Below are 55,179 nucleotides of genomic sequence, written 5' to 3'. Positions count from 1 at the left end.
CGACCAGCGCGGCGAAGCCCTGCCCGCGCACCAGCCAGGCGACGTACGGCACGTCGACCGGAACCCCGGCGTTGTGCATGTACGTGAACCGGCTCTTCTCGCGGTGCGGGCCGTAGGCCACGACCAGCGGCTCGATGGTGAACAACTCGATCCTCCTCCGGCGCCGTCCGGCGCCTGCTCGACCCGCGTCCGGTGGCTGGTTCCCATCCGTGCGGGCAACTGAACGTCCACATAGCAATCGATCTGTCAGCGCTGTCCGACGCTGCATCCTGCTGTGACCGGGGACACTAGCCCAGGATCGGAGCCGTGTGAAGTACTTACTGCATGTACAAATAGTTACGCGTCCACGCCCCACCACGGCGGTTTCTGCCGTACCCTGCGTCGTGACCACGACCGACGGCTGGGGGATGAGTGCGATGGACGAACCGGCTGGTGCGTCGTCGAACGGCAAGCGGACCGGACGGGTTCGCGACGCCGACCGGTCCCGTGCGGCGATCCTCGACGCCGCCGAGCACCTCTTCGCCGACCTCGGCTTCCAGGGCGCCTCGCTGGCCGCGATCGCCGACCGCGCCCACGTCTCGGTCGGGCTGCCCGGCTACTTCTTCGGCTCGAAGGAGGAGCTGCACGACGCGGTCCTCCAACGCGTGTTCGACCGACGCAACGCCGCCCTGGACCGGGTGGCCACCGACGCGGAGGAGCTGCTGGAGCGAGCGCCGGAGGCGGGCGAGGAGGCGCTGCGCCTGCTGATCCGCGGCTACGTCGACTTCCTCCTCGAGAACCCCACGTTCGTCTGGCTGCTCACCCGGGACGCGCTCGAGCACGCGGGCAACCGGGAGGAGCTGCCGCGACACTCCCAGCGCTTCGCCGACCGGATGGTCTCGCTGATGACCCGGGCCGGAGTGACCGAGGCCGCGCACGCGCCCGACCAGCTGTTCCTGAGCCTGATCGGGATGTGCTACTTCCCGCTCGAGCACGACGCCACGATCGTCGCGGGCATGGGCCAGCGGGCCTGGAGCCGAGCGTTCCACGACCGACGCGTGGACCACATCGTGCGGCTGCTGCTGCCGCGGGCCACGTAACGGGGACGGACCGGTCGCGGGCTGGTCCCGTCGACGGTCCCCACCGACCGTCCCACCCACAGGAGGTGCCGAATGGAGAACAGACGGTGGACCGCGTTCTACACCGACGCGGTGGCCGGGACCGACCTCGCCCGCCACACGTCGCTGGTCGAGGCATGGCGAGCGCGCGTGGCGCGCGAGCCCGAGGCCGTGGCGATCGCCTACTTCGACGCCACGATGACCGTGCGGGAGGTCGACGAGGTCACCGACGCCCTCGCGGCGGCCTATCGCTCGCTCGGCACCCAGCGCGGGGACCGGGTCGGCATCTACCTGCAGAACATCCCCCAGTTCGCCCTGTCCCTGCTCGCCCTGTGGAAGCTCGGGGCGACCGCCCTGGTGCTCAACCCCATGTACCGCGGCCAGGAGCTGCGCCGGCTGATCGACGACGCGGCGGCCGTCGGCATCGTCTGCACGGACGCGGACGTGCCGGCGACCGCCGAGACGCTGGTCGGCAGCACGGTGCAGTGGATGGTCAGCACCACTCCCCTGGCCTTCCAGACCCGCAACGACCCGCGGGTCTTCGGCGCGGAGGCGCGGCGCCTCACGCCGGCGGAGTACGACCTGGAGGAGCTCATCGACGAGTTCCGCGGCGTTCGGCCGGCCCCGCTGGCTCCGACACGCGACGAGGTGGCACTGCTGACCTATACGTCGGGCACGACCGGCCCGCCCAAGGGTGCGATGAACACCCACGGCAACCTGCTGGCGGTGACCACGACGTACGCCGCTTGGATCGAGCTCCGGCCCGGGGACGCCGTCTTCGCGATGGCGCCGCTGTTCCACATCACCGGCGCGGTCATCAACGCGACGATCGCGCTGCTGCACGACGCCGTCCTGGTGATGACGAACCGCTTCAACCCCGAGGTGGCGATCGACGCGTTCGTCGAGCACGGCGTGACCTTCACGATCGGATCGATCACCGCCTTCAACGCCATCGACCAGCTGCCGCAGGCCACCCGGGAGCACTTCGCCTCGCTGCGGTCCGTCTACAGCGGCGGCGCACCGATCCCACCGTCGACCGTCGATCGGTTCCGCGATCGCTTCGGCGTCTACATCCACAACATCTACGGCATGACCGAGACGAGCTCGGGCGTGATCGCCGTGCCGCTCGGCGTCGAGGCGCCGGTCGACGAGGCGAGCGGGACGCTGTCGGTGGGGGTGCCGCTGCCGGGCCTCGACGCGCAGGTGGTGGACGCCTCGGACCGACCGGTCCCGCCCGGTGCGCAGGGTGAGCTGGTGCTCCGCGGACCGCAGGTGGTGCCGGGCTACTGGCACCGGCCGGAGGCCACCGCCGCGACCATCCCCGACGGCTGGTTGCACACCGGCGACGGAGCGATCATGGACGAGGCGGGCTGGGTCTACCTGGTCGACCGCCTGAAGGACCAGATCAACACCTCCGGCTACAAGGTCTGGCCCCGTGAGGTCGAGGACACCCTGTACGCCCACCCCGCGGTGCACGAGGCCGCGGTCGTGGGCGTGCCGGACGACTACCGCGGCGAGGCCGTCACGGCCTTCGTGTCGTTGAAGGCGGGGACGACCGCGACACCGGAGGAGCTGATCGCGTTCGCCCGCGAGCGGCTCGCGGCCTACAAGTGCCCCCGGGTGGTCCACGTCGTGTCGGACCTGCCGAAGACGCAGACCGGGAAGATCCGCCGCAACGTGCTCCGGGACCGGGAGGCGGCCGACGCCGGGGCCGACGACCGCCTGTGACAGCGGGCCGCGGGCCCACTGTCACAGGCGACTGCCGCCGCTCCCGCCGGCGCGGCGGGCGGCACCCATGGGCGTCAGGACAGGTGCGGCGCGGAGCGCAGCCCCGCCGCGACCTCGCTCTCCATGCTGAGCAGGATCTCCGGGACCGGCCCGCCGTTCCTGGCCTCGAGCTCCGGGAGGCCGTCGGGCGTGCCGCTCCCGCCCTGCGCGGCAGCGGTCTCCTCGGTGGTCGTGCCAGTGGTCGTGCCAGTGGTCGTGGCGTCAGCAGCGTCGTCGCTGATCTGGATCACGAGCTTCATCGTTCTCCCTCCTACCAACCCAGCACGGCGTAGCGGACCTCGAAGGAGGTCTGCTCCGCGCGCAGGTTCTTGATGTCGATCCAGTACGTCACGTAGTAGTCGGACGGGCGCTCGGTGCGGACCGTCCACTCGACGGTGGGGCCGCCTCCCCGCGGGTTGGTGGGCACCACCGACCACTCCACATGCCAGTGCGCCGGCCAGTTGAAGGTGAACCAGCGCTGGGTCTGGTCGGCCTCGAGCCGGCCCCGGAACTGGACTCCGAACCAGCTGCGCTGCTCGAGTGCCATCGGGATCAGCTGGCGCAGGTCCGGACGGCTGCCGATCCGCTGCGTGCTCGGGCGCCCCGGCGCGTCCTGCTGCGGCGATCCGCCCGCGCGCAGCAGCTGCCGGGCCCGACCGGGCGACAACGGGATCCGGCCCGCGGCGCGCAGCGTGCCCTGCACGCACGCGAGGGCACCGACCACGATCGGCGAGGCGCTCGACGTACCGCTGAACATGTCGGTGTACCAGAGATCCTGCGAGGCGCCACCCTGCAGGTCGCCGTACCCGGTCGAGGTCACCTCCCGTCCCCAGCCCTGCGCGTCGACGCACGCCCCGTAGTTGGAGAAGTCGAGCCGGGACCGGTCCGGGCCGTGGTCCCGCCCGTGGGTGCCCGGCGGTGGCGCTCCGGCCCCGACGACGACGGCACCGGAGTCCAGTGTCGTCCGGCGGAAGGGGTTGACCCACCACGTCGGGAAGCCGGCCGACCCGGTGTCGTAGACGGCGTTGTCCAGGTCGCGAGCGCCGTTGCCGGCGGCCTCGACCACGACCACGCCGCGGTTGACGGCGTAGCGGATGGCCAGGTAGTCGTCGGGCCACCACTCGACCGCGATGTACCCGTCCTGGCCGGCACCGCTCGCATCGGGGCCTGCCCGGTGGATCTCCAGCAGGAGGATGTCACCGGCGGACACCCGGTCCGCGGCCTGCTGGATGGCCTGCGCGGTGGGCATCGAGAACGCCGCGCCGTAGACGACGGCGTCGGGTGCGATCCCGGTGACCCCGAAGCTGTTCACGTCGCCGCTGATCTCGCCGAGCACCGCCGTGCCGTGGTTGGTGTCGGTCGAGCCCGTGCCGACGACGACCCCGCCCTGGTTGGTGCGCAGATCCTCGTGCGTGAAGCGCCAACCCCACTCACAGTCGATCACCTGCACGCCCGCGCCTCGGCCTCCGGAGACGGTCCAGGCATGGCGTGCGTCGATGCCGCCCGGGGCGGCGCCCAGGTAGCCCTGTCTGGTCTCGAACGACGGCGACACCGGGGGCGAGTCCATGGGGAGCGGCTGCATGTCGTTGACCCCGAGGCCGTCCGTGCTCGCCTCCTCGTAGGGCGCCTCGGCCCGGGCGGACTGCGCCCGCGCGGCGACGGCCTTCTTCGCCGGTCGGGTGCCGCGGCGGCTCGACGTCGTCGTGCGCGTCTGGGCGAGCGCCGCCGCCGGCTTCACGTAGGCGCTCTCGACGACGCCCATGGCGTTGAGCTGCTCGGCCAGTGCCTCGAGCCGGTCGTCGGGCGCCGCCACCTGGTAGCAGCGACCCATCCTGTCGACCAGCTCGCCCATCTCGGGCGCCGCCATGCCGGCGGCCGCCGGGTGCTGGCTGTCGGACCGCAGTCGTTCGGCGGAGCCGAAGATCGGTTGGAAGACGACGTCCGGCGCGGCCGCGAGCTCCGCGAGCGGCCCGACCGGGCTGTTCGACGTTGCCGTGGCGTACGACGCCGTGATCTCGACGCCGGAGCCCGCTGCCGTGAAGCAGACCAGCTCTCGGCGGCCTTCGGCCAACGGGCCGTCTTCGTTCAGTCGTGCGCTACCCCTGTCTGCCATGGTTCACCTCTCCTTGGGTCACGGCACCGGGTCACGGCACCGATTCGGGTGGCTTGACGTAGGCGGACTCGACGTACCGATGGCCGACGAGTTCGCGGACGACTTCGTCGGCGTCGCGGTCGGAGGGCAGTGCGACGTGCAGCCAGGACTGCATCTCGGGATCGTCGGTCCCGGGGAAGAGCGCCCCCACCGGGGCACCGACCAGCTGCGTGAGCACCGTCGTCGCTTCCCGGCGACCGATCTCAGGGCTGATCTGGATGACGACGTCAGTCATGACCATCACACGGTTCGCGCCCCGCATCGGCCGGTTCGCCGACGGCTCGAGCGTGCCCCTTCATCAGAGTGCGACGCCCGGTGCCTGTCAACGGCTGGGCACGTCAATGGCGAGAACTCGTCATTTTGCGCACCACCCGTCGATGTCCGGGAGGGTCGAACCTCAGCGCCGGCCCCTCGTCGGCACGCCCAGCGCCGTGGGCGTCACCGCCGCGTCGGCCTCGGCCGCGCTGAGCCAGCCCTCGGCCACGACGACCTCGAGCACGCCCCGGTCCGAGGCCAGCGCCAGCCGGGCCGCCTCGGTGGCGCGTTCGTACCCGATCATCGGGCTCAGCGCGGTGACCAGTCCGATGCTGCTCTCGACCTGGGCGCGCAGGTGCACCTCGTTGACCGTGATGCCGTCGACGCAGCGCGTCGCCAGGGCGGTGGACGCCCGGCCGAGCCGGTCGATGCTCCGGAACAGCGTGTGCCCGATCACCGGCTCGAACGCGTTGAGCTGGAGCTGACCGGCCTCCGCCGCCATCGTGACGGTGAGGTCGTTGCCGATCACCTCGAAGGCCACCTGGTTGACCAGCTCGGGGATCACCGGGTTCACCTTGCCGGGCATGATGCTCGACCCGGCCTGACGCTCCGGGAGGTTCAGCTCGTGGAAGCCCCCTCGGGGCCCCGAGGCCAGCAGCCGCAGGTCGTTGCAGATCTTGGAGAGCTTGACGGCGTACCGCTTGAGCATCGACGAGAGCAGCACGAAGACGCCGCAGTCCTGGGTCGCCTCGATCAGGTCCGGAGCGGTGCGCACCGGCAGCCCGGTGATCCTCGCCAGGTAGTGGCGCACCAGGTCGCGGTAGTCGTGGTGCGCGTTCAGGCCGGTGCCGATGGCCGTCCCGCCGAGATTGACCTCGAGCAGGTGCGGGACCACCTCGTCGATGCGCGCGCGGTCCTCCCGCAGCGTCGCCGCGAACGCCCGGAACTCCTGGCCGACGGTCATCGGCACGGCGTCCTGGAGCTGCGTGCGACCGAGCTTCAGCACGTCGCCGATGTCGTCGGCCCTCCGCTCGAACGACGTCGCCAGTGCCTCGATCCGCACCACGAGGTCGTGCACGGCGAGCCGCAGCCCGAGCCGCAGCGCGGTCGGATAGACGTCGTTGGTGGACTGTCCCAGGTTCACGTGCTCGTTGGGATGGACCACGGCGTAGCTGCCCCGCGGCTCGCCGAGCAGCTCCAGAGCCCGGTTGGCGATGACCTCGTTGGCGTTCATGTTGGTCGACGTCCCCGCACCGCCCTGGAGTACGTCGACGACGAAGGAGTCCCGCAGCCGCCCCTGCCGGATCTCGAGGCACGCGGCGATGACGGCGTCCGCCACCTGCTCGTCCAGCAGGCCCAGGTCCCGGTTGGCCATCGCCGCGGCCTGCTTGACGCCGGCCAGCGACTCGATCAGCGCCGGGTGCGCCGCGATCGGGGTGCCGGTGATGTCGAAGTTCTGCAGCGCCCGGGCCGTGTTGATGCCCCAGTAGGCCCCGGCGGGGATCTCGAGCTCGCCGATCAGGTCGTGCTCGACGCGCAGGTCGGGTCGCGTCATCGGTCGGGCTCGCTCGAGGTCTCCACCAGCTCGACCAGCACCCCGCCGAACGAGCGCGGATGGGCGAACGCGATCCGGTGGCCCCCGCCACCGATCCGGGGCTCGCGGTCGATCAGCTCGACCCCGTGGCGCGCCATCCGGTCGAGGACGGCGGGCAGGTCCTCGACCTCGAAGGCCACGTGGTGCAGACCGGGTCCGCGGGTCGCGATCGACCTCCGCACCACGCCGTCGTCGGTCGCCTCCAGCGCCTGGAGCCAGCAGTCACCGACCGGGAGCATGCGTTCGACGAAGCCGGGCGCCGCCTCCTCGCTCTCGACCTCGAGCCCGAAGATCTCCTGGAGCCGCCGCACGACGGCGGCGCCACTCTCCTCGGCGAAGGCGACGTGATGGATCCGCTTGAGCACGGCACTCCGTTCTGAGTTCTGGGATCTGGGTTCTGGGTTCTGAGTTCTGGGTTCTGGGATCTGGGATCTGAGCCCTGACACCGGACTCTCACCGGCTGATGACGGACGAGCCCGGTCAGCGCAGGCTGACCATCACGTGCTTCACGTTCGTGTACTCCTCGAGCGCGTAGCTGGACAGGTCCTTGCCGTAGCCCGACTGCTTGTAGCCACCGAAGGGCATCTCGGGGGTGACCGGGAAGTGGTCGTTGACCCACACCGTGCCGAACTGCAGGGCCTTGGACATCCGCATCGCGCGGGCGACGTCCCGGGTCCACACCGAGGCGACCAGCCCGTACGGCGTGCCGTTGGCCGCGTGGACGGCCGCCTCCTCGTCGGCGACCCGTTGCACGGTCACCACCGGCCCGAAGATCTCCTGTTGGATCAGGTCGTCGCCCTGCTCGGCGCCGGTGATCACGGTCGGCTGGAAGTAGTAGCCGGCCCGGTCGACGGCGGCGCCGCCGGTGACGACCTCGGTCCGCGGCGAGCGGCCGTCCACGAGCGCGGCCACGCGGTCGCGCTGGGCCCCGCTGATCAGCGGCCCGAGCGTCGTCGCCGGGTCGCTGGTGTCACCGACCACGAGCTTCCCGGCCGCGTCCGCGACGGCCGCGACCAGCTCGTCGTACGCCTTCGGGGTCGCCAGCACTCGGGTGGCGGCGGTGCAGTCCTGGCCGGCGTTCCAGAAGCCGCCGGCAGCGATCGCACCGGCGGCGGCCGTGACGTCCGCGTCGTCGAAGACGACGACCGGGGCCTTGCCGCCGAGCTCGAGGTGGACGCGCTTGAGCGAGTCCGCCGCCGTGCGGGCGATGGCCTTGCCGGTGGCGACCGACCCGGTCAGCGAGACCATGTCGACGCCGGGATGCCCGACGACCGCGGCGCCGACCTCGTCGCCGCCCGCCACCGCGTTCAGGACGCCGGGGGGTAGCACCTCCGCCGCGAGGGCGGCCAGCCGCAGCGTGGACACCGGCGTGAGCGGCGCCGGCTTGAGCACCACGGTGTTCCCCGCCGCGAGGGCCGGGCCGATCTTCCAGAGAGCCATCATCAGCGGGTAGTTCCAGGGCGCGATCTGACCGACCACGCCGATCGGCTCGCGCCGCAGCATCGAGGTGTAGCCCGTCAGGTACTCCCCCGCCGCCTTCCCCTCCACGACGCGGGCCGCACCGGCGAAGTACCGCAGGCTGTCGACGCCGCCGTCGACCTCGTCGCCGACCGACTCGATCGGCTTGCCGGCGTTGCGGGAGTCGTCGGAGACGAACAGCGACCGGTGCTCCGCCACCGCGTCGGCCAGCGCGAGCAGGTGCTCCGCACGGGCGGCCGGGGTGGTGTCCGCCCAGCCCTCCGCGGCCCGGCGTGCGGCGGCCACCGCCCGGTCGACGTCGCCGCGGCCCGAGTCGGGTGCCACGGCGAAGGTGGTGCCGGTCGACGGGTCGGTCACCTCGCGCACCGCACCCGACGCGGCCTCGACCCGCTGCCCGTCGATGAGGTTGAGGAACGGGTCTGCGTGGTCGCTCATCGGTCTCCTTCGCGCGGCATGCCGTCCAGCAGGCCGCCGAGATAGGGGTTGGTGAAGAGGTGGCCGGGATCGAGCTCGGCGCGCACCTCGCGGAACGCGGACAGGCCGGGGTACAGGGCGGCCAGGTCGGCGGCGTCGTACGGGTGCCACTTCCCCCAGTGCGGGCGCCCGTCGAACTGCGCGAAGATCCGCTCGCAGTCGCGGAAGAGCGCCGCGTTGTCCTCCCCCATCACCCCGGAGACCGAGATCGAGCACGAGGCCCGCGCCGAGAACGGGCTGAGGTAGGAGTCGTCGGCCGCGATGAAGCGCACCTCCAGCGGGAGCGGGTGCTCCGGATGCCGCGCGAGCAGCATCGCGCGGAGCTCGCCGAGCGCCTCCTCGGCGCGCTCGACCGGCACCATGAACTCGAGCTCGTGGAACGTCGGCTCGGACGGGTCGGCGAAGACATGGTAGGCGCGGCCCACCCGGGGCGTGCCGTCGCTCCTGGGGGCGTCCGCCGGCAGCGGGTCCATCGTCTTGACCAGCACGGTGTCCGCGCCGAGCGGCGGGTCGTAGTCGAACCACGCACTCGCCGCGGCGGCGGTGGGGAACCAGTAGAAGAGGAAGTGCCGGTGCCCGTCGAGGCGCTCGGACCAGCTGTCGAGCAGCTCCGCCCAGCTGGCCGGCTCGAGCCGGGCCGCGAGCGAGTAGGCCGGCGAGACCTGCAGGGTCAGCTCGGTGACCACCCCGAGCGCACCGAGCGACGTGCGGGTGGCGCGCAGCCACTCGGGCGTCGAGGAGTCGACGACGGCGACCGACCCGTCGGCACGGACCACGCGCGCGCCCACGACCGCGTTCGACAGCGAGCCGAGGTCTCGACCGGTGCCGTGCGTGCCGGTGGCGATCGCGCCGGCGATCTGCTGGCCGTCGATGTCGCCCTGGTTGGTGAGGCTCAGCCCGTGCTCCCACAGGAGCGGGCCGAGGTCGCAGATCCGGGTGCCGGCACGCACCGTCGCCCGATGGGTCGCGCAGTCGACGTCGACCAGGCCGGACAGGCCGGCCAGGTCGACCACGACGCCGTCGGTGAGGACGAGCGGCACGTTGGAGTGTCCCGACCCGGCGGGCCGCAGTGTCCGGCCTCGGGACCGGGCCCGGTCGACGGCCTCGACGACCTCGGCCTCGGACGCCGGCGCGACGACCTCCGCTGGAGTGCAGTGCTGGTTGCGGTACCAGTTCGTCCAGTGCATCGACTTCCTTCGGGTAGACGGGGTGCGCGCGGTGGCGGGCGGCTCAGCCGGCCGGGACCGCCAGATCCGGCCACTGCCGGCAGCCGTAGGCCATGTCCCAGAACGCGACCTCCAGCCGGCTCGCGGTCGCGAACTGCTCCCGCAGGAAGCCGCGCCTGCTGTCGTCGGCCCGGGCCGCCAGCTCCGCGAAGTTCGCCTGCATCTGCCGGAGCCGCTCGCCGTAGAAGTCGCCGACGAAGAACTCCATCCAGGCCGTGTAGAGCGAGTCCGGCGCGATCACCTCGACCAGCTCCAGGGCGATCTCCCGGTAGCTGATCGCGCACGGCAGGATCACCGTCATCACGTCCAGCGCGTCCCCGCGGTACGCCGTGGCCGTCAGGAAGGACGTGTACGCCAACGTGGTCGGCGCCATCCCCCGCGACCCGCCGCGGTCGGCCGCCCCGAGGTCGATGACCCGCTGCAGCAGCTGCTCGTTGCGCGGGAGCTCGTTGTCGACGATGTTGTCCAGCGAGTCCCGGAGCCAGGCGACCTCGTCCACCCGGGCGGCCCGGGCGGCACCGAGAGCCATGCACTTGGCGTACTCGCGGAGGTACATCGTGTCCTGCTCCAGGTAGAACCGGAACCGGTCCAGACTGAGCGTCCCGGTCGCCATCTCCCGCAGGAACGGGTGGTCGTGCAACGAGTCCCAGATCTGCGGGCAGGACTTCCGGAGCCACTCGGCGGTCAGCTCACTCATGTGCGCCTCTCTTTCTCGGGACGGTCGAGTCGGCGGGTCAGTCGATCAGGCGCATGATCCGGGCGAAGTTGTCGCCCAGGATCCCGTCGAGCTTGGCCTGGGGAATCTCCGGCATGTCGAGCTTGCGGGCCACCTCGTTGACGCTCAGGACCTTGTCGCGCAGCTGCACCGGGTCGTAGGTGAAGCCCGGGTAGTCGGAGCCGAAGACCACCTTCTCGAGCGGGACGAACATCTGCTCGAGGTGGAGCAGCCACCGGTACAGCTCCTCGGTGGTGACGGTCGAGATGTGGTAGCTGAGCTCGGCGAAGAAGTTGGGGTGCTTGGTGCACATGAACATCGCCTCCTCCACCCAGGGCGTGCCGCAGTGGGCGATCAGCAGCCGCACGCTGGGGAAGTTCCTGCCGATGTCGTCGAGCAGGGCGGGGCGGGCGAAGTCCATCCGGGCGTCCACGCGGGTCGACCCGGCCTGGTGCACCAGCACCGGGATGTCGAGCTCGGCGGCCTTCTCGAAGATGGGGAAGGAGAGGATCGGGTCGGCCGGGGACCAGTGCTGGTACATCGGGTAGAGCTTCAGGCCCTGGAGCCCCAGCTCGGTGACCGCGCGCTCGAGCTCGGCGACCGCCGCCTTGACCCCCTTGTAGTTGGGGTTCACCGAGGCGAAGCCGATGAACGTGTCGGGGTGCTGGCCCTGTACGTCGGCGATGTAGTCGTTGCACTTCTCGGGCGTCGGCGGGCCGGGCACGGAGGTGACGCCGAGGTTGTCGACGGTCCCGATCAGCCGACCGTCGAGGAACTGCGGCGACATCGCCAGCAGCACGATGCGGTCGAAGCCGGGGTGGCCGGCGATCATCTCGCTGGGCCCGATCTCGAGGAACCCGTCGTGCGAGAGGCCGCAGGCGCCGTACTCGGCCTCGGTCGGCATCCGATGGCTGGGCAGCTTGCCCTGGGCGCGATAGATGCAGAGCGACCCCTCGCGGCCGTACTCGGCCGTGAACGCGGGATCGGCCGCGAGCCCGAGGATGTGCGTGTGTGCGTCGATGATCACCGGCGGAACACTCCTGACGGACGACGTTTTATATGTCAGATCTCAGATCCTATCGGCCTCGGGATCGCGGCGGCAAGGGGTCCGCCGCCCCCTGGACTGGTCATTGACGCAGCCGCCACCGCCTCCTATCGTGATCTCAGATCCAATATATGAAGTGTGAGGGATAGGCCATGGTTGCACTGCTCGAGTCCGTCTCGTCCTTCGTCAACAGGGAGCACGGGCTCTTCATCGGCGGCGAGTTCGTCAGCTCCCACGGATCGGACCGGATCCCGGTCACGAACCCCGTCACCCAGAGCGTTCTCACGTCCGTGCCCTCGGGGGTGGCCGCCGACGTCGACGACGCGGTCGCCGCGGCCCGGGCCGCCCTGCCCGGCTGGCGCGCGCTCCCCACGGCGCAGCGCGCCGAGCTGCTGTGGCGGCTGGGGCAGCGGATCGAGGAGCTCACCGAGGAGTTCGCCCAGCTCGAGGCGATCGACAACGGCAAGCCGACCTCGGAGTCGCGCATGGTCGACGTGCCGCTCAGCGCCGGCCTGTACAAGTACTACGCCGGCTGGGCGAGCAAGCTCGAGGGCCGGACGATCACCCCCCAGGGCGGGGCCAACTTCCACGTCTACACGCGGCGCGAGTCCGTGGGCGTGGTCGGGGCGATCATCCCCTGGAACTTCCCGCTGCTCATGTGCGGCTACAAGCTGGGGCCGGCCCTGGCCACCGGCAACACCGTCGTCCTCAAGCCCGCGGAGCAGACGCCCCTGTCGGCACTGCGGCTGGCCGAGCTGATCAACGAGGTCGGCTTCCCGCCCGGGGTCGTCAACATCGTCACCGGCTACGGGCCCACGGCCGGCGCCCCGCTCGCGTCGCACAGTGGCGTCGACAAGATCACCTTCACCGGCGAGACCACGACCGGGCAGAAGATCATGGAGGCCGCCCGGGGCAACATGAAGAAGGTGAGCCTGGAGCTGGGCGGCAAGTCGCCCAGCGTCGTCTTCGCCGACGCGGACCTCGACGCCGCCCTCGAGGGCACCTTCGGCGCGGTCTTCTTCAACCAGGGCCAGTGCTGCATCGCCGGTGCCCGGGTCTACGTCCAGGACGAGATCGCCGACGAGTTCACCGCCCGACTGGTCGACCGCGTCGCGCAGGTGCGACTGGGGTCGGGGCTCGACCCCGAGACGACCATGGGCCCGCTGGTCAGCGAGGAGCAGCAGACCCGGGTCAACTCCATGATCCAGTCCGGGATCGAGGAGGGGGCGCGCCTCGCCTCCGACCCGAGCACCCCGCTCCCGGAGCAGGGCACCTTCGTGCGCCCCACCGTCTTCGCCGACGTCAAGCCGGACATGCGGATCATGCGCGAGGAGATCTTCGGCCCGGTCGCGATGGTGAGCCGGTTCGGCTCCGAGGAGGAGGCCGTCGAGCTCGCCAACGACACGTCGTACGGGCTCTGCTCGGGCGTCTGGACCAAGGACATCGCGCGTGCGCACCGGATGGCCGCCGGCATCCACGCCGGCACGGTCTACGTCAACACCTACGGCTACTTCGACCCCGCGGTCTCCTTCGGCGGCTTCAAGATGAGCGGCTTCGGCAAGGAGCTCGGCGAGGAGGCGCTCGACTCCTACCTCCAGACCAAGACGGTCTGGGTCAACCTGGACTGACCGTGACTCTCCCACCGTCACCAACCCCGTCACCAACCCCGTCACCAACCCTGTCACCGCGATACGCCCGAGGAGGGGCTCGATGAAGGCAGTTGTCATGCAGGAAGCCGGTACGTACGAGGTCGCGGAGGTGCCCGAGCCGGAGCGGGGAGACCTGGTCCTGGTCGAGTCCCGCGCGGCCGGGATCTGCGGCACCGAGCTGCACATCCTCGACGGGATGCTCGAGCCGCCCGGCTACCCGTTCATCCTCGGGCACGAGGGCGCCGGCGTCGTCACGTACGTGCCGGAGGGCGTCACGAACGTCGCCGTCGGGGACCGCGTCGCGATCTACAACTTCGTGGGCTGCGGCACCTGCCACTGGTGCCGCACCGGGTGCGAGGAGGTCTGCACCGACCCGGTCGGCCAGCTCGGCTTCAGCAGCGACGGGACGTTCCGCGACATCGTGCCGGTGCCCGCCGCCAACTGCGTCAAGCTGCCCGACAACGTCTCCTTCGAGGACGCCGCCCTGCTCAGCTGCAGCGGGATGACGGCCGTGCACGCGCTGCGGCTGGCCGACGTGCGGTTCGGTGACACGGTGGTCGTCGACGGGGTCGGCGGCGTCGGCCTGATGGTCATGCAGGCCGCGGTCGCGGCGGGCGCGCAGGTGATCGCGATCGCGGACTCCGACGCGCGCACCCCGCTCGCCAAGGACGCCGGGGCGAGCTCGGTCATCGTGCTCGACGAGCGCGGCTACGACGCCGTCGCCGACCGGATCCGGGAGGCCACCGACGGTCGCGGCGCCGACCACTTCTTCGAGCTCGTGGGCACCACGGCCAGCATGCTCGCCGGCGTCCGCGGGCTGGCCCGGCGCGGGACGGCCGTGATCATCGGCTACACCGACGACGAGCTCCAGATGCACCCGGTTGAGCTGATCCTGTCCGAGGCCCGGGTGATCGGGTCGGTCGCGGCGGCCCGTCAGGACCTCGAGACCGCCGTCGCCATGTGCGCGCGCGGCGAGCTGCGGGCCCAGATCGACACCCGCTACCCGATCGAGGAGTTCGGCACCGGCATCGAGCGGCTGCGCAAGCGCGAGGTGAACGGACGCAACGTGCTCACCTGGTGACACCCGCCAGCAACGCACGAGGGGCCCGGACGTACGACGTCCGGGCCCCTCGTGCGTTCGGGATGCGCCTCAGTTCGCCGACAGGGCCTCGTGGTGCGCCGCCATCACGCCGGCCACGTGCTCCCGGGTCAGCAGCTCCGCCGCCTCCTCGTCCTGCTCGGCGATCGCGCGGACGATCTCGTGGTGCTGGGCGGCCGACACGGCCATCTGGCCGGGGATCCGCACGGTCAGCCGCAGGATCCGGTGCTGGTGGGCGCGCAGCTTGGTGACCAGCTCCTGGAGCCACCAGTTGTGCGAGAAGCCGTAGAGTATGTCGTCGAGCTCGAGGAACAGCACGAGGACCCGGTCGACGTCGACCGCGGCGAGGGCCTCGTCGGCGGCCTGGAGGTTGGCCCGCATCGCCGTCAGGTCGGCGTCGGTGCGGTGCCGGGCCGCGAGCGCGGCGCAGGCCCCTTCGACCAGCTGCCGGATCCCCGAGATGGCGTGGAGGTCCTCGGCCTGGTAGTCGGTCACGATCGCGCCGCGGTAGGGCACCAGCCGGACCAGCCCGTCGGTGGCCAGCCTCGCGAAGGCCTCGCGCACCGGCGTCTTGCTCACGCCGAGGCTGGTGGCGATCTCGAGCTCGCGCAGCGTGCTGCCGACGTCGTGCCGCCCCGTGATGATGCCGTCCCTCAGCCGCTCGTAGACGACGTCCCGCAGCTGCACGTGCTGAAGCTGGTCCTCCGACTGAGGTGCGTTGCCTCGCAGCGGTGTCTGTGCCACGGTCCCGTTCCTTCCGGCCTGTCCGCATCCGTCTGCCCCAGGGGGAGACAAGGAGCCTTGTATCTCATATCTTAGACCTTAAATGGAATTCTGGGCACGATCACACAGCTGAGAGTTGAGGAGTCATCCATGGCGCGCATGATCATCACCGGCGGCACCGTCCTGACCATGAACGATGCGGGTGATGTCGTCTTCGACGGACACGTGGTGGTGTCCGGCGACCGGATCGAGTCCGTCGGACCCGGTGCCTACGCCGGGCCGACCGGCCCGGACGACCGGGTGATCGACGCCCGCGGCAAGGTCGTGATGCCGGGCTTCGTCGACCTGCACTACCACACGGCCATCGGGAAGGGCTTCAGCGACCACCTGCCGCTGTGGGAGTACCTCGACACCTGCTGGTACCCCCTGATCCGCAACCTGGACGCCGAGGCCGCCTACTGGGCCGCCGCCGGCTCCTACCTCGAGTCGATCAAGTCCGGCGTCACCACGGTCAACGACATGTACCGGCGGCTGCCCGACCTCGGCCGGGCCGCCGTCGACATCGGCATCCGGGCCGTGCTGTCCAACGACGTCGCGCTCCCCGAGCACGACCTGGACAGCCTGCAGGACAACAAGGACGCCTACGACGCCGTGCACGGGGCCGGCAACGGCCGCGTGGAGGTGTACGTCGGCATCGAGTGGCTGCCGCTGGCCTCCCCCGAGCTGCTGCGCGACGCCCGGATCCTGGCGGACGAGCTGCAGACCGGCATCCACATCCACCTGAACGAGTCGCTCACCGAGGTCGAGGACAGCAAGAAGCGGTTCGGGATGCGGCCCACCGAGGTGGCCTACGACGCCGGGCTCCTGGGCCGCAACGTGATCGCCGCGCACTGCGTGTGGCTCTCCGACCGGGAGATCGCGCTGATGCGCGAGACGAACACCCAGATCTCCCACAACCCCTCGTCCAACGCCAAGCTCGGCAACGGCATCGCCCGGCTGCCCGAGATGCTCAACGCGGGCATCAACGTGGGTCTCGGACACGATGCGGCGGAGTGCAACAACAGCCGCGACCCGTTCCAGGTGATGAAGTTCGCCTCGCTCATGCACCGCGCCTCGCGGGTCGACGCCAGCCTGCAGCAGGCGCCCGACGTCGTCCGGATGGCCACCCGCAACGGAGCCGCCGCACTCGGTCACGAGACCGGCGAGCTGAGCGCGGGGAAGAAGGCGGACATCATCCTCATCGACACCCACAACCCGATGTTCCTGCCGCTGGCGCCGAACGACCCGGCCCACATCTACTCCCACCTGGTGTTCAGCGCGAACGGCAGCGCCGTGCACACCAGCATCATCGACGGCGAGGTGGTGATGGAGGACCGGCGCCTGCTCACCCTCGACGAGGACGAGATCCTCAAGAACGCCAACGAGGCCTTCCTGCGCACCCGGGCGCGCATCGAGGGCTGAGCCCGGGGCCATGACGCCGCCGCCGGGCCGCCCGATCGGGCGGCCCGGCGGTCGGGGCAGGGAGCCTCAGTTCTCCGCGATGAAGGACGTGAGCCGGTCCGACATCACGCTGGCGACGTGGGCGCGCATGTCGCGCTCGGCCCGGCGCTCGTTGCGGGCCTTGATCGCCTCCACGATCTGCTCGTGCTGCTCGACCGAGCGCTCCAGGCGCCCCGGGATGGCCACGGTGAGGCGCCCGATCCGGCGCTGGTGGCCCTCGAGGTTCTCGACCAGCTCGGTGAGCCACTTGTTGCGGGAGTGCCGGTAGATCAGCTGGTCGAAGGTGTCGAAGAGCTTCGCCACCTGGGCGACCTTCCCCTTCGCCAGGGCATCCTGCGACTGCTGGATGTTGCGCTCGAGCTCGGCGATCTCCTCGTCGGTGGCGTTCGCCGCGGCGGAGCTCGCGCAGGCGCCCTCGACCAGCTGCCGGATCTCCGAGATCTCCTCGAGGTCGGCGGCGGAGTAGCCGGCGACGATCGCGCCGCGGTACGGGATCAGCTCCACGAGCCGGTCCTTCTCCAGCCGGACGAAGGCCTCCCGCACGGGCGTCTTGCTGACCCCCAGCCGGGAGGCGATCTCGACCTCGCGCAGCGCGGCGCCGGTGTCGTAGGTACCGTCGATGATGCCGTCGCGCAGATGGCGATAGACCCGGTCCTTCAACTGGAGATGCTCCAGCTGAACCCCTGTGCTGTCAGTACTCATTCATTCACATCCCACGCGCCGCCGAGAATCTCCGTCCAGATTAGTGCATATCGGATCTGGTATCGGACGTAAGTACGCCGTCGCTGATCACAACCTCGCCGTCCAGCTCCAGTGTCGAGTGCTGCATCACGCAGTCGAGATGGGCGACGGCGTCCACGGTGCCGCCGTACGCGATGGAGTTGCCGAGCGCGATGTGGGCGCTGCCGAGCGTGGACTCGGTCTCCATCGGCACGCCACACACCCGGCCGTTGGGGTTCAGCCCGACCGAGACCTCGGCCAGGTTGTCCATCCGCGGGTCGGCGCAGCGCTCGATCATCTCGGTCAGCCGGCCGGCCTCGGCACCCTCCACGCCGCGCAGCCGCCCGTCCTCGAAGTGGAGCGCGACCTCTCCGGCCAGCGGGCCCTGACCCATGAACAGGAAGTCGGCGTCGATGACGACCACGCCCTGAGAGGTCGCCTCGACCGGGGCCGTGCCCGCCTCGACGTCCGGCGGTGCCATGTACTCCCCCAGCTCGCGGGCGACGCCGAACAGCGCGCGACCCGGCCGCTTCTCCACCGAGCCGGACAGGTCCGTGCCCGCGGGAGTCGTGAGCCGGTACGTCGTCGCCCGGCCCCAGGCCGCGGCGACGTGCTCGGTCAGTCCGCGCAGCGCGTCGAAGTCCACGTCGAGGGGCCCGGACAGCCGGAACGTGTCGGCACGCACGCCGGGCATGGCGAGGTAGCGCGTGCCGGCGGCCGTCGCCCGCTGGCGGGCCACGCTCGACCCGATGAACGTCGAGGTGAGCTCGATCGCCCCGGCGGCCGAGGCGAGCAGCGCGGCCACGGCCGCGGGGGGCTCGCTGCCCGGCACGACGTACCGCGGCACCCGCGCCACTACCGGGATGGCGCGCCGCTCCTCGAGGCCGCGGACGAGCGCCTCCAGCACGATCGGGTCGGTCTCCTCGTCGGCGAGCAGCACGATCTCCTCGCCGCTGGCGGTGGCCAGGCACTGGTCGAGGACCCGGCCGACCGTGACCTCGGGCAGGGCGGTCACGAACCGATGACCTCGTCGTAGGCCTTGCGGAAGTTGCGCACGGTCTTCATCCGGTCCTCCCCCAGCGGGAACACCGACACTCCGTCGACACCCAGGTCCCTCATGTTGCGCAGGTGCTCCTTCGCGCGGTCGAGGTCGCCGGCGAGCGCCATCCGGTGGACGAAGTCGTCGGGCAGGAGCCGAGCGGCGGCGGCCGCCTCCTGGAACTCGCCGCCCTCGTACATGGAGCGGACCTGCTGGATCAGGTCGGTCGACAGGCCGGCCATCTCGCAGTACACCGGCGCCGTCTGGGGGAACCACGCGGCGATCGTGCGGCCCGCATCGAGGGCCGCGTCGGTGTCGTCGTCGATGGCGCCGTAGGCGAAGACGGTGATCTTCGGGCGGGCGCTGCGGCCGGCCTCCTCCACCCCGCGGTCGATGTGGTCGATCGCCCACTGCAGCCCCTCGGGGTGGAGACCCGCGAGGAGGACCACGCCGTCGGCGACCCGGCCCGCGAGCTGCAGCGTCTTGGGACCGCTCGCCGACATGTAGACCGGCATCGAGGTCGGTCCCGGCTCGCGCATGTGGGCGTCCACGAGGGAGAACCCGTCGCCCTCGTAGTCGACGTGCTTGCCGGTCCAGATCTCGCGGATCGCCTCGATCGCCCCCTCGAGCCGGGCCAGCCTGGCCGGCTTCTCGCCGAGCGAGAGCAACGGCCGGTCCCCGGCGCCGATCCCCATCACGGCGCGGCCGCCCGCCAGCTCGTTGATGGTGGCGAAGGCGGTCGCGGTGACGGCGGGGTGCCGGCTGACCGGGTTCGTGACGGCGGTGCCGAGCTGGAGGCCGCTGGTCCGGCGCGCCGCCAGCGCGAGGTAGACGTAGACGTACCGGGCGTGCAGCGAGGAGTCGGTCAGCCAGAGCTCCTCGAACCGCATGCCCTCGATGTCGTCGACCATCCCCTCGAAGACCTCGGGGGGGTCGACCGGCTGCAGTGCGACACCGCTCTTGATGGACATCATTCCTCCAGGTGTGTGTAGGTGACGATGGTCTCGGTCAGGGCGCGCAGCCCACGCCCGATCGGCTCGACGTCGATCCATTCCGCCTCGGTGTGCGTCAGCTCGCCGGTGGTGATCCCCAGCGTGACCGCCGGGATGCCCCGAGCGTAGGCGGCGTTGGCGTCCGTGCTGGCGGCCGTGAGACGGGCCGACTCCCCCGCGGCCTCCAGTCCCGCGACGGCCGCGGCGACGAGCGGGTGGTCGGGCTCGATGCTGCCCGCCGGCCGGCTGCCGATCACGTCGAGCGCACAGGCCACGCCCTGCCTCTCGCAGTTCTCCCGGATCAGCTCCGTCGCGGTCGCCACGAGCCGGTCCAGGTCGTCCTGGGACTCCGCTCGCAGGTCCAGCTGGAGACGCAGCGCGCGGGCCCGGGCGTTGATCGACTCGCCGCCGGCCACGGTGCCGACGTTGACGCTGGTCCGGCCCGCCGGCCTCGCCATGGCGTCGAGGTCGGCGATGATCCGGCCGCCCACGTGCACCACGCTCGGGTGGTGCGCGTCCTCCCAGGCGTGCCCGCCGGGACCGGTCAGGGAGACCTCGATCCGGTGCGACCCGACGCCGATCGTGTTGACCCGCCCCAGGTAGTTGCCCTCCAGGGCGATCAGCGCGCCGACCGGACGGTCCGCGCGGCCGAGGGCGGCGGTGACGCCGCGCAGGTTGCCGAGGCCCTCCTCGCCGACGGTGGCGACGAGCCGCACCGGGACCGGCAGCCGCTCCGGCAGCACCGCGTGCAGGGCCGAAAGCGCTGCCACCGCGACCGTGTCGTCCCCGACGCCGGGGCCCACCAGCCGGCCGCCGATCCGCTCGGTCCGATGGACCACGTCGCGAGCGAACACGGTGTCGAGGTGGGCGGCGATCACGAGTGCCGGCCCGCTGCCCGGGCGCAGGTCGGCCCAGACGTTGCCGACGTCGTCCTGCTCCACGCCCGCCAGGCCGTCCTCGGCCCACCAGGCCAGCACCCGGTCGGCGCGGTCCTGCTCGTCGAGTGGCGGCGCCGGGATCCGGCACAGCTCGATCGTCCGCTCCAGGACCCGGCTCGCGAGGGACTCCCACAATGCGTCACTCATCGCTACCGGCCTCCCGCGCGGGAACGGCGTCCAGGAGGCGCAGGCCGGCCCGGATCTCCGCGCTGTGCTCGCCGAGGGTCGGCGCGGGGCGGGGATAGCGCAACGGTCCGTCGACCCGCAGCGGAGGACCGATGTGCCGGTAGGCACGCTCGCCCTCGCCCTCGTCGCGCACCAGCCCGAGGTGGGACACCTGCGGGGAGGCGATCGCCTGCCGGAGGTCGCGGACCTGCGCCGCCGGCACCCCGGCCTCGGCGAACCGGGCGAGCCAGTCGGCCACGTCGCGCCGCAGCAGCCGGTCCTCGACCTCGGCGACCAGGTCGTCGAGGTGGCGGACCCGGTCGGCGTTGGTCGCGAAGCGCGCGTCCACGAGCAGCTCCGGGGCTCCGAGCACCTCGCAGAACCGCCGCCAGAGCGACTCGCTGCCGGCGCCGGCGACCACCAGCGAACCGTTGCCGGCCCGGAAGGCGCCGTACGGCGCGAAGGTCGGCGAGTGGCTGCCCATCGGCTGCGGCAGCTCGTCGTCCACGAACAGCGCCGGCGCGACGCTGGTGAAGCAGGCGAGCGCGAACTCCAGCAGCGAGGAGCTCACGTGGGCGCCGGTGCCGCCGCGCCCGCGGGCGTAGAGGGCGCTGACGATCCCGAGCGCGCAGGAGATGGCGCTGCCGATGTCGAGGACGGGTACGCCGACCTTGACCGGGCCGGAGGCCTCGGACCCGGTCACGCTCATGATCGCCCCCTCCGCCTGGAGGATCAGGTCGAAGCCACCCCGGGAGGAGTCGGGACCGGTCTGCCCGTACCCCGAGATCGAGCCGTAGACGAGATGAGGGTGCCGCTCCCGCACCGAGGCGGCGTCGAAGCCGATCCCGGCCAGCGAGTCGGGACGGCCGTTCTCCATGAACACGTCGGCGTCCGCCAGCAGGGCGTCGAGCTGCGCCCGGCCGGCCTCGGACCTCAGGTCCAGCACGATGCTCCGCTTGCCCGTGTTCAGGGCCTGGAAGAGCGCGCTCTCGCCGCCGGCGAAGGCGGTGCCCTGGGATCGGTACGGGTCGCCGTCCGGCTCGGCCTCGACCTTGACCACGTCGGCGCCCAGCCCGGCCAGCAGCATGGCCGCGTAGGAGCCGGACACGAACCTGGTCAGGTCGACGACGCGGACCCCCTCGAGGGGGCGCGCGGGTGCGGAGGATGCGGTCACCACGCCTGGGGCTCCCGGTACTCGCCGAAGACGGCGCGCATCTCGTCGGCGATCTCGCCGAGCGTGCACCCCGAGCGGGCGCAGTGCAGCAGCGCCGGCATCGCGTTGTCGTCGCCCTTCAGCACCTCGCGGAGCGCCGACAGCGCCTCGGCGGCGGGCTTCTCGTCGCGTGCGGCCAGCCTGCGGCGCAGGGTGCTGCGCTGCCGGTCGGCCGCCTCCACGTCGATCTCGAAGAGGGGCGGGGCCACCTCGTCGTCCTCGACGTACTTGTTGACGCCCACGCGGATCTTGGCGCCCTGCGCGACGTCGCGCTCGTACCGGTAGGCCGCCTCGGCGACCCACCGCTGCGGGATGCCCTCCGCGAGCATCGACACGTAGCCGCCGCCGGCGTCGATCTCCTCGACCAGCGCCCAGGCCCGCTCCTCGAGCGTGTCGGTGAGGGACTCCACGAAGTACGACCCGGCCAGCGGGTCCACCACCTTCGCGACGCCGGACTCGTGGGCGATGATCTGCTGGGTCCGCAGCGCCAGCCGCACCGACTCCTCGGTCGGGATCTCGAGCGCCTCGTCGTACCCCATCACGTGGATCGACTGCGCCCCGCCCAGCACCGCCGCCAGGCACTGCAGGGTGGACCGCACCACGTTGTTCAGCGGCTGCTGGGCGGTGAGCGTCGCCCCGGAGCAGCCGGAGAAGAACCGCAGCCGCGCCGAGGCCTCCTTGGTGGCCCCGAACCGCTCGGTCGCGATCCGGTGCCACATCCGACGCGCCGCCCGCACCTTGGCGGCCTCCTCGAACAGGTCGAGCTGGCTGGCGAAGTGGAACGAGAGCCGGGGCGCGAAGAAGTCGAAGTCCAGCCCACGAGCGCGGAACGCCTCGGAGTAGGCGACGGCCGAGGCCATGGTCAGCCCGACCTCCTGGATGGCGTCGCAGCCGGCCTCGCGGGCGTGGTACCCGGTGATCGAGATCCCGTTGAAGCGGGGCAGCTCGGCGGAGGCGTACTCGACGACGTCGGCGACCAGCCGGATCGAGTGGTCGGGCGGGAAGATGAAGGTCTTGCGGGCCAGGAACTCCTTGAGGATGTCGTTCTGCAGGGTTCCCGCGACGTCGGCCATCGCGGCTCCCTGCCGCTCCGCGGCGACGAGGTAGAACGCCAGGATGATGGGGGCGGTCGCGTTGATGGTGAAGTTCACCGAGAGCTGGTCGATCGGCAGTCCGTCGAAGACCATCTCCATGTCCTCGACCGTGTCGATGGCCACCCCGACCCGGCCCACCTCGGACGCGACCCGGTCGTCGGTGGAGTCGAAGCCCAGCTGCGTGGGCAGGTCGAAGGCGACACTGAGCGCGGTCTGTCCCTGGGACAGCAGGTACCGGTACCGGGCGTTCGTGTCGGCCGCGGAGCCGTACCCGGCGTACTGCCGCATCGACCAGAGGCGGCCGCGGTACATCGACTCGTAGGCGCCCCGCGTGAAGGGCGGGTGCCCGGGCTCCCCCAGCCGGTCGGGCAGATCCGAGCCCACCGAGTCCTCGTCGTAGAACGGCCGGAGCTCGATACCCGAGTCGGTGAACAGGTCGGTCATGAAACGCCCCTCTTCTCGTCGACGATCCCGAGGACTCCGCTCACGACGTCGCCCAGCGGCGTCCCCACGGGATAGACCGCCCGGGCGCCGATGCCCAACAGCTTCGGCACGTCCTGAGGCGGGATGGTGCCCCCCACGACGACGCTGACGTCGTCGAGCCCGGCCCGCCGGCACTCCGCGACCAGGGCCTCGGTGACCGCGAGGTGCACCCCCGAGAGCACGGAGAGGCCGATCACGTCGGCATCCTCCGCGACCGCTGCCGCCACCGCCTGCTCCGGGCTGACGTGCAGCCCGAGGTAGACGACCTCGGCTCCGGCATCGCGCAGCGCCATGCCGACGACCTTGACCCCTCGGTCGTGCCCGTCCAGACCCGGCTTGGCCAGGACCACCCGGGCCCGACCCGGTGCACTCACAGCCACCGGCCCCGACCTACTTCTTCTGCAGCGCGAGCGCGCCGAACGTGGTGTAGACCTGCGTGGCCTCGGCGAGGTCCTCCAGCGAGAGGTGCTCGTCGGGGCAGTACACGGGCTCGCCGCCGGGGCCGAAGATGATCGTGGGCACCTGGTCGCCGAAGCTCGCGGTGTCGCCGAGCCAGCCCGCGACCTGGAGCGGCGGCTCCGCGCCGCGCACCGACCGCACCGACTCGCGCATCAGCTCGACCACGGGGTCACCGGGCTTGGCCAGGTAGCCGGACTTGACGTCGACCAGCTCCACCTCGGCACGGAACCGGGGCTCGCGGGCCTGCGCGGCCGCCAGGCAGCGGTCGATCTCGGCTCGCACCTGGTCGACGGTCACCCCGGGCTGCGGCCGGCAGTCGACCCGGATTACGCACTCGTCCGGGATCATCGACGGCCCGCCGGGCGGGAGGCCGCCGTAGACGCGCCCGGGCGCCATGTACGTCTCGCCGCCGAAGAGGTCGACCACCCAGGTCTCGAGGTCGGGCAGCAGCGCCGATCGGTCGAGCTCGAGGATGGCGTGCGCCGCCAGGGCGTTCGCGTTGACCGCGAGCGGCTTGTGGCAGGTGTGCGCCGAGGTGCCGATGACCGTGATGTCGAAGTAGTAGCGGCCCCGGTGCCCGAGGAAGATCTCGTTGTCGGAGAGCTCGCCGAGCACGCAGTAGTCGGCGGAGTACTCCTCGAAGTAGCGGATCGAGCCGAGCTGGTCACCCATGTGGTCGGAGACCGCGGCCATGGCCAGCGTTCCCGAGATCGGGATGCCGGAGTCGCGCAGCGCCTCGATCGCGACGATCTGGCAGACCAGCGCCGCCTTCATGTCCATGATCCCGTGTCCGTAGATCGCCCCGTCGATCAGCTCGCCGGAGAACGGCGCGGTCTTGGACCAGCCGTGGGAGACGGGCTTGGTGTCCATGTGGCCGGTCATCACGACGCGAGGACCCGCGCCGAAGGACAGCTCGCCGATCGCGTTGGGCCGGTCGGGCAGGACGTCCTGCTGCCGCACGTCCTCGAACCCCGACGACTTCATGACGTCGACCAGGAACGCCGCCAGGGGCCCTTCCTCCCCGAGCACGGAGGGGATCCGGCACACCTCCTGGACCAGGGTGTGCAGCCGGTCGTAGTCGATCGACGCCAGAGCCCTGGCCGCCACTGGGTTCTCGCTGGTCATGCGCCCCTGCTTCCTTCGGTGATGGTTGAGATGTCCCATATTAGATCTCATATGCGATGTGTCAAGATGTGGCGAAGAGCGGGGATTCCACAAATGCATGGGATCCCCGCTCTCCGTCGGTCACACGAGGGTCGGCCACTCCTCGCCGCGGTAGGCCGAGTCCCAGAACATCCACTCGTACCTGGTGGCGGCGATCGCGATGTCGACGCCTCGCTGCCGCTCGACCTCCGCGACGTCCCGCGCCAGCACGTCGACGTCCGCCAGCACCCGTTCGACCTCGTCGAGGTAGTCCGACCCGGCGTAGCTGTCGATCCATCGCTGGTAGGTAGGATGGGGCGAGCCGGCCGCGACCAGGTGCCTGCCCACCTCGGCGTACACCCACATGCACGGCAGCACGGCACACAGGCCCTCGAAGAACGAGCCGGAGTGGACGCGCGCCGTCACGAAGTCGACGTACGCCGCCGCGGTCGGCGTCGGCAGCACCTCGGTCAGCACCCCTGCCGGCGCGTCGATCATGTCCACCAGCTCCGCATGGAGGCCCGACTCCGCCGTCACCGCCCCGGCAGCGTGCTGGAGCAGCGAGCGGGTCAACGCCATGTTCGGCGCCGTCGCGCTCAGCATCGCGAGGGAGCGGGCGTACTCGTTCACGTAGTACGTGTCCTGCGCGAGGAACCGGACGAACGCCTCGGGCGCCAGCTCCCCCGACGTCAGTCCCGTGATGAAGGGATGCTGGAGGATCTCGAGATGGATCGGCTCGATGGCCGACCAGAGCTCACCGGTCCACCCCGCACGCCTGACCTCGACCGTGGCGGTCATTCGGCATCGCCCCCGTCGGGGAGCATGTCGGTGTTGACCACGTTCGCGGCGTCGACTTCCTTCTCCAGCAGATCGTTGTCGTACAGCCAGTCCGCGAGCGCCTGCCACTCGGCGACGTCCATCTGGCCGAAGCCGTCCTCGTTCGCCAGGAGCGGCGCGGTGAGGTCGATCATCTCCTTGAGGCTCTCGTCGCTGTACCCCTTGGCGACGCCCGAGATCGCCTCGAACGCCGCGTCGTGGTCCTCCTGGGCCTTGGCGTCGCCCTGGGCGAGACCGGCGAGGAACTTCCGGATCGTCTCCTGGTAGGCCTCGTCCTCCTCGAGCTTGCTGCGGTTGGCGATGAGCACGAGCTCGTCGTACTCCGGCACACCGGCCTCGCCGACGGCGTAGCCGACCGGGTCGACGCCGTTCTCGCGCAGCTCGACGCTCTCGATGTTCTGGTAGGCGCCGATGATCGCGTTCACCTTGCCGGAGATCATCGCCGGCGCGTAGCCCTGGTTGATGGACACGAACTTGATGTCGTCCTCGGTGAAGCCCTGCTGCTCGAGGGCGTAGGCCCACATCGCCTCGGACACGGGGTCACCCGAGGAGCCGATCGGCTTGCCCTTGAGGTCCCCCAGCTCCTGGACCTCGTCGGTGCGGTTCAGGATCAGCGAGTTCAGCGTGGTCGGGATCAGCGCGGCGACCGCCACCACGTCGAGACCCTGGGCGTCGGCGTTGATGACCGCGTTCGCGTAGGAGATGGCCAGCGGCATCTGCCCCAGGCTGACCATCTTCAGCGAGTCGGTGTTGTTGGAGGGCGGCTGGAACTTGACCTTGAGGTTCTCGTCCTCGAACGCTCCCATGTCCTGTGCGGTGTAGAGAGAGATGTGGTCCGGGTTGGGGAACCACTCCAGGAGCACGGTGACATTGCCGTCCGCCCCGGTGCTGGACGCATCGTCGCCGCAGGCGGTCAGGGCACCGGCGGCCAGCAACACGCTGGTCGCCAGCAGAGCGGCCCTCCGGCGGGTGTTGAGTTTCCTCATCTGCGGTCTTCCTTTCTTGCCCAAGGGCAGACGAACCGTTCGACGATCGAGACGGCCACGAAGAGGCTGATGGACATGAACGTGAGGATGAAGATCGCCACGAACACCATGTCCGTCTGCAGTTGCGAGGTGGCCTGGATCATCACGTAGCCCAGGCCGTCCAACGAGCCCGCGAACTCGCCGAAGACAGCACCGACCGAGGCGTAGGTCGCCGAGATCCTGAGGCCGGTGAAGAAGGAGGGAAGCGCGGCGGGGATCTCGACCCGCCGCAGGATGGCCCACCGACTGGCGTCCAGGGTGCGCATCACCTTGATGAGCTCCGGGTCGACGGAGGCGAGGCCGTGCATCGTGTTGACCACGATCGAGAAGAAGCAGATCAGCGCCACCACGATGACCTTCGGCATCAGCGTGTAGCCGAAGATGATCGCCAGCACCGGGGCGATGACCACGATCGGCACCGCCTGGGAACCGATCAGCAGCGGCATGAACGCCGTGCGCAGCACCGGGGACAGGTGGAGCGCCAGCGCGATCGAGACCCCCACCACGATCGCCACGCCGAAGCCGATCAGCACCTCCGTCAGGGTGACGACGGTGGCGCTGGAGAACGTGTCCTCCCAGTTCTCGGAGGCGGACGCCCAGATCTCGCTCAGCGTGGGCAGGATGTAGTCCGGGACTCCGAACACGTCGCCGGCCATCTGCCACAGGATGCCGATGACGAGCAGGATGCCCGCGGGAGGCAGGATCCGCTTCACCGTCGCACCCAGCCAGCGTCGGCGGGAGCTGGGGTCGGCATCCGACGTGGGGACGTCCGTGCCAGTCGAGGTCATGGTCTCCATCACCGTCATTCCGTCACCTCCAGAAGGGACAGGAGCTCGTCGCGCAGCTGTGCGAACTCCGGATGCCGGATCAGCTCCCGGCGACTCTCGGTCTGCGGCAGCCGGACGTCGATCTGCTGCACGATCCGCCCCGGACGTGCGCTCATCACCACGACGGTGTCGCCGAGCAGCAGCGCCTCCTCCACGTCGTGGGTGACCAGCACCGTGGTCCGCGGCGCCTCGTCCAGCGTGCGGCGCAGCCACTGCTGCAGGTCCGCGCGCGTGATCGAGTCGAGGGCGCCGAACGGCTCGTCGAACAGCAGCACGTCCTTGCCCGCAGCCATCGTCCGCAGGAAGGAGACGCGCTGCCGCATGCCGCCGGAGAGCTGATGCGGGTACTTCTTCTCGAAGCCCGAGAGCCCGAACCGGTCGATCAGGTCGAGCACCTGCTCGCGAGCCGCGCGCTTCGAGGTGCCGTGGTTCTCCAGCGCGAGCGCGGCGTTGCCGGCCACGTCGCGCCAGGGCAGGAGCAGGTCGCGCTGGGGCATCCAGGCGCAGCGGGCGAGCCGCTCCTTCATCGTGGTGGCCCCCTCGACGCGCACCACGCCGTCCGTGGGGTCGGTGAGGCCACAGATCATCGAGAGGATGGTCGACTTGCCGCAGCCGCTCGGGCCGACGATCGACATCCGGCCGTGCCGCGGGAGGGACAGGCTCGCGCCGGACACGGCCACCGTCGAGCCGAACCGCTTCTCCACGTCTACCAGGTCAATGCCGACCGCATCCTGGTGTCGACCCGCCGCGGGGGCCTGGACTTCCGTTCCTGAGTGCATGACGCTCCGGGGGTTCAAGATTCGAGATCTGACATATGATGTGCGTCGATCATAGAGACGGCGGTCACACTTGACCAGCCCCTTCGCCACTCTCTTCGCGACCGTGGGCGATCGCCATCTCCCAGAACTCCCACTCCAGGCGGGTCGCGTCGCCGAAGATCCCGACCAGTCGGTCGCGCTGGGCCGGGTCCAGCCCCGCGACATCGGCATCCATGCGTCCCCGCATGCCGGCCTCCAGTTCGGCGTACTGGTCGCTGGCGAAGAACTCGAACCACTCGCGGTACACCGGGTGCGCGACCGCCCCGCCGATGTGCCGGCGCGCGATCTCGCCGTAGCTCCACGCGCACGGGAGGATCGCCGCCCCGATCGCCACGACGTCCGCAGTGCCCGCGACCGCCAGCAGGTACGACGTGTAGTTCCGCGTGCCGGGCGCCATCACGACCTCTCGCGAGACATGGTCACCACTGAGGTCGCGCACCCGCGCCAGGAGCCTCTCGTTCTGCGGGATCTCGACGTCGACGATGTTGACCAGCGCGGCCGAGTACCGCCGCAGCTCGTCGTCGGAGCGCGACTTCGTCACCGCGCACGCGATCGCGCGGGCGTACTGCGGCAGGTACAGCAGGTTCTGCCCCACGTAGTACTGGTAGACGGGCGCCGGCAGCGTGCCGTCCGCCATGCCGCGGACGAAGGGGTGGTCCGGCAGCCGGTCCCACACGTCGGCCACCGCGTCGCGAGCGATGTCCGTGAATCCCCCACCAGGTCCGGAAGTCATCTCTCCTCCTGTATTGCATATTGAATATGATTCGCCGACCATAGGTTCACCGCGGTGCACCGTCAATGGCTGCGCCCCTGATCCGGAGGAACACATGCGCACCTTGATCCTGGGCAATCCGGTCGTGGCACTGGGTGATCCGGCACTGGGCGACACCGATCTCATCGAGGACGGCGCGGTGATCGTGCAGGACGAGGCCATCGTGGAGGTGGGCCCGCGGGAGCTGCTGGAGCAGCACGGCCCCTTCGACCAGGCGCTCGGCGGGCCGGACAGCATCGTGATGCCGGGCCTCATCAACGGGCACTACCACTCGGAGCTGTCCGTCGGCCCCGGCCACTACCAGTACATCTTCGAGCAGGCCAACGTGCACGTGCACGGCGGCTACGGACCCGCACTGGAGCACGACCTCTACCTGATCGCCCAGCACTCGATCGCCGCCATGATCAGGGGCGGCCAGACCTCGGCGGTCGACATGTACTACGGCCGGCCGTCGGTCCCCCACTTCGGCACCGAGCCGGTGCTACGCGCCTATGCCGACAGCGGCTTCCGGGTGGCGTTCGGACTGGTGTCCCGGGACCAGCACGTCTATGCGCACGAGGCGGACGACTGCTTCCTCAAGCGGCTGCCGCCGGCGCTCGCGGCCGAGGTGAGGGCCTCGCCGATGGGCTACGCCTGGCCGCTCGACGAGGTGTTCGCGACGTACGACCACCTGGCCCGGACGTGGGACGGGTACGACGGCCGGATCCGCACCGTGCTGGCGCCGGACTGGACCCCCGCCTGCTCCGACGAGCTCTACCAGCGGTGCCGGCGGCTCGCGGACGAGTACGACACCGGCATCACCTCGCACGTGCTGGAGACCCGCGCCGAGATGCACTTCAGCCACCAGCGCTACGGCATGTCCGCCCTCGAGCGGCTGGACCGCCTCGGCGTCCTCGGGCCGGACATGGTGTGTGCCCACTTCGTCTGGGTCACCGACGACGAGCTGCGAATCTTCGCCGACAGCGGCGCGGTGGCGTCCAACAACCCCGGATCGAACCTGCGGCTCTCCGCGGGCGTGGCCCGGATCCGCGACATCATGGCCGCGGGCGGCCGGGTGATGTTCGGCACCGACGGGATCTCGTTCAACGACGACGAGGACATGTTCACCGAGATCCGCCTGGGCTCCTACCTCTACCGCGACCCCCGCGACTTCGAGCACGTCCGGGCCGACAGCGCCGCCCTCCTTCGCTCGGCCGGCGAGAACGGCGCGCGGGCGATCCGCCAGGAGGGTCGGGTCGGGCGCCTGGCCCCGGGGCTGCTCGCCGACCTCCTGATCCTCGACCGCACCCGCATCACGAGTCCGGCCGGCCGCTACGACGACACCCCGTTCCTGGACCTGCTGGTCGACCGCGCCCAGCGCCACGACCTGCGGAGCGTGATGATCCACGGCCGGCTGGTGATGAGCGACGGCGTCCTCACCACCATCGACGAGGCCCACCTGCGCAGTGAGCTGGAGGAGGCACTGCGGCACCGGGTGTACCGCCCGGACCCCACGACCCGGCGCCACCAGGAGCTCGGCCACCTGGTCAGCGGGGTGCTGCCGGACATCTACCGCCCGGCGTACGAGCGCGAGGTCATGCCGGCCGCCGTGTTCAACGCCCGGGCGGTGCCGCGGGGCTGACCGCCTCCGGCCGGATGTGACCGGAGGCGACGGCCCCGCGGCGCCGGGTCACCACTTGTGCATCGTGCCGTTGGCGATGTTGTCGTACATGCCGATGTGGGTGTAGAAGTTCATCGCGCCGAACAGGAGCAGCACGACGCCGCCGATGGCCCAGGCCCACACGGCCCACCGCAGCAGGTGGAGCCGACCGCTCCACAGGGCGATCGCGAAGATCAGGGCACCGACGGCCACGATCCCCCACAGGCCGCCGAGGAACAGCGCCTCGAGGATCGGCAGGTGCCCGAACCGGCCGCTGATCGGCTCCTCCGGCGGGGCGGCTCCGAGCTGGAACCGCACGAACGTGATGGCCAGGGCGGCCATGCCCAGGCCGAGCGCGCCGACGAAGATCCCCACGGGCTTGAAGGCGGCCAGCATCGTCGCGTTGGCCTCCTCGACCTCGCCCTCGATCTCGCCGGTCAGGAAGCTGCGGTGCCGCCACAGGTACACCGCCGCGAACAGCAGCAGGGCGCCGAAGCCGGCGGCCGGCTGCCCGAAGGCGATGTTGGCGTACTCGAAGCCGCCGCCCCCGAAGGGCCAGGTCACGGTGGTGTGCAGTCCCAGCACCAGCAGGAGCAGGCCGGTGACACCGAAGAACCCTGCCCATGCCTCACTGTCGATGCGCTTGTTACGGAGCAGGTCGGCCAGGAACAGCGCGAACCCGATCAGGCCCGCGCCGGCCGTAATCGCCACCAGCTCGTTGTAGACGATCACGTCGTCTCCTTCCTCAGCGTGGATCGTAGAATCATTGATGATTCAACTATTGAGTTGAAGGTCCCGGTCGCCGGTTCTATTCCGCCTCGGCCCCCGCACCGGCTCGTCTTCCCCAAGGCTGGCGATGAGCGCCCCGGTGCGCCTGGAGTTCGGTGGACACGTCAGCACCCTCCTCCCCCGTCCCGACGATCGGCCAGCCGGACCATGCCAGCACCGAGCCCGCACCGCCGCGGCGCCGCCGCGCTCACCGTGGCGCTCACCGTGGCGCTCACCGCCGCCCTGGCGCTCGCACCACTGCCCGGCGGCGGCGATGCGGCCGGGGTGGCGGCCAGTCAGGCGGCCGGCACCGCGACCGGCCGCACCGCGGTCACCGTCGTCGTTCGTCGCTGTCGCAGCTGCACCATCCAGCCGGTCCGCTACGTCCCCAGCGAAGGGGCGGACCCGTGGTGGGGGCCGGTCCGGCACCTCGACTCCGCCCGGCAGGTCACCCTCCACCTGCCCACCGCCCGGACGCACGGTCTGACCTTCTTCGTCGACGCACCCTGGCACGGGGCCGACGACGTCGCCGCGCTCGCGGCCCTCCGCTACCGCGGCAGGTCCCCCGGCGACGCGGTCACCGCGGCCGATGCCCGCACCACCCACCGTGCCACTCCCTGCTGGGCCGGCACCGACCAGCCGGCCGCGCGGATCGTCATCCGGGTCGACAGATTCCCCACGCGCACCGCCTTCACGGGACAGCGCACGCACCACCCGCGTGCCTACGCGCCCCGCACCCTCGAGACCTGGCCGCCGATGGCACGTGCCTACCGGGGCTCTCTGGGCGCCCAGGACGCCTACGCCTGCACGCCACCGGCCCCGCCTGAGCCACCCGGCGCCCGACGGGGTCGCCGCGCCGGCGCCGTCACGCGGCTCGTCGTCCGCACCCGTGGCTGCGCGGCCTGCCAGCTCACCCTGGCCCAATGGACCTCCGTCACCAGGCGTCCGTGGCGCACGGGCACCCGCACGGTCCAGCACGGCCGGGCCCGGTTCACGATCCCGACCCGCCGCACCCACGGCCTGCAGATCGCGGTGACCGCACCCTGGCGAGGGGTCACCGGCGACCAGACCTTCGCCGTGCTCCGCTACGGCGGGCATCCTCCCGGCAGCACGGTCGGCTTCCGGACCGCCCGCCAGCAGCACCTCGGCTCAGCGTGCTGGGCCGGCACCGATGCGCGTCGCGCGACCCTGCGCCTCGCCGTACGACGGGTCCGCGTCTACGCACCCATCTCCGACACCCGGGTGCCCGGCGAGCTTGCGTGGACCCCGCGACAGCACCGCACCTGGAACCCGATGCGCGAGGTGGCCCACGGCGTGTACGGGTCCGAGGAACTCACCGTCTGCACCGCACCCTGACCTCGCTCGCCCGCGGGTGGCGCCAGGCTTCGTCGTACCCGACCTGAGTGTCGTGGACCTGGCGACTTGGGAGCAGATTCGTCAGGTGCGTGCACCCCCGCCCGAGATGACGAAGAGGCCCTGGCCAGCATGTCTGCTGATCAGGGCCTCTTCGGCTCTGTACCCCCGACCGGATTCGAACCGGCGCTACCGCCTTGAGAGGGCGGCGTGCTAGGCCGCTACACAACGGGGGCTCTGCCCGGCCGAACCTCGCCGAGCAACCTGCGAAACTCTAGCGTTCGCTGTCGTTCGCACAAAATCGCCGCCCCCTGGGCGGCGATCTCGCTGGGATACTAGGACTCGAACCTAGACTAACTGAACCAGAATCAGTCGTGCTGCCAATTACACCATATCCCACTGCTCTACTAGAGATTCAGCAGAGTCCAGCGCTCGGCCCTCGCGGACCAGCCGCGCGAACCGATTCGAAACCTTACACAAGACCGCTGCGGCCGACCAAAACGCCAGGTTTCGCGGCGGTTTCGGTGGTCGGGCGCACCCTCAGGCGGCGCGCGAACCACACCACGAGACCCAGGTAGACCAGCGACTGGGTGAGGGTGACGGGGATCGTCCACCAGTCCCCGCCGGACGGGTTCAGGGTGGACGCCATGTCGCTGAAGGCCAGCGCGAGACCGAACGCCAGCCAGTTGTTGAGCACGTGCATGGCGATGCCGGCCTCGAGCCCTCCGGTGAGTACGACGGCCAGGCCGGCGACCACGCCGAACGCGAACCGGTCGAAGAAGATCGGCGCGCTCTGGCCGCCGTGGGCGAGCGCGAACAGCAGGGCGGGGAAGAGCACGGCCGCCCACCGCTGGCCGAAGACGTTGCCGAACGCCTGGGTGAGGTAGCCGCGGAACGCGTACTCCTCCCCCGCCGCCTGCAGCGGCGTGAGCAGCACCACGACCAGCAGGAAGTCGCGGGTCGTCGACGTGAAGTCGTTGAGCTCGCCGCTGATCTCCGCGCCCCCGCCCGAGGCCGGCACGACCGCCGAGACGAGCAGCGTGGCGAGCAGGGCGATGCCCGACAGCCCGAAGCACACCAGCATCCAGCGCCAGCGGATCCGCGGCCCGACCGACGCCAGCCAACCCGGCCGGAGCCCGTGGAAGACCCGGGTCAGCAGCCAGGCGACGAGGATGGCGCAGGCGAGGGTGACGTTGAGGTAGGCCAGCCCCAGAGGCGTCGGGTCGTCGAGGTCGAGCATCCGGCTCAGCCCGTCGGTGACGTCGCGCCCGGCCAGCGCCAGGCCGATCGCGAACGGGACCTGTACCAGCACCGGCACGATCACGACGAAGCAGGCGATCAGCGCCAGCACACCGACGATCGGGCGCCAGACTCCGGGCCGGCCGCCGCGCTGCACCAGGTGGTACGGCAGCCCCGGGGGCTCGGCCGTCTCGGCGCCCACGCGGTCAGGCCAGCGCGCTCTGGAGCCGGCGCAGCGAGCGCTCGCGGCCGAGCAGCTCCATCGACTCGAACAGCGGCGGTGAGACCCGGCGGCCGGTCACGGCGACCCGCACCGGACCGAACGCGTTGCGCGGCTTGAGCCCCATCGCCTCGACGAGCTCGGCCTGGAGCGCGTCCTGGATGGCGGCCGTCGACCACTCGGAGAGACCCTCGAGCCGGAGCATCGCGCGACGTACGACGGCGCGCCCGTCGTCGTTGAGAAGCTTCTCGGCGTCGGTGGGGTCGACCTCGAAGTCGGCGTCCGCCACGAAGAGGAAGCCGAGCATGTCGACGGCCTCGGTCAGCTTGTTGATCCGCTCGGCGACCAGCGGCATCGCCTGCTCGAGCAACTGCGCGTCGGCGTCGCCGACCGGGTCGGAGACCACGCCCGCGGACTTCAGGAAGGGCAGCACCCGGTCGGTCAGGTCGTCGAGCGACAGCAGCCGCAGGTGGGAGGCGTTGATCGCCTCGGCCTTCTTGAGGTCGAAGCGGGCCGGGTTGGGGTTCACGTCGCCGATGTCGAACGCCGCGACCATCTCCTCCATCGTGAAGACGTCGCGGTCGGCGGCGATCGCCCAGCCCAGCAGGGCGAGGTAGTTGAGCAGCCCCTCGGCCAGGAACCCCTGGTCGCGGTAGGCGAGCGCGTGCGCCTCGGGGTCGCGCTTCGAGAGCTTCTTGTTGCCCTCGCCCATCACGTAGGGCAGGTGCCCGAACTCCGGCGTCTGCTTGGCGATGCCGAGCTCCTTGAGCGCGTCGTAGAGCGCGATCTGACGCGGCGTACTCGACAGCAGATCCTCCCCCCGGAGCACGTGGGTGATCTCCATGGAGGCGTCGTCGACCGGGTTGACCAGGGTGTAGAGCGGGTCGCCGTTGGCGCGGCACAGCGCGTAGTCGGGCACGAACTGGGTCTCGAAGGTCACCTCGCCGCGCACCAGGTCGGTCCAGGTGATCGAGCCGTCGGGCATCCGGAACCGGACGACCGGGCGACGTCCCTCGGCCTCGAACGCCGACCGCTGCTCGGCGGAGAGGTCGCGGCAGAAGCCGTCGTACCCCATCACCTTCGAGCCGGAGGCCTTGCGGCGCGCGTCGACCTCCTCGTTGGAGCAGAAGCAGTCATAGGTGTACGACGAGGCCGCGAGCCTCGCGAGCGCGTCGCGGTAGATGTCGCCCCGCTCGCTCTGGAAGTACGGCGCGTGCGGGCCGCCGACCTCGGGACCCTCGTCCCAGTCGAGGCCGAGCCAGCGCATCAGGTCGATGATCGCGTCGTAGGACTCCTGGGTGCTGCGCTCCCGGTCGGTGTCCTCGATGCGGAACACGAAGGTCCCGCCGTGATGGCGCGCGAACGCCCAGTTGAAGAGCGCCGTGCGCACCAGGCCCACGTGCGGGGAACCGGTGGGGCTGGGGGCCATGCGGACGCGAACAGTCACCTGGGTTGTCACCTTGCCTTGACGGGATTCGTGAGGGAGCCGAGACCGGAGATCGAGACCTCGACCTCGTCGCCGACGTTCATGGGACCGACGCCCTCGGGGGTGCCGGTGAGGATGACGTCGCCCGGGAGCAGCGTCATCACGCTGGAGACGTAGGCGACCAGCGTGGGGATGTCGAAGATCAGGTCGCTCGTGCTGCCGTCCTGCTGGAGGTCGCCGTTGAGGTGCGTCTGCACCCGGCGGCCCTCCGCGAAGTCGTGCGGGTCGAGGTCGGTCTCGATCCACGGCCCCAGCGGGCAGAACGAGTCGAAGCCCTTCGCCCGGGTCCACTGGCCGTCGCTGCGCTGCAGGTCGCGGGCGGTGACGTCGTTGGCGATCGTGTAGCCGTGGATGACGTCGGTCGCCTGCTCCGGCGGTACGTCGCGGCAGATCCGGCCGATCACGACCGCGAGCTCGCCCTCGTAGTGCAGGTCCTGCGTCTGCGGCGGGTAGAAGATCGGGTCGCCGGGGCCGACGACGCTGGTGTTCGGCTTGAGGAACATCAGCGGCTCCTGCGGCGCCTCGCCGCCCATCTCCGCGGCGTGGGCCGCGTAGTTCTTGCCGATCGCGACCACCTTGCTGCGCGGCAGCACCGGCGCCAGCAGGCGCACGTCCTCGAGCCGGTGCTCCTGGTCGAGCAGCTTCACGCCGACGTACAGGGGGTCCCCGGCGAGGGCGACGACGACGCTGTCGGGGTCGGGCTGCCCGAGCTCGTCGAGCTCGCCGGTGACCACGCCGTACATCGGGTCCTCGCCCGTGGTGAATCTCGCGATGCGCACCCACCGAGCCTATCGACCCCGGCGCCGCCCGTAGTCGCCGCCGGTGATGCCGAAGAACTCCTCGAGAGTCTCGGTGTGGGTACGCCGCAGCTCCGCCGCGAGTGCGCGGCCGACGAAGCGCAGGTGCCAGGGCTCGGGCGAGTAGCCGGTGATCGCCGCCGTGCCGGGCCGGTAGCGGACCACGAACCCGAAGCGCCACGCGTTCTCGGCGAGCCAGCGACCGCCCGGCGTACCGGCGAAGCAGGGGTCGAAGTCGCAGCGCGGGCTCGTGGGCGTGACCAGGTCGACGGCCAGGCCGCTCTGGTGCTCGCTGTGGCCGGGCCGGGCCGACACCCGGTCGGCGGCGGCCCGGCCCCTGCTGGCGACGGCGTCGCCGTAGACGCCCTGCTGGTAGTCGTAGGACCGGAACGCGCTCGCGATCTTGAAGCCGAGCCCGCGCCGGTCGGCTGCTGCAAGCAGCGCGGTCAGCGGCCGGGAGGCCGGCGTCGCGACCTGGTAGCCGCGCACCAGCGAGATCTCGGGCCGGTAGTCCGGCGGCTCGATCGGGTGTGACTTGTTGACGACCACCCAGATGCTCCGCGGATCGGTCGTCGAGTGCCGCGACCGGTCGAACGGGGGCCGGACGGCCTTCTCCGCCGGGATCGCGGTGGGTGCCGGGGCGACGACCCGGCGGTCCGCCGGCCGCTCCTCGCCCGGGGAGGCGCAGGCGACCGCCAGCAGCAGGACCGGGACGCCGATCGCCGTAGTCGTCCTCACGCCCCGATGACGGGTGCGACGCCGCCGCGGGTTGCATGCAACCCTGCTGAGGCCCGGACCCGTCAACCAGGTGGAGGAGGTGGCGTGCGCGACGACGAGCGGTCGACCCGGCGAGCGACGGAGTTCGTGGCGTTCACGCGCGCCCACCGAGCCGACCTGGTGCGCACGGCCGCCCTGCTGTGCGCCGGTGACGAGGCATTCGCGGAGGACGTCGTGCAGACCACGCTGACCCGGCTCTACCTGTCGTGGCCGCGGGTACGACGCGCCGACAGCCCGCTCGCCTACGCCCGTCGCAGCCTGACCCACGTTTTCATCGACGAGGCACGCCGGGCGCACCGCCGCCGCGAGACGACGATGGCCGAGCCGGCGGACGCGCTGGGCACCGAGCCCGCGGCCGCGGACGCCGACCCGGCGCTGCGCGAGGCCATGCTCGCCGCCCTGGCGTCGCTCGGTCCCCGGCAGCGCGCCGTCGTCGTGCTGCGCCACTGGCACGACCTCGACGTGGCCGAGACCGCCCGCGTCCTCGGCTGCTCCACGGGCACCGTGAAGTCGCAGAACGCCCGGGCCCTGGCCCACCTGCGCGCGCACCTCGGTGTCCTCGACCCGACCCTGGAGGTGTCCTGATGTGCCCGACCGACGATCTCAAGCGCGCGCTCGGCTCCGTCGCCGACGCCGAGCGCCCCGTGGCCGACCCGGCTGCCGACCTCGCCCGGGCCCGCTCGGCGGTGAGCGCCCGCACCCGCCGGCGGCTCCGGCTCGGGCTGACCGGCGCGACGACCGCGGTGGTGCTCTGCGTGGGCGCGGCGCTGGTGCTCGACCGGGCGCCGTCGGAGCCCGGCACCGCCACGTCGGTGCCCGACGCCGCGTCCTCGGGCGTCCGACTGGTGGCCGAGCGGTTCGAGGCGACGCCGTACACCTTCGACCTGACGCCGGAGGGCTGGTCGGTGCAGGCGCAGCGGCCGACCGCCGTGACGATCGCGCCCGACGACGGGTCGACGTCGAGCAGCCCCGACGACTTCGCCGGCAAGCTCGTCATCCTCTTCGACGGCAACCGGCCGTCCGGACGCCAGCTCGAACACGAGGGCCGGCTCTTCTGGGTGTCCGGCGACTCCGGCTACACGGCCCTCGCCACCCGCACGCGCGGCGACGAGCCCGCGGGGGTGGTGCGGATCCAGTACCCCGACGGCGCGGGCTGGGACCTCGACTCGATGGTCGCCTTCCTCGCCAGCGTGCACGTCGGCCCCGGCGCGCGGCAGGGCTTGGGCTAGCCCGGACCCGCTGACCTACCCTGAGCCGGTGCAGGAGATGGACCGGGCCTCGTGGGAGGCGCGCGCGGCGGCCCATGCGGCGCGCGTCGACGCGTTCGTCCGCCCGCATCTCGCGCGCCGCGAGGCCCGGGTCAAGCACCCCGTGCACGACTTCCTCTTCACCTACTACTCCCAACGGCCCGCCCAGCTGCGGCGCTGGCATCCCGGGTACGGCGTACGGCTGCTCGACGCCCCGGAGTACGCCTCACTCAAGGGGTACGCCGACGGCGCGGTCACGCCGGCGTACGTCGAGTCGCAGCGCCCGCTGCTCGCGGCGCTGCTGCGCCTGCTGCGGGCGACCGCCGGCCGGCCGGCCAACCTCGGCTGCTTCGGGATGCACGAGTGGGCCATGGTCTATCGGATCTCCGAGGACCGCACGCGCCATCCGGACTGGCCCCTGCGGCTCGGGCCCGCCGGCACCGACGCGGTCGTCGAGTCGCACCGGATCGCCTGCTCGCACTTCGACGCCTACCGCTTCTTCACGCCCGCGGCCGCGCCGCTGAACACGCTGGCGCCGGCCGCCCACGACCGCGCCGACTTCGAGCAGCCGGGCTGCCTGCACGCCGGCATGGACCTCTACAAGCACGCCTTCCGGCTGACGCCGATGGTCGACGCCGACCTGGTCGCGGACTGCTTCGAGCTCGCCTGGGACATCCGGGTGCTCGACATGCGCGCCGCGCCGTACGACCTCGCCGACCTCGGCCTCGTGCCCGTCGAGGTCGAGACGGCCGCCGGCAAGGCGGAGTACGCCGAGGCGCAGCGCGGCTTCGCCGAGCGCGGCGCGCCGCTGCGGGCGCGGCTGATCGAGGAGTGCGAGCGGCTGCTGGCGGTTGCGAACGAAGGACGTTCGGCCCTGCTCGCGGAGACGTCGGCGACCTAGCGTGGAGGCATGGCGAGGCCCGTGCCGCAGTGCCCGATCCGGATCGGTGACGCGTGCTCGCTCTGCGTGCCCGGCGCCACCGGACCGGAGGACTGCCCCCTCGTCGCCGAGGTGATGCGCGACCCGGAGCTGCGCGCCCGGCTGGCCGAGCTGCGGCGGGAGGCGGCGGCCGCCCGCTGACCGGGTGCTCCCGGGCTAATGTCGTCGCCATGCGCCTCGGACGACCGCTGCTCGCCGCGCTCCTGGGTCTGGTGCTCGCCGGATCACTGACCCCGGCCGCGCACGCGGACCCGCGCTGGGAGTTCTACACCAGCGACCGGACCCGCTACGAGTCCCCGTGGTTCCAGGGCGCGCACCGGATCATGATCCGGTTCGGGTGCACCGCGGCGCCCTACTACTCCCCCGACCCACGCTGTCGGGCCGGCCGCGGCTTCCACCACGGCCTCGACATCGCGATGCCCTGCGGCACTCCCCTGTACGCCGGGCGCCGGTTCCGGGTCGTCTCGAACGACACGCTCGGCGCGGCGTACGGCGTGCACCCCCTGCTGCTGCGCAACCGCAGGCTGGGCTGGGATCTGGTGATCGGGCACACCCGCCGCGTCTACGTGCGCGAGGGACAGGTCGTGCGCCGCGGGGCGATGTTCGCCCGCGCCGGCGACAGCGGCGCCCCCGACGGCTGCCACCTGCACTTCGAGAGGCGTGCGGTCGGCGGTGGGCTGTCCACCGCCGTCCAGCCGCGAGCGCTGCTCGGCCTGGCCCCGGCGCGCGGCTGATCAGCCGACCCGCGCCCGCGCCCGGATCCCGTCGAGGATCAGCGTGAGGCCGTCCCCGAAGTCGGAGTGCTCGCGCGGCGGGCCGCCGATCGCCCCCGCCGAGCCGGCCTGCAGGTGGGTCTGCTCGTCGACGACGTGACCGAAGGTGAAGTGCAGCAGCGCCCCGGCCGCAGTCGGCACCAGCGCCGGGTCCAGGCCCGCGCCGCCCAGGGCGTCGACGATCTCGTCGTACGGCGTGGCGCCGCCCAGCCCGAACGACCGCACGGTCGCGACGAGTTCGGCGCCGTCCCGGTAGGCGAGCAGCGCGTCGCGCAGCTCGGTGCACACCGACTCGACCCGGGCGTCCCAGGGTTCGGGGCGCGGCCCCCGGCGACCGCGGGCGAGGATCTCGTCGGCGACGGCGGCGAGCAGCTCCTGCTTGTTGCCGAAGTGGTGGTAGAGCGCGCTGGGCTGGACGCCGAGCTCGGTGCCGAGCCGGCGCATCGTCAGGTCGGCGAGCCCGTAGCCGTCGAGCACGACGAGCGCCCGGTCCACGATGTCGGTGCGGCGGTAGCGCACGTCACATCCTCCCTACTGGCCGGGAACCGTTGACCCCGGCAGAGCTCGAACCCTAACCTGAACGCCGTTCACCTGACCAGCGTTCAGGTGCGGAGCCGAAGGAACTGAGCATGACCATGGCCGAGACCCCCGCCTCCCCCGAGGTCACCAGCGCGGCGCCCCGGCGCCGGTCCACCGCGACCGACGTCGCCCTGGTTGCGGCGTTCGCCGCCCTGATCGCCGCCTGCACCGTCATCGGCGGCGTCCCGGTCGGCGGTGCCGGCGTCGACATCACCCTGCAGACCTTCGGCGTCCTGCTCGCCGGCTGCGTGCTCGGGGCGGCCCGCGGGTTCCTCGCGGTCGTGGTCTACCTGGTGCTCGGAGCCATCGGGCTGCCCGTCTTCGCCGGGCACACCGGCGGGCTCTCGGCGTTCACCGGCGTCTCGGCCGGCTACCTGTGGTCCTTCCCGGTCGCGGCGCTGCTCGCCGGATTCCTGGTGCAGTACGTCTTCCGCGCCCGCCGCACCCGCGCGGCGTTCGTGTTCGTCGCGGCGATGGCCGGCACCGCGCTCAACCACGCCTGCGGCATCGTGGGCATGAAGCTCTACCTCGACTCGACCTGGGAGCAGGCGATCAAGTTCGACGCGCCGTTCTGGGTCGGCGACATCGTCAAGGCGCTCCTGGTCGCGATCGTCGCGGCCGAGGTGCACCGGGCGTTCCCGCGCCTGCTCGGCCGCTGAGCCGTCGGGCGACGATGGCCAGGATCGAGCTCGACTCGGCGTCCGTCACGGCGCCGGGCGCCGACGGCGACCTCACCATCCTGGAGCCGACGACCCGCACGCTCACCGAGCAGCGGATCGGCGTGATCGGCGCCAACGGCTCGGGCAAGTCGACCCTCGTCCGGCTGCTCAACGGGCTGGTCAGCCCGTCCACGGGCCGGGTGCTCGTGGACGGGCTCGACGTCGCCCGCCAGGGTGCCGCGGTCCGCCGTCGGGTGGGCTTCTGCTTCACCGACCCGGCCGCCCAACTCGTGATGCCGACGTGCGTCGAGGACGTCGAGCTGTCGTTGCGCCGGTCGGTGCGCGACGCGGGCGAGCGCCGCCGTCGCGCGCTGGAGGTGCTCGACCGCTACGGCCTGGCGGCGCAGGCCGACCTCAGCGTGCACAGCCTCTCCGGCGGGCAGCGCCAGCTGCTCGCGCTGGCCGGCGTGCTGGCCACCGAGCCGTCCGTCCTGATCGCCGACGAGCCCACGACCCTGCTCGACCTCGCCAACACCCGCCGCGTCGCCGACGTCCTCTTCGGGCTCGAGCAGCAGCTGGTGCTGGTCACCCACGACCTCGAGCTCGTGCGTCGGTGCGAGCGCGTGCTCGTGGTCGAGCGGGCCCGCGTGCGGTACGACGGGCCCGCCGACGCCGCCGTGGCCGACTACCTCTCGACGGTGCCGGGGTGAGCGCGTGAACCCGGCGTACCTCTTCGGTGTCTACCAGCCCGGCACCACGGTGCTGCACCGCGCCTGGGTCGGCGCCAAGGTCGGCGCGCTCGCGGTCTTCAGCCTCGCGGTGGTGCTGGTGCGCAGCATGCCGGCGTCGTTCGGCTTCCTCGCGATCGCCGTGCTGGCCGCCGCCGTCGCCCGGGTCGACCTGCGCCTGCTGGTCCGGTCGCTGCGACCGGTGCTGGTGGTCGCGGTGATCTTCGCCGCCCTCCAGTGGCTGCTCTACGGGCCGGTCAAGGCGGCCGAGACGCTGGTCGACCTGCTCGCGCTGGCGCTCGCCGCGATCGTGGTCAGCAGCACGACCCCGGTCAACGCGATGCTCGACGCGCTGATCCGCTGGATCCGGCCGCTGCGGCGGGTCGGCGTCGACCCCGAGCGCGTCGCCCTCACCGTCGGCCTCGCGATCCAGGCGCTGCCCGGCACCGTCGCGCTGGCGATCGAGACCCGCGACGCGGCCCGGGCCCGCGGCGTACGACACCCGCGGGCGTTCCTGTCGCCCTTCGTGATCCGGGTGGTCGCCCGCGCCCACGAGACCGGCGACGCCCTGCACGCGCGCGGCATCGGCGACGACTGACGCCGCTCGGCCTCAGCCCTGGCCGTGCTCGGCCAGCCACGCCTGCGCGCGTCGCTTCGAGGCCCGCGCGAGCCACGCGTCCTGCACCACCTCGGCCACCTCGTCGCGGCTGAGCTCGCCGATCCGGCTGGCCCGCAGCAGCACCGACGGGTGCCCGTTGAAGTGCGGGGTGGTGAAGTACGGCGTCGACTCGTCGAGCACCATCGCCTGCTTGTCGGCCTCGGAGGCGACCCAGAACACGATCACGTCGGCGTACCGCTCCCCCGTCTCGGGATCGAACGCGTCGGGCCGCGGCGTGCGGAAGAAGACGAACGACCTCCGGCCGACCTGGTAGACGGGGCGTTCGGCCGTGGTGCCCTCGGCGATCTCGACGTGCGGCATCCCGAGGGCGATCTCGTGGACGTCCTCGACCCGCGCCCGGCGCGCCGCTCGGCTCATCGGCTCATCCGGAGTAGGGCACCTCGGTCTGCCAGTCGGCCTCGACCTGGCGGGCGGCGTCCCAGAGCACCTCGGCGACGCGGTCGGGTGTGAACGGCCCCTCGCTGGCGAGGGTGCCGCGCACGGTCACCGAGACCGCCCGGATGCCGTCGGGCCGCAGGGTGGCGTCGAGGCTGTGCACGAGGTTGCGGATGCCGGCCTTCTGCACACCCAGCGACGCCGCCCGGTGCCACGGCTTGTCGGCGGCCATGCTGCCGGTGACGGTGATCCGGCCGCCCGCGGTCAGGTAGGGCCGGGCCGCCTGCGCGCTCGTGAGCAGAGCACCCACGCCGAGCGCGACGTCGGCGAGCAGCTCCTCGACGGTCAGCTCCAGCGGGTCCTTCTCCCGGAAGGCGCTCGGGTTGAAGTGCAGCACGTCGATGCGCCCGGTGTGCTCGCCGAAGCGACGGATCGCGGCGGTCGTCGCCTCGACGTCGGTCACGTCGGCGACCGCGTGGCCGACGGTCGCGCCGAGCTCCTCGAGCTCGCCGGCCAGCCGCCGGAGCTGCTCCTCGTCGATGCCGAGCAGCGCCACGTCGTACCCCTCCCGCGCGTAGCGCCTCGCCAGCGAGCCGCTCACACCCGGGCCTGCTCCGACAACGACGATCACGGGACGAGTCATGGGCTCACCGTAGCCGCCGCTCACCACACGTCGCCGTCGCGCCAGTCGCAGGTGATCGGCGCATCGAGGTCGAGCCCGGGGCCGAACACGTACAGGGAGCCGTCGTCGTCGGGCGTGGGCACCACGCCGCGGGTCGTGGCGACCGACGACGGGCCGCGCCACCGGGCCCAGTCGCGTGACTCGTAGAGCCGCACGCCCGCGGCCGACGCGCTCAGCGCGAGCAGGTCGTAGCCGGGCGCCAGCTCCTCGATCGACGCCATCACCCGGGCGCCGTGCCCGGCCCGGCGTACGTCGGCGGCGACGGCCACGGCCTCGACGTACCCGCAGCGCAGTCCGGCACCGTCGACCACCAGCCGCCTGAGGACGACCGCGCCGTGCGCGACCAGTCGCCCGCCGTCGCACACCAGGACGTGCATGCCGCCGAGCGCGTGACTCCAGTCGGCGTCGGCGAAGTCACCGAACGACGCGTCGCAGAGCGCCCGTGCGGCGATGCGCTCCTCGGGCGTCAGCTCGGCGGTGTGGCAGCGGCGTACGGTCACCATCCCGGTGGCCGCCGGTCCGCCCACGGCGCGGCCGCCTCGACCTGCGCGGCGAGGGAGAGCAGCAGCTCCTCCTCGGCCGGTCGCGCGGCGAGCATCACGCCGACCGGCAGGCCGTCGGGGGTCCAGCGCAGCGGCAGGGAGACGGCCGGCATGCCGGTGACGTTCCACGCGGACGTCCAGGGCGTGAACGCCTTCTGGGCCTCGAAGTCGCGCTCGGGGTGCTCGTCGTCGCGCATCGCGCCCACCGGCAGCGGCGGCGTGGCGAGCGTCGGGGTGAGCACCGCGTCGTACGGCGCGAGCGCGGTGAGCGCGGCGGCGGCGTGGCGGCGCATCGCGCCGATCGCCAGCCCGAACTCGGGGCCGTTGACCGCGCGGCCGCGGTCGGAGAGCCAGCGGGTGAGCGGGCGGATCAGGTGCTCGCGCTCGGGAGGCACGACCGACAGCGCGGTGAGGACGGCCCAGCAGACCTCGAAGACCGGGACCGCCTCCGGCGGCAACGGGACCTCGACGTCCTCGACCTCGTGGCCGAGCGACTCGAGCAGTCGCGACGTGTCCTCCCAGGCCCGCACGCACTCGGCATGGACCGGAGTGTCGGTGATGACTGGTGTGATGAAGCGAGCGACCCGCAGCCGCCCCGGGTCGCGGCCGCAGGCCGACAGGAAGCTCTCGGAAGGAGGTGGCGCCCAGGAGGGATCTCCCACCCGACGACCGGCGAGCACGTCGAGCATCGCCGCCGCGTCGGCGACCGTCCGGGCGATCGGCCCGGCCGTCGCCAGACCCACCGGGTCGCCGTACATGGGGTGACCACTGATCCGCCCGCGAGTGGGCTTGAGTCCGACCAGGCCACAGCAGGAGGCCGGGATCCGGATCGAGCCGCCACCGTCCGAGCCCTGGGCGAGCGGGACCAGGCCGGCCGCGACGGCCGCCGCGGCACCACCCGAGGAGCCACCGGCGGTGCGGGTTCGGTCCCAGGGCGTGACCGCCGGGGGCGCCACGTCCGGCTCGGTGTAGCACGGTGAGCCGAACTCCGGGGTGTTCGTCTTGCCGAGGCTGACGAGTCCGGCCGCCTCGATCGAGAGCGTGACGCCGTCGGAGACCTCCGGCACGAAGTCGGCGAACGCCGCCGAGCCGAACGTCGTGCGCACCCCGGCCGTCAGGTTGAGGTCCTTGATCGCGGTCGGGACGCCGAAGAGCGGCCCGCCGTCGCCGTCCGGCGCCAACCGGGCCGCGCGCTCGCGGGCCAGCTCGGGGGTGAGCGTCACGAACGCGCCGACCGAGTCGAGTCGGTCGGCGCGTTCGAGGTAGTGCTCGGCGAGCTCCAGCGGCGACACCTCACGGCGTCGCACCAGCTCGCCCTGCTCCAGCGCGGTCAGGTCATGGAGTTCGGCCACGAGCCGACCGTAGCCGGATCCTGCGGATCAGGCAGCCGCGGTGGCGGCGTCGTACTCCGCAAGCAGCCGGACGGCGTTGGTGAGCCGGGCCAGCACGTCGGGGTCGGTGAGCACGTCGACCTCGATCGCCGACTGCGAGACGGTGACGTCCTCGACGACCGTGGCGCCGGCGATCCGGGCCGACCGGGCGGCGTCCTCGTGGGCCCACCGGCCGCCGTACGGCGTGGGGGTGGTGCCGATGACGCCGAACGGCTTGCCGACCATGGCGCCGGCGCCGTAGGGGCGGGACAGCCAGTCGATCGCGTTGTTGAGGACGGCCGGCATCGTGCCGTTGTACTCGGGCGTGACGGCGAGGACGCGGTCGGCGGCGCCGACCCGCTCGCGCAGCGCGGCCGCGGTCGCCGGGATCTCGGAGGCGTTGTCGATGTCCTCGTTGTAGAACGGGATGGTGCCGAGGCCGTCGACGATGTCGACGGCGACGCCCTCGGGGGCCTGCGTGGCCAACAGCTCGGCGAGCTTGCGGTTGACGGAGTCGGAGCGCAGGCTCCCGACCAGGACGGCGATGCTGGTGTCAGTCATGCGACAGTAAACGGACTGTGGTCCGCTTGGTATTCCCGGGGCTAGAGGAAATCTCGCGCGAACGGGACGTGCCGCTCACTAGGGTGTTCGCGACATGTCCGAGCCGCACCTGCTGCCCCTCCTCGATGCTCCCCAGGCCGAGCGCCGGGACGCCGCTCGCAACCGGGAGCTGCTGCTCGACGCCGCGAAGTCCCTGGTCGAGCGGTGCGGGCCGCGCTCGGTCACCATGGACGCGGTGGCCGCCGCGGCGGGTGTGGGCAAGGGCACGGTCTTCCGCCGGTTCGAGTCGCGCGAGGGCCTGATGGCGGCGGTGCTCGACCACTCCGAGACCGACTGGCAGGCGCAGGTGATGTCCGGGCCGCCGCCCCTGGGCCCGGGCGCCGACCCGTGGGACCGGCTGCTGGCCTTCGGCCGGTCCCGGCTCGAGACCACGCTGCTGCACGCCGAGCTGATCCGCGAGGCCGGCCGCGCAGGCACCCGCTCGTACGCCGCCTACTCCTTCGTGGCGATGCACACGCGCTACCTGCTCGGCGAGCTCGGGGTGACCGGCGACCTGCCGATCCTCGCCACCGCCCTGCTGGCCCCGCTGGAGGCGCCGATCCTCGACCAGCAGGTGACCATCGAGGGCTTCCCGCTCGAGCGGGTGCACGCGGGGTGGGTCGACCTGGCCCGCCGGATCGTCGGCGGCGACGCCACCCGGGCGCCCGTCGACTGACCCGGAGCCGCGCGTTCGGTCAGCGCTGGTCGTGTCGCCGCAGCCCGAAGGTGACGCCGTCGACGAGCGCGCCCCATGACGCCTCGATGACGTTGGCGCCGACGCCGACGGTCAGCCAGGACGTCTCGCCGTCGCTGGTCTCGATCAGCACCCGGGTGATGGCGTCGGTGCCGTGGCCCTGGTCGAGGATGCGGACCTTGTAGTCGATCAGCTCGAACTTCGCGACCTCGGGATAGGCCTGCTCGATCGCCGCGCGCAGCGCCTGGTCGAGCGCGTTGACGGGTCCGTTGCCCTCGCCGGTGACGACATAGCGGACGCCGTCGGCACGCAGCTTCACCGTCGCCTCCGAGACGGCGTCGCCGTGGGGCACGGTCTCGGTGATGACTCTCCACGACTCGACGTCGAAGTACGCCGGGCGCTGCCCCTCGACCTCCTCGATCAGCAGCAGCTCGAAGGAGGCGTCGGCGGCCTCGAAGGTGAACCCGCGGCTCTCCAGCACCTTGACCCGATCGGTGATCCGGGTGACGAGCTCGCGGTCGCCCGACAGGTCGAAGCCCAGCTCGCGCCCCTTGAGCTCGATGGAGGCGCGCCCGGCCATGTCGGAGACCAGCAGCCGCATGTCGTTGCCGACGCCGGCGGGATCCATGTGCTGGTAGAGGTTCGGGTCGACCTTGATCGCGCTGGCGTGCAGGCCGGCCTTGTGGGCGAACGCCGAGCCGCCGACGTAGGGCTGACGCGACGCGGGCGGGACGTTGGTCACCTCGGCGACCGCGTGGGCGATCCGGGTCGCCTCGCCGAGCAGGCCCTGCGGGAGCACCCGACGGTCGAGCTTGAGCTCCAAGTTGGCGACGACGGCGACCAGGTCGGCGTTGCCGGTGCGCTCGCCGTAGCCGTTGATGCAGCCCTGCACGTGGGTGGCGCCGGCGTCGACGGCGGCCAGCGAGTTCGCGATCGCGCAGCCGGTGTCGTTGTGGGCGTGGATGCCCACACGCACACCGGTCGACTCGAGCACGTCGTGCACCGTGTCGGCGACCCAGCTCGGCAGCATGCCCCCGTTGGTGTCGCAGAGCGCGATCACCGAGGCGCCCGCGTCGTACGCCGTGCGCAGCACCTCGAGCGCGTAGTCACGGTTGTCCCGGTAGCCGTTGAAGAAGTGCTCGGCGTCGAGGAACACCTCCTGGCCCTCCGCCCGGAGGTGGGAGACGGTGTCGCGGATCATCGCGAGGTTCTCCTCGAGCGTGGTCCGCAGCGCCAGCTCGACGTGGCGGTCGTGCGACTTCGCCACCAGCGTGACGACCGGCGCGCCGCTCTCACGCAGTGCGGCGACCAGCGGGTCGTCGGCCGCCCGGACCCCGGCCCGCCGGGTCGCGCCGAACGCCGCGAGCCGGGCGTGCTCGAGGTCGAGCTCCTGCGCGGCGCGCCGGAAGAACTCGGTGTCCTTCGGGTTCGCGCCCGGCCAGCCGCCCTCGATGTAACCGACCCCGAGCCCGTCGAGCTGCCGCGCGATCGCGAGCTTGTCGGCGACGGTGAGGTTGAGCCCCTCCTGCTGGGCGCCGTCGCGCAGGGTGGTGTCGTAGACGTGGAACGCGCCGTGGAGGTCCATCGGGCTCACTTCCGTGCTCTGGGTCCGTGCTGGGTAGGTCTGTTTCGGGCAACAAAAAAACCTCTCGGGATCGAGAGGTTGGCGCGTCGGGCGAGGGGCTCGACGCGCTAGGAAATGATGATCACGTGGTGCTGCACGGGGCCCATCGTGCCACGGGCGCCGGTCACAGACCAGGGATCTCGACATCCGGGCGACCCGTGGCCGGGCTCCAGCTCGCACCCGACAGGTCGGCACGGAAGCCGAGCACGGCGCCCGCCGCCAGCACGACGACGAGCGCGACCAGCCAGCGCCGCGGCCGCGCGGAGAGCGGGTTCACCGCCCAGCCCACGGGCCCGCGCAGGCGCGAGCCGCCCGGGCCCCACCACAGCGCACCGGACAGCACCAGACCGCACACGAGGAGCGCGAGCTCCAGCCCGGCCGCGAAGGCGTAGCAGACCAGGGCCGCGGCGGACGCCAGGCCGAGCGCCCAGAGCCCGAGCAGCGCGGCCCCCGGGACGGACTGCACGAGATGCCACGGGGCGGCAACCAGCAGCTGCACGCCGTCGTACCACTTGCGGCCGCGGTACTGCCGGCGCTGACCGTGGGCCGACGCTGCCAGGGAGACGCTGCGCAGCAGCCAGGTCAGGAGGAGCACCAGGCCGGCGGTGACCCAGGGGTACGCCGCGCAGCCGAGGCCGACGACCAGCGCGAGGGCCGCGAGCAGAGTGCCGCGGCGCAGCCGCTCGGCGAACGGCGGCCGCGGCTCGCCCCACGCGACGGGCGGCTCGCCCCACCGGTCGGGAGCGATCTCCGTCGCACCCTCGGGCGGCAGCGCCAGGGTGTACGGCTCCGGCGCGTCGTGGCCGGGCCACACGTCGGTCTCGTCGTCGGCCGCGGCCTGGGCGGCCAGCGCGAGCGGGACCGTGTACGGGTCGTGCTCGGCGGCGACCGGCGGCGGCGCGGGCGACGAGCCCCGACGCGTGGTGAGCGGTCTCAGCCAGGCCAGCAGCTCGGCGAGGGTGGGCCGGTTGCGCACCTCGGGGTCGAGCGCGGCGGCGACCACCCGGGCCAGGTCGTCGGGCAGTCCGGTGAGGTCGAACTGGCCGCGCCGGACCCGGTCCATGATCGCCATCGAGGGGCCCCGGCCGAACGGTGGATGGCCGGTGCCGGCATACGCGACGGTCGCCCCCCACGAGTGCACGTCGGAGGCGCTGGTGGCGTCCTCGCCGTAGAGGATCTCCGGGGCCAGGTAGCCCGGCGTGCCGAGCAGCCAGCCCGTGTGGGTGAGCTTGGGGTCGTCGGCGACCCGGGCCAGGCCGAAGTCGATCAGGATCGGGGTGCGTCCCTCCATCAGCACGTTGGAGGGCTTCACGTCGCGGTGCAGCACCCCGACGGCGTGCACCGAGGCCAGCCCCTCGGCCAGGCTGCCGGCGAACCAGTAGAGGTCCGGGCCGGTGATGGCGCCCTCGTCGACCACCAGGTCGTGCAGCGACGGGCCCGGCACGTAGCGGGTCGCGACGTACGGGATCGGCGCCCACGGGTCGGCGTCCACGATGCCGGCGACCCAGCGGCTGTCGACCCGCCGCAGCGAGGCGACCTCGCGGGCCAGCCGGTGCCGGGCCTCGTCGTCGCCCACGATGTGGGGGCGCAGCACCTTGAGGGCGATCCGCTCCCCCTCGCCTCGGCGCGCCAGGTGGACCACGCCCATGCCGCCCTCCCCGAGCTTGGTCAGCAGCGTGTAGCCGCCGATCGTCGGGCGCTCGGCCGAGCCGGCGGGTCCGGCCGGGGAGGGGGTGCTCGTCACGGCCCGAGGCTACCTGCGACCCACCGCGCGGACCGGGAGGGCCGCGCCCCCTTCAAGGACGGGTCGCGTTCGTTGTAAGGTAAGCCTTACCTTGCCAAGAGCGGCACGTTCGCCTGCGACGCTCCTCGACCATACCCGGGACCACCATGACCTCGACCGCCCTCCCGCCGGTCGCTTCGGCCACCCCGCCGCCCCGCGCGCTGCGGCAGGGCTCGGTCCGCGGCCTGGTCGTGCTGGCCGGACTGCTGGTGCTCGCCGGCCTGGTCAGCCTGGCCGTCGGCAGCCGGGCGATCCCGCTCGGCACCGTCGTAGACGTGCTGTTCCACCCCGACGGGTCGGACGCCTCCACGATCGTCCACGACCTGCGCCTCCCGCGCACCGTCCTCGCGATCGTCGTCGGCCTCGCGCTCGGCATCGCGGGGGCGCTCATGCAGGGGCACACCCGCAACCCGCTCGCCGACCCCGGCCTGCTCGGCGTCGAGGCCGGCGCCGCCTTCGCGGTGGTGATCGGCATCTACGCCTTCGGCGTGCACGACCTGACCGGCTACGCCTGGTTCTCGCTGATCGGTGCGGGGCTGGCGTCGGTCGCGGTGTTCGCGATCGGGTCGACCCGCGGCGGGCCCGATCCGGTGTCGCTGGTGCTCGCGGGCGCGGCCGTCAGCGCCCTGCTGGCCGCCTTCACCCAGGTCGTGGTGCTGCGTGACATCGACACCCTCGACGCCTACCGCTTCTGGGCGGTCGGGTCGGTGGCCGGGCGCGGGATGGACGTCTTCTGGGAGGTGCTGCCCTTCATCGTCGTCGGCCTCGTGCTCGCCGCCATGAGCTCCTCCACCCTCAACCTGCTCCAGCTCGGCGACGACGTGGCCGTCTCGCTCGGCCTGCATCCGATGCGACACAAGGCGATCGGCGTGCTCGGCGTGATGATGCTGGCCGGCGCGGCCACCGCCGCCTGCGGCCCGGTCGGGTTCGTCGGGCTGGTGGTCCCCCACGTCGCGCGCTACTTCGCCGGCGTCGACTACCGCTGGGTGATCCCGTACTCCGGCTTCATCGGCGGCCTGCTCCTCGTCGTCGCGGACGTCGTCGGCCGCGTGGTGGTCAGGCCCGGCGAGCTCCAGGTCGGCATCGTGATGGCGCTGATCGGCGGCCCCGTCTTCATCTATCTGGTCCGACGCACCCGGATGGTGCGGATATGAGCACGGATATGGGCACCGCATGACCACTCTCGAGACCCGGCCCCGCCGCCTCTCCCGCACGCCGAGCGCCCCGCTCCGGGTCGGTCCGGCCTCGTGGCTGGTGCCCGTCCGCGCCGGCCTGGCCACGCTGGGCTGCCTGGCCGCGCTCGCGGTGCTGGTCGCGCTCGACCTCGCGAAGGGCGACTTCGAGATCCCGGTCGGGGACGTCGTGCGGACCCTGCTCGGCGGCGGCGACGCCGGCCAGCGGTTCATCGTCATGGAGCTGCGCCTGCCGCAGACGCTGGTGGCGATCCTCGTCGGGGCCGCGCTCGGCCTCTCGGGCGCGCTCTTCCAGACCTTCGCCCGCAATCCCCTGGCGAGCCCCGACATCCTCGGCGTGACCCGCGGCTCCGCCCTCGGCGCCGTCGCCGTCATCGTGCTCTCCGGCGCCAGCGGGTACGGCGGCGGCCTGGCCACCGGCCCGCTGCAGACGATGGGCGTGCCGCTCGCGGCGTTCGCCGGCGGCATGCTCGCCGCGACGCTGCTCTACCTGCTCTCGTGGCGCAAGGGCATCGACGGACAGCGCCTGGTGCTGGTCGGCATCGGCATGAGCGCCGCGCTCACCGCGGCCACGTCGTGGCTGCTGGTCAAGGCCCGCATCGAGGACGCCGCCAGCGCGCAGATCTGGCTCAACGGCTCGCTCAACGCCCGCGGCTGGGAGCAGGCCTGGCCGCTGGTCTGGACGATGGCCGTGCTGGTGCCGCTCGCGCTGCTGCTGGCACGCTCGCTCAACGCCCTCCAGCTCGGCGACGACTCCGCGCGCGGCCTCGGCGTGCGGCTGCAGCTCACCCAGCTCCTCACGCTGGTCGCCGCGGTCGGCCTGGTCTCGGTCTCGGTCGCCGCGGTCGGCCCGCTCGAGTTCGTGGCGTTCGTCGTCCCGCAGATCGCCCTGCGCCTGACCGGCGGCTCCCGGCCGCCGATGCTGGCCTCGATGGCGATGGGCGCCGTCATCGTGGTGGGCGCCGACTTCGTGACCCGCGTGCTGATCCCCTTCGCCCTCCCGGCCGGCCTGGTCACCGCGGTGATCGGCGCGCCGTACCTGATCTGGCTGCTGCTCCGCAACAACCGAAAGGTCTCCGCATGACCACGAGCACCTCGACCGCCGCGCGGCTGCGCGCCGACTCCGTCACCGTCGGGTACGGCGAGGATCCGGTCGTCCGCGACCTCTCCCTCACCATCGCCGACGGCCGAGTCACGACGATCGTGGGCCCGAACGGGTGCGGCAAGTCGACGCTGCTGCGCACGATGTCGCGGCTGCTCAAGCCGACCGGTGGCACCGTCCTGCTCGACGGCGAGCCGATCCAGGACATCCACACACGCGACGTCGCCCGCCGGATGGCGCTGCTGCCGCAGAGCCCCATCGCACCGGAGGGACTGCTGGTCCGCGACCTCGTCGCGCGCGGCCGGCACCCGCACCAGCGCTGGTTCAGCCAGTGGTCGCCCGACGACGAGCGGATCGTCGACCTCGCCCTCGAGATGACCGACACCACGCACCTGCGCGACCGGCCGCTCGACCAGCTCTCGGGCGGACAGCGCCAGCGGGCCTGGATCGCGATGACGCTCGCCCAGGACACCGACCTGCTGCTGCTCGACGAGCCCACGACGTACCTCGACCTGGCCCATCAGGTGGAGGTCCTCGACCTGGTCACCAAGCTCAACCGCGAGCGCGGCCGGACAGTCGTGATGGTGCTCCACGACCTCAACCTCGCCGCCCGCTACAGCGACGCGATCGTGGTGATGAAGGACGGCGTCGTCGCCCGCGAGGGCACGCCCGGCGAGGTGTTCACCCCCGCGCTGCTCGCGGCCACCTTCGGGCTCGACGCCGACGTGCTGCCCGACCCGCGCACCGGCCTCCCGATCATCGTGCCGACCTCCTCGGCGGCCGCGGTCGAGGCGATCGTCGAGCGGAAGGAGCTCGTCGACGCGCCGGGCCTCTGACCGGCACCTAGCCGGCACCTGGCCGGCACTCCGCCAGTACGCGTCCGGACGCACAGGAGCCCGGCACCTCCCGGTGCCGGGCTCCTGTCTTCTGTCCTTGGTGGCTGTGGCGACGACCTCGGACAGGGCCTGGGGTCAGTCCGACACGGCCGGCGGCTCGGTCTTCGGGTCGCCGTCGGCGGCGGCCGCGAGCTGCGGGACGTAGCGGTCCAGCACGTAGGGGATACTCAGCGGCGTCACGAAGCTGTGCGCGACGTAGTAGCTGCCGTCGGCCTCGCTGATATCGACCCAGCGCCCCTCCTTGCTGGCCGTAGTGCCCTCGAAGATCGACTTCACCTGCTTGTCGGCGGCCAGGTCCAGCCAGACGACGGTGCCGGCGTCGCCGAGGTCCGAGGTGCGCTCGGCGCTCAGCGAGATCCCGAACTCGCTGTCGTCCGCGGTGGTGATCACCGAGTGCAGGGTGAAGCCGAGGTCGGTCAGCATCCGCGAGCGCGGGTCCTCGGGACCGTAGATGAACAGGCCCTCGTACGGCGTGACGACCGCGGCGGTCTGGCCTTCGAACTCGGGGTGCGCGGCGGCCTCGTCGGCGATGCGCTCCTTCACCGAGTCGATCAGCTCCTGGGTCGCCGCCGGCCGGCCGACAGCCGTCCCGACCGTGAGGGCGGCCTCCTCCCAGGGCGTGCCGTAGTCGGCGTAGTCGCCGTTCTGCGCGACGACGGGCACGCCCATCGCCTCGAGCTTCTTGTACTCCTGCTCGGTCATGCCGGTGTACTGGCCGATGATCAGGTCGGGCGCGAGCGCCGCCACCTTCTCGATCTCGATGCCGTTGGCGTCCTGGAGCAGCGTCGGCAGCTCGGCGTCGCCGAGCAGGTCCTGCGCCCAGGGGTAGATGCCCTGGAGCTCCTCGTCGCCGAACCAGTACGTGACGCCGACCGGCACGATGCCCAGTGCCAACAGCGTGTCCTGCTCGGTGTAGCCGACGCACACGACCCGCTCGGGGGCCTTCTCGATCGTGGTCTCGCCGTACTTGTGCTTGATGGTGACCGGGAAGGCGCCCTCCTCGGGGCCACTCGAGGCGGCGGTGTCACCGGTGCCCGGGCTGCCCTGGCCCGCGGCGTCGCCGTCGTCGCCACAGGCGGCGAGGACCGGCGCGACGGCCAAGACGGACAGGCCCGCGAGGAAGCGGCGGCGGGT

57 protein-coding genes and 2 tRNA genes (2 of these 59 cut by a window edge) are annotated in these 55,179 nt (G+C 71.9%); 19 read left to right on the top strand and 40 right to left on the bottom strand.

Annotation, left to right across the window (positions count from 1 at the left end; genetic code table 11):
- Positions 1 to 145: the start of an MBL fold metallo-hydrolase gene (locus tag KM427_RS09575; protein WP_183590639.1), read on the bottom strand. It extends 647 nt beyond the left edge of the window; only the first 145 of its 792 coding nucleotides appear in the window; the start codon lies at positions 143 to 145; its stop codon lies off the left edge, out of view.
- Between the two features lie 238 nt (positions 146 to 383).
- Here KM427_RS09575 and KM427_RS09570 point away from each other — a divergent pair, with 238 nt between their 5' ends.
- Together KM427_RS09570 and KM427_RS09565 are read left to right on the top strand one after the other, a co-directional pair.
- The gene (locus tag KM427_RS09570; RefSeq protein WP_215527048.1) at positions 384 to 1,079 is read left to right on the top strand and encodes a TetR/AcrR family transcriptional regulator; all 696 of its coding nucleotides are present in this window, start codon (positions 384 to 386) and stop codon (positions 1,077 to 1,079) included.
- Between the two features lie 72 nt (positions 1,080 to 1,151).
- A complete protein-coding gene (locus tag KM427_RS09565) occupies positions 1,152 to 2,825 on the top strand; it encodes a class I adenylate-forming enzyme family protein (protein ID WP_183590641.1) in 1,674 nt (557 codons plus the stop codon).
- A gap of 74 nt (positions 2,826 to 2,899) precedes the next feature.
- On the opposite strand, the gene KM427_RS09560 is transcribed toward KM427_RS09565, so the two are convergent.
- The 9 genes from KM427_RS09560 to KM427_RS09520 form a co-directional block, all read right to left on the bottom strand.
- Positions 2,900 to 3,124, bottom strand: coding sequence for a hypothetical protein (locus KM427_RS09560; RefSeq protein ID WP_183590642.1), 225 nt, complete (start codon positions 3,122 to 3,124; stop codon positions 2,900 to 2,902).
- Positions 3,125 to 3,135: 11 nt separating this feature from the next.
- A complete protein-coding gene (locus KM427_RS09555; RefSeq protein WP_252275225.1) occupies positions 3,136 to 4,977 on the bottom strand; it encodes a S8 family peptidase in 1,842 nt (613 codons plus the stop codon).
- A 31-nt stretch (positions 4,978 to 5,008) separates the two neighbouring features.
- Positions 5,009 to 5,251 (bottom strand): hypothetical protein, encoded by a 243-nt coding sequence (locus KM427_RS09550; protein WP_183590644.1) that lies wholly within the window; start codon positions 5,249 to 5,251, stop codon positions 5,009 to 5,011.
- 162 nt (positions 5,252 to 5,413) lie between these two features.
- Complete coding sequence (locus KM427_RS09545; RefSeq protein WP_215527047.1) at positions 5,414 to 6,826, bottom strand: aspartate ammonia-lyase; 1,413 nt, start codon at positions 6,824 to 6,826, stop codon at positions 5,414 to 5,416.
- Positions 6,823 to 7,230, bottom strand: coding sequence for a VOC family protein (locus KM427_RS09540; protein ID WP_215527046.1), 408 nt, complete (start codon positions 7,228 to 7,230; stop codon positions 6,823 to 6,825). Before KM427_RS09540 ends, KM427_RS09545 begins: the two co-directional genes overlap by 4 nt.
- Before the next feature lie 115 nt (positions 7,231 to 7,345).
- The gene (locus KM427_RS09535; RefSeq protein WP_215527045.1) at positions 7,346 to 8,779 is read right to left on the bottom strand and encodes an aminobutyraldehyde dehydrogenase; all 1,434 of its coding nucleotides are present in this window, start codon (positions 8,777 to 8,779) and stop codon (positions 7,346 to 7,348) included.
- Positions 8,776 to 10,005 (bottom strand): D-arabinono-1,4-lactone oxidase, encoded by a 1,230-nt coding sequence (locus tag KM427_RS09530; RefSeq protein ID WP_215527044.1) that lies wholly within the window; start codon positions 10,003 to 10,005, stop codon positions 8,776 to 8,778. Before KM427_RS09530 ends, KM427_RS09535 begins: the two co-directional genes overlap by 4 nt.
- A gap of 43 nt (positions 10,006 to 10,048) precedes the next feature.
- Positions 10,049 to 10,741, bottom strand: a complete 693-nt coding sequence (gene tenA, locus KM427_RS09525; protein ID WP_215527043.1) for a thiaminase II — start codon at positions 10,739 to 10,741, stop codon at positions 10,049 to 10,051.
- Positions 10,742 to 10,778: 37 nt separating this feature from the next.
- Positions 10,779 to 11,786 (bottom strand): amidohydrolase family protein, encoded by a 1,008-nt coding sequence (locus KM427_RS09520; protein WP_215527042.1) that lies wholly within the window; start codon positions 11,784 to 11,786, stop codon positions 10,779 to 10,781.
- A gap of 170 nt (positions 11,787 to 11,956) precedes the next feature.
- Here KM427_RS09520 and KM427_RS09515 point away from each other — a divergent pair, with 170 nt between their 5' ends.
- On the top strand, positions 11,957 to 13,432 hold the full coding sequence (locus KM427_RS09515) for an aldehyde dehydrogenase family protein (protein ID WP_183590651.1): 1,476 nt from the start codon (positions 11,957 to 11,959) through the stop codon (positions 13,430 to 13,432).
- An 82-nt stretch (positions 13,433 to 13,514) separates the two neighbouring features.
- Positions 13,515 to 14,534 (top strand): alcohol dehydrogenase catalytic domain-containing protein, encoded by a 1,020-nt coding sequence (locus KM427_RS09510; protein WP_183590652.1) that lies wholly within the window; start codon positions 13,515 to 13,517, stop codon positions 14,532 to 14,534.
- Between the two features lie 69 nt (positions 14,535 to 14,603).
- On the opposite strand, the gene KM427_RS09505 is transcribed toward KM427_RS09510, so the two are convergent.
- Positions 14,604 to 15,296: a GntR family transcriptional regulator gene (locus KM427_RS09505; RefSeq protein ID WP_215527041.1), complete on the bottom strand. Its 693-nt coding sequence runs from the start codon at positions 15,294 to 15,296 to the stop codon at positions 14,604 to 14,606.
- Positions 15,297 to 15,425: 129 nt separating this feature from the next.
- Here KM427_RS09505 and KM427_RS09500 point away from each other — a divergent pair, with 129 nt between their 5' ends.
- Positions 15,426 to 16,736, top strand: a complete 1,311-nt coding sequence (locus tag KM427_RS09500) for an amidohydrolase family protein (protein WP_183590654.1) — start codon at positions 15,426 to 15,428, stop codon at positions 16,734 to 16,736.
- 66 nt (positions 16,737 to 16,802) lie between these two features.
- Here KM427_RS09500 and KM427_RS09495 read toward each other — a convergent pair whose 3' ends face one another.
- From KM427_RS09495 to tenA (KM427_RS09435), 13 genes are all read right to left on the bottom strand, one after another.
- Positions 16,803 to 17,477 carry a GntR family transcriptional regulator gene (locus KM427_RS09495; RefSeq protein ID WP_183590655.1) on the bottom strand — a complete coding sequence of 225 codons (675 nt, stop codon included), beginning with the start codon at positions 17,475 to 17,477 and terminating at the stop codon, positions 16,803 to 16,805.
- Between the two features lie 40 nt (positions 17,478 to 17,517).
- On the bottom strand, positions 17,518 to 18,510 hold the full coding sequence (locus KM427_RS09490) for a 2,5-dihydroxypyridine 5,6-dioxygenase NicX family protein (RefSeq protein WP_215527040.1): 993 nt from the start codon (positions 18,508 to 18,510) through the stop codon (positions 17,518 to 17,520).
- Positions 18,507 to 19,505 (bottom strand): LLM class flavin-dependent oxidoreductase, encoded by a 999-nt coding sequence (locus tag KM427_RS09485; RefSeq protein WP_183590657.1) that lies wholly within the window; start codon positions 19,503 to 19,505, stop codon positions 18,507 to 18,509. Before KM427_RS09485 ends, KM427_RS09490 begins: the two co-directional genes overlap by 4 nt.
- Entirely contained in the window at positions 19,505 to 20,611 is a 1,107-nt protein-coding gene (locus KM427_RS09480) for a M20/M25/M40 family metallo-hydrolase (RefSeq protein WP_215527039.1), read from the bottom strand. The genes KM427_RS09485 and KM427_RS09480 overlap by 1 nt, the downstream gene beginning before the upstream one ends.
- The gene (locus KM427_RS09475; RefSeq protein WP_215527038.1) at positions 20,604 to 21,803 is read right to left on the bottom strand and encodes a CaiB/BaiF CoA transferase family protein; all 1,200 of its coding nucleotides are present in this window, start codon (positions 21,801 to 21,803) and stop codon (positions 20,604 to 20,606) included. The genes KM427_RS09480 and KM427_RS09475 overlap by 8 nt, the downstream gene beginning before the upstream one ends.
- A complete protein-coding gene (locus KM427_RS09470; protein WP_215527037.1) occupies positions 21,800 to 23,380 on the bottom strand; it encodes an acyl-CoA mutase large subunit family protein in 1,581 nt (526 codons plus the stop codon). Before KM427_RS09470 ends, KM427_RS09475 begins: the two co-directional genes overlap by 4 nt.
- Positions 23,377 to 23,799: a cobalamin-dependent protein gene (locus KM427_RS09465; protein ID WP_183590661.1), complete on the bottom strand. Its 423-nt coding sequence runs from the start codon at positions 23,797 to 23,799 to the stop codon at positions 23,377 to 23,379. The genes KM427_RS09470 and KM427_RS09465 overlap by 4 nt, the downstream gene beginning before the upstream one ends.
- Before the next feature lie 10 nt (positions 23,800 to 23,809).
- On the bottom strand, positions 23,810 to 25,003 hold the full coding sequence (locus KM427_RS09460) for a M20 family metallopeptidase (protein WP_183590662.1): 1,194 nt from the start codon (positions 25,001 to 25,003) through the stop codon (positions 23,810 to 23,812).
- A 120-nt stretch (positions 25,004 to 25,123) separates the two neighbouring features.
- Positions 25,124 to 25,819: a thiaminase II gene (gene tenA / locus KM427_RS09455; RefSeq protein WP_183590663.1), complete on the bottom strand. Its 696-nt coding sequence runs from the start codon at positions 25,817 to 25,819 to the stop codon at positions 25,124 to 25,126.
- Positions 25,816 to 26,844, bottom strand: a complete 1,029-nt coding sequence (locus KM427_RS09450) for an ABC transporter substrate-binding protein (RefSeq protein WP_183590664.1) — start codon at positions 26,842 to 26,844, stop codon at positions 25,816 to 25,818. Before KM427_RS09450 ends, tenA (KM427_RS09455) begins: the two co-directional genes overlap by 4 nt.
- Entirely contained in the window at positions 26,841 to 27,689 is an 849-nt protein-coding gene (locus KM427_RS09445; RefSeq protein WP_215527036.1) for an ABC transporter permease, read from the bottom strand. Before KM427_RS09445 ends, KM427_RS09450 begins: the two co-directional genes overlap by 4 nt.
- On the bottom strand, positions 27,686 to 28,414 hold the full coding sequence (locus KM427_RS09440) for an ABC transporter ATP-binding protein (RefSeq protein WP_215527035.1): 729 nt from the start codon (positions 28,412 to 28,414) through the stop codon (positions 27,686 to 27,688). The genes KM427_RS09445 and KM427_RS09440 overlap by 4 nt, the downstream gene beginning before the upstream one ends.
- Positions 28,415 to 28,553: 139 nt before the next feature.
- A complete protein-coding gene (tenA, locus tag KM427_RS09435; RefSeq protein ID WP_183590666.1) occupies positions 28,554 to 29,261 on the bottom strand; it encodes a thiaminase II in 708 nt (235 codons plus the stop codon).
- A 94-nt stretch (positions 29,262 to 29,355) separates the two neighbouring features.
- Between tenA (KM427_RS09435) and KM427_RS09430 the strand changes: the two genes are divergently transcribed.
- Positions 29,356 to 30,921, top strand: a complete 1,566-nt coding sequence (locus KM427_RS09430; RefSeq protein ID WP_215527034.1) for an amidohydrolase family protein — start codon at positions 29,356 to 29,358, stop codon at positions 30,919 to 30,921.
- Positions 30,922 to 30,969: 48 nt separating this feature from the next.
- Here the strand turns inward: KM427_RS09430 and KM427_RS09425 are convergent, their stop codons facing one another.
- Positions 30,970 to 31,671: a DUF981 family protein gene (locus KM427_RS09425; RefSeq protein WP_183590668.1), complete on the bottom strand. Its 702-nt coding sequence runs from the start codon at positions 31,669 to 31,671 to the stop codon at positions 30,970 to 30,972.
- 204 nt (positions 31,672 to 31,875) lie between these two features.
- On the opposite strand from KM427_RS09425, the gene KM427_RS09420 reads away from it, so the two are divergent.
- Entirely contained in the window at positions 31,876 to 33,063 is a 1,188-nt protein-coding gene (locus tag KM427_RS09420; RefSeq protein WP_183590669.1) for a hypothetical protein, read from the top strand.
- 160 nt (positions 33,064 to 33,223) lie between these two features.
- Here KM427_RS09420 and KM427_RS09415 read toward each other — a convergent pair.
- From KM427_RS09415 to KM427_RS09390, 6 genes are all read right to left on the bottom strand, one after another.
- Positions 33,224 to 33,296, bottom strand: a tRNA-Glu gene (locus KM427_RS09415).
- A gap of 91 nt (positions 33,297 to 33,387) precedes the next feature.
- A tRNA-Gln gene (locus KM427_RS09410) sits at positions 33,388 to 33,459 on the bottom strand.
- A gap of 73 nt (positions 33,460 to 33,532) precedes the next feature.
- Positions 33,533 to 34,501, bottom strand: coding sequence for a CPBP family intramembrane glutamic endopeptidase (locus tag KM427_RS09405; protein ID WP_215527033.1), 969 nt, complete (start codon positions 34,499 to 34,501; stop codon positions 33,533 to 33,535).
- A 4-nt stretch (positions 34,502 to 34,505) separates the two neighbouring features.
- Positions 34,506 to 35,948, bottom strand: coding sequence for a glutamate--tRNA ligase (gene gltX / locus KM427_RS09400; RefSeq protein WP_252275223.1), 1,443 nt, complete (start codon positions 35,946 to 35,948; stop codon positions 34,506 to 34,508).
- A 26-nt stretch (positions 35,949 to 35,974) separates the two neighbouring features.
- Positions 35,975 to 36,784 (bottom strand): fumarylacetoacetate hydrolase family protein, encoded by an 810-nt coding sequence (locus tag KM427_RS09395; protein WP_183590672.1) that lies wholly within the window; start codon positions 36,782 to 36,784, stop codon positions 35,975 to 35,977.
- Between the two features lie 9 nt (positions 36,785 to 36,793).
- Positions 36,794 to 37,540 (bottom strand): M15 family metallopeptidase, encoded by a 747-nt coding sequence (locus tag KM427_RS09390; RefSeq protein ID WP_215527031.1) that lies wholly within the window; start codon positions 37,538 to 37,540, stop codon positions 36,794 to 36,796.
- 84 nt (positions 37,541 to 37,624) lie between these two features.
- Between KM427_RS09390 and KM427_RS09385 the strand changes: the two genes are divergently transcribed.
- From KM427_RS09385 to KM427_RS09365, 5 genes are read left to right on the top strand one after another with little or no spacing between them, the layout of a single operon-like run.
- On the top strand, positions 37,625 to 38,164 hold the full coding sequence (locus KM427_RS09385) for a SigE family RNA polymerase sigma factor (RefSeq protein ID WP_252275222.1): 540 nt from the start codon (positions 37,625 to 37,627) through the stop codon (positions 38,162 to 38,164).
- Positions 38,164 to 38,808 (top strand): hypothetical protein, encoded by a 645-nt coding sequence (locus KM427_RS09380; RefSeq protein WP_215527029.1) that lies wholly within the window; start codon positions 38,164 to 38,166, stop codon positions 38,806 to 38,808. Before KM427_RS09385 ends, KM427_RS09380 begins: the two co-directional genes overlap by 1 nt.
- A 37-nt stretch (positions 38,809 to 38,845) precedes the next feature.
- Positions 38,846 to 39,727 carry a 3-methyladenine DNA glycosylase gene (locus KM427_RS09375; protein ID WP_215527572.1) on the top strand — a complete coding sequence of 294 codons (882 nt, stop codon included), beginning with the start codon at positions 38,846 to 38,848 and terminating at the stop codon, positions 39,725 to 39,727.
- Between the two features lie 9 nt (positions 39,728 to 39,736).
- Positions 39,737 to 39,907 carry a DUF6767 domain-containing protein gene (locus KM427_RS09370; RefSeq protein WP_183590676.1) on the top strand — a complete coding sequence of 57 codons (171 nt, stop codon included), beginning with the start codon at positions 39,737 to 39,739 and terminating at the stop codon, positions 39,905 to 39,907.
- 29 nt (positions 39,908 to 39,936) lie between these two features.
- Positions 39,937 to 40,500 carry a M23 family metallopeptidase gene (locus tag KM427_RS09365; protein WP_215527028.1) on the top strand — a complete coding sequence of 188 codons (564 nt, stop codon included), beginning with the start codon at positions 39,937 to 39,939 and terminating at the stop codon, positions 40,498 to 40,500.
- Here the strand turns inward: KM427_RS09365 and KM427_RS09360 are convergent, their stop codons facing one another.
- Positions 40,501 to 41,058: a TetR/AcrR family transcriptional regulator C-terminal domain-containing protein gene (locus tag KM427_RS09360; RefSeq protein WP_215527027.1), complete on the bottom strand. Its 558-nt coding sequence runs from the start codon at positions 41,056 to 41,058 to the stop codon at positions 40,501 to 40,503. It abuts the gene before it with no gap.
- A 110-nt stretch (positions 41,059 to 41,168) separates the two neighbouring features.
- Here KM427_RS09360 and KM427_RS09355 point away from each other — a divergent pair, with 110 nt between their 5' ends.
- The 3 genes from KM427_RS09355 to KM427_RS09345 are packed head-to-tail and all read left to right on the top strand — an operon-like array spanning position 41,169 to position 43,103.
- On the top strand, positions 41,169 to 41,777 hold the full coding sequence (locus KM427_RS09355; RefSeq protein WP_183590679.1) for a biotin transporter BioY: 609 nt from the start codon (positions 41,169 to 41,171) through the stop codon (positions 41,775 to 41,777).
- 14 nt (positions 41,778 to 41,791) lie between these two features.
- Positions 41,792 to 42,487: an energy-coupling factor ABC transporter ATP-binding protein gene (locus tag KM427_RS09350; RefSeq protein ID WP_215527026.1), complete on the top strand. Its 696-nt coding sequence runs from the start codon at positions 41,792 to 41,794 to the stop codon at positions 42,485 to 42,487.
- A gap of 4 nt (positions 42,488 to 42,491) precedes the next feature.
- Positions 42,492 to 43,103 carry an energy-coupling factor transporter transmembrane component T family protein gene (locus KM427_RS09345; protein WP_183590681.1) on the top strand — a complete coding sequence of 204 codons (612 nt, stop codon included), beginning with the start codon at positions 42,492 to 42,494 and terminating at the stop codon, positions 43,101 to 43,103.
- Positions 43,104 to 43,115: 12 nt separating this feature from the next.
- On the opposite strand, the gene KM427_RS09340 is transcribed toward KM427_RS09345, so the two are convergent.
- The 5 genes from KM427_RS09340 to KM427_RS09320 are packed head-to-tail and all read right to left on the bottom strand — an operon-like array spanning position 43,116 to position 46,714.
- A complete protein-coding gene (locus KM427_RS09340; RefSeq protein WP_183590682.1) occupies positions 43,116 to 43,541 on the bottom strand; it encodes an MmcQ/YjbR family DNA-binding protein in 426 nt (141 codons plus the stop codon).
- 4 nt (positions 43,542 to 43,545) lie between these two features.
- Positions 43,546 to 44,202, bottom strand: a complete 657-nt coding sequence (locus KM427_RS09335) for an SDR family oxidoreductase (protein ID WP_215527025.1) — start codon at positions 44,200 to 44,202, stop codon at positions 43,546 to 43,548.
- A 20-nt stretch (positions 44,203 to 44,222) separates the two neighbouring features.
- Positions 44,223 to 44,744, bottom strand: a complete 522-nt coding sequence (locus tag KM427_RS09330; protein WP_215527571.1) for a GNAT family N-acetyltransferase — start codon at positions 44,742 to 44,744, stop codon at positions 44,223 to 44,225.
- On the bottom strand, positions 44,738 to 46,135 hold the full coding sequence (locus KM427_RS09325) for an amidase (protein ID WP_183590684.1): 1,398 nt from the start codon (positions 46,133 to 46,135) through the stop codon (positions 44,738 to 44,740). The genes KM427_RS09330 and KM427_RS09325 overlap by 7 nt, the downstream gene beginning before the upstream one ends.
- Before the next feature lie 27 nt (positions 46,136 to 46,162).
- Positions 46,163 to 46,714 carry an NAD(P)H-dependent oxidoreductase gene (locus KM427_RS09320; protein WP_183590685.1) on the bottom strand — a complete coding sequence of 184 codons (552 nt, stop codon included), beginning with the start codon at positions 46,712 to 46,714 and terminating at the stop codon, positions 46,163 to 46,165.
- Positions 46,715 to 46,808: 94 nt separating this feature from the next.
- On the opposite strand from KM427_RS09320, the gene KM427_RS09315 reads away from it, so the two are divergent.
- Positions 46,809 to 47,429, top strand: coding sequence for a TetR/AcrR family transcriptional regulator (locus KM427_RS09315; RefSeq protein ID WP_215527024.1), 621 nt, complete (start codon positions 46,809 to 46,811; stop codon positions 47,427 to 47,429).
- 19 nt (positions 47,430 to 47,448) lie between these two features.
- On the opposite strand, the gene cimA is transcribed toward KM427_RS09315, so the two are convergent.
- Positions 47,449 to 49,032 (bottom strand): citramalate synthase, encoded by a 1,584-nt coding sequence (gene cimA, locus KM427_RS09310; protein WP_215527023.1) that lies wholly within the window; start codon positions 49,030 to 49,032, stop codon positions 47,449 to 47,451.
- Positions 49,033 to 49,195: 163 nt separating this feature from the next.
- Positions 49,196 to 50,815 (bottom strand): serine/threonine-protein kinase, encoded by a 1,620-nt coding sequence (locus KM427_RS09305; RefSeq protein ID WP_215527022.1) that lies wholly within the window; start codon positions 50,813 to 50,815, stop codon positions 49,196 to 49,198.
- Positions 50,816 to 50,961: 146 nt separating this feature from the next.
- Between KM427_RS09305 and KM427_RS09300 the strand changes: the two genes are divergently transcribed.
- From KM427_RS09300 to KM427_RS09290, 3 genes are read left to right on the top strand one after another with little or no spacing between them, the layout of a single operon-like run.
- Positions 50,962 to 52,008: a FecCD family ABC transporter permease gene (locus tag KM427_RS09300; protein ID WP_215527021.1), complete on the top strand. Its 1,047-nt coding sequence runs from the start codon at positions 50,962 to 50,964 to the stop codon at positions 52,006 to 52,008.
- A 19-nt stretch (positions 52,009 to 52,027) separates the two neighbouring features.
- Positions 52,028 to 53,131, top strand: a complete 1,104-nt coding sequence (locus KM427_RS09295) for a FecCD family ABC transporter permease (RefSeq protein ID WP_215527020.1) — start codon at positions 52,028 to 52,030, stop codon at positions 53,129 to 53,131.
- Entirely contained in the window at positions 53,128 to 53,985 is an 858-nt protein-coding gene (locus KM427_RS09290; protein ID WP_215527019.1) for an ABC transporter ATP-binding protein, read from the top strand. The genes KM427_RS09295 and KM427_RS09290 overlap by 4 nt, the downstream gene beginning before the upstream one ends.
- Positions 53,986 to 54,120: 135 nt before the next feature.
- Here KM427_RS09290 and KM427_RS09285 read toward each other — a convergent pair whose 3' ends face one another.
- Positions 54,121 to 55,179 carry the 3' portion of an ABC transporter substrate-binding protein gene (locus tag KM427_RS09285; protein WP_183590692.1) on the bottom strand. The gene runs 9 nt beyond the window's last position, so the window shows 1,059 of its 1,068 coding nt (coding positions 10-1,068); its start codon lies beyond the right edge, outside the window; the stop codon is at positions 54,121 to 54,123.

Origin of the sequence: Nocardioides sp. LMS-CY (assembly GCF_018732145.1) — a bacterium.
Taxonomy (GTDB): Bacteria; Actinomycetota; Actinomycetes; order Propionibacteriales; family Nocardioidaceae; genus Nocardioides; species Nocardioides soli.
Note: the sequence above shows the minus strand (reverse complement) of the source record. Positions and strands in the feature narration are given on the sequence as shown.

What these genes read in the sequence shown, in the direction of transcription:
- KM427_RS09565 (WP_183590641.1), top strand. Translation starts at nt 1,152, where the DNA reads ATGGAGAACAGACGGTGGACCGCGTTCTACACCGACGCGGTGGCCGGG.
- KM427_RS09560 (WP_183590642.1), bottom strand. Translation starts at nt 3,124, where the DNA reads ATGAAGCTCGTGATCCAGATCAGCGACGACGCTGCTGACGCCACGACC.
- KM427_RS09555 (WP_252275225.1), bottom strand. Translation starts at nt 4,977, where the DNA reads ATGGCAGACAGGGGTAGCGCACGACTGAACGAAGACGGCCCGTTGGCC.
- KM427_RS09550 (WP_183590644.1), bottom strand. Translation starts at nt 5,251, where the DNA reads ATGACTGACGTCGTCATCCAGATCAGCCCTGAGATCGGTCGCCGGGAA.
- KM427_RS09545 (WP_215527047.1), bottom strand. Translation starts at nt 6,826, where the DNA reads ATGACGCGACCCGACCTGCGCGTCGAGCACGACCTGATCGGCGAGCTC.
- KM427_RS09535 (WP_215527045.1), bottom strand. Translation starts at nt 8,779, where the DNA reads ATGAGCGACCACGCAGACCCGTTCCTCAACCTCATCGACGGGCAGCGG.
- KM427_RS09530 (WP_215527044.1), bottom strand. Translation starts at nt 10,005, where the DNA reads ATGCACTGGACGAACTGGTACCGCAACCAGCACTGCACTCCAGCGGAG.
- tenA (WP_215527043.1), bottom strand. Translation starts at nt 10,741, where the DNA reads ATGAGTGAGCTGACCGCCGAGTGGCTCCGGAAGTCCTGCCCGCAGATC.
- KM427_RS09515 (WP_183590651.1), top strand. Translation starts at nt 11,957, where the DNA reads ATGGTTGCACTGCTCGAGTCCGTCTCGTCCTTCGTCAACAGGGAGCAC.
- KM427_RS09510 (WP_183590652.1), top strand. Translation starts at nt 13,515, where the DNA reads ATGAAGGCAGTTGTCATGCAGGAAGCCGGTACGTACGAGGTCGCGGAG.
- KM427_RS09500 (WP_183590654.1), top strand. Translation starts at nt 15,426, where the DNA reads ATGGCGCGCATGATCATCACCGGCGGCACCGTCCTGACCATGAACGAT.
- KM427_RS09495 (WP_183590655.1), bottom strand. Translation starts at nt 17,477, where the DNA reads ATGAGTACTGACAGCACAGGGGTTCAGCTGGAGCATCTCCAGTTGAAG.
- KM427_RS09485 (WP_183590657.1), bottom strand. Translation starts at nt 19,505, where the DNA reads ATGTCCATCAAGAGCGGTGTCGCACTGCAGCCGGTCGACCCCCCCGAG.
- KM427_RS09480 (WP_215527039.1), bottom strand. Translation starts at nt 20,611, where the DNA reads ATGAGTGACGCATTGTGGGAGTCCCTCGCGAGCCGGGTCCTGGAGCGG.
- KM427_RS09470 (WP_215527037.1), bottom strand. Translation starts at nt 23,380, where the DNA reads ATGACCGACCTGTTCACCGACTCGGGTATCGAGCTCCGGCCGTTCTAC.
- KM427_RS09460 (WP_183590662.1), bottom strand. Translation starts at nt 25,003, where the DNA reads ATGACCAGCGAGAACCCAGTGGCGGCCAGGGCTCTGGCGTCGATCGAC.
- tenA (WP_183590663.1), bottom strand. Translation starts at nt 25,819, where the DNA reads ATGACCGCCACGGTCGAGGTCAGGCGTGCGGGGTGGACCGGTGAGCTC.
- KM427_RS09450 (WP_183590664.1), bottom strand. Translation starts at nt 26,844, where the DNA reads ATGAGGAAACTCAACACCCGCCGGAGGGCCGCTCTGCTGGCGACCAGC.
- KM427_RS09445 (WP_215527036.1), bottom strand. Translation starts at nt 27,689, where the DNA reads ATGACGGTGATGGAGACCATGACCTCGACTGGCACGGACGTCCCCACG.
- tenA (WP_183590666.1), bottom strand. Translation starts at nt 29,261, where the DNA reads ATGACTTCCGGACCTGGTGGGGGATTCACGGACATCGCTCGCGACGCG.
- KM427_RS09430 (WP_215527034.1), top strand. Translation starts at nt 29,356, where the DNA reads ATGCGCACCTTGATCCTGGGCAATCCGGTCGTGGCACTGGGTGATCCG.
- KM427_RS09420 (WP_183590669.1), top strand. Translation starts at nt 31,876, where the DNA reads ATGCCAGCACCGAGCCCGCACCGCCGCGGCGCCGCCGCGCTCACCGTG.
- gltX (WP_252275223.1), bottom strand. Translation starts at nt 35,948, where the DNA reads ATGGCCCCCAGCCCCACCGGTTCCCCGCACGTGGGCCTGGTGCGCACG.
- KM427_RS09380 (WP_215527029.1), top strand. Translation starts at nt 38,164, where the DNA reads ATGTGCCCGACCGACGATCTCAAGCGCGCGCTCGGCTCCGTCGCCGAC.
- KM427_RS09375 (WP_215527572.1), top strand. Translation starts at nt 38,846, where the DNA reads ATGGACCGGGCCTCGTGGGAGGCGCGCGCGGCGGCCCATGCGGCGCGC.
- KM427_RS09370 (WP_183590676.1), top strand. Translation starts at nt 39,737, where the DNA reads ATGGCGAGGCCCGTGCCGCAGTGCCCGATCCGGATCGGTGACGCGTGC.
- KM427_RS09365 (WP_215527028.1), top strand. Translation starts at nt 39,937, where the DNA reads ATGCGCCTCGGACGACCGCTGCTCGCCGCGCTCCTGGGTCTGGTGCTC.
- KM427_RS09355 (WP_183590679.1), top strand. Translation starts at nt 41,169, where the DNA reads ATGACCATGGCCGAGACCCCCGCCTCCCCCGAGGTCACCAGCGCGGCG.
- KM427_RS09350 (WP_215527026.1), top strand. Translation starts at nt 41,792, where the DNA reads ATGGCCAGGATCGAGCTCGACTCGGCGTCCGTCACGGCGCCGGGCGCC.
- KM427_RS09340 (WP_183590682.1), bottom strand. Translation starts at nt 43,541, where the DNA reads ATGAGCCGAGCGGCGCGCCGGGCGCGGGTCGAGGACGTCCACGAGATC.
- KM427_RS09335 (WP_215527025.1), bottom strand. Translation starts at nt 44,202, where the DNA reads ATGACTCGTCCCGTGATCGTCGTTGTCGGAGCAGGCCCGGGTGTGAGC.
- KM427_RS09330 (WP_215527571.1), bottom strand. Translation starts at nt 44,744, where the DNA reads ATGGTGACCGTACGCCGCTGCCACACCGCCGAGCTGACGCCCGAGGAG.
- KM427_RS09320 (WP_183590685.1), bottom strand. Translation starts at nt 46,714, where the DNA reads ATGACTGACACCAGCATCGCCGTCCTGGTCGGGAGCCTGCGCTCCGAC.
- KM427_RS09315 (WP_215527024.1), top strand. Translation starts at nt 46,809, where the DNA reads ATGTCCGAGCCGCACCTGCTGCCCCTCCTCGATGCTCCCCAGGCCGAG.
- cimA (WP_215527023.1), bottom strand. Translation starts at nt 49,032, where the DNA reads ATGGACCTCCACGGCGCGTTCCACGTCTACGACACCACCCTGCGCGAC.
- KM427_RS09300 (WP_215527021.1), top strand. Translation starts at nt 50,962, where the DNA reads ATGACCTCGACCGCCCTCCCGCCGGTCGCTTCGGCCACCCCGCCGCCC.
- KM427_RS09295 (WP_215527020.1), top strand. Translation starts at nt 52,028, where the DNA reads ATGACCACTCTCGAGACCCGGCCCCGCCGCCTCTCCCGCACGCCGAGC.
- KM427_RS09290 (WP_215527019.1), top strand. Translation starts at nt 53,128, where the DNA reads ATGACCACGAGCACCTCGACCGCCGCGCGGCTGCGCGCCGACTCCGTC.